Source organism: Micromonospora okii (genome assembly GCF_020884795.1).
Lineage (GTDB): Bacteria > Actinomycetota > Actinomycetes > Mycobacteriales > Micromonosporaceae > Micromonospora > Micromonospora okii.
On record NZ_BBZF01000025.1, the window covers coordinates 57,672 to 115,342 of the forward strand.

Here is a 57,671-nt window from a genome sequence, read left to right on the forward strand (position 1 = left end):
GTCGACGCTGCCGTCCTCGTGCTCGGTGGCCGGCTGGTCGGCTTCGTTGCGTACCGGCCCGACGCGTCCGGCCCGCCGTCAGGCGAGGCGCTGCGCGAGGCCCTGCGGTCCCGGCTGCCCGGATATCTGGTCCCCGCGGCGGTCCAGGTGTTGCCCCAGCTACCGGTAACCAGAAGTGGCAAGGTGGACCGGAACGCGCTGACCCGGCTGGCCGAGGGCACCCTGCTCAAAACCCGGACGGGTCGCCCGCCCCGCACCGACCTTGAGCGTACGCTCGCAGCGCTCTGGTGCGAGGTGCTGGACGTCAGCGACATCGGCGTGGACGACGGCTTCTTCGAAGCCGGCGGCAACTCCCTCGCCCTGCTGCGACTGCACCACCGTCTCGTCACCGAGGTCGCCGACGACCTCACCGTGAAGGACCTGTTCCACCATGCGAGCGTCGCCGCGCTCGCCCGTCACCTCGCCGACCGGCCGTTCAGCGCCGCCACCACCCGGGCGCGCACGCTGGACGCGGCTGCTCGTGCCCAGCGTCGACGGTCGGCCCAGCAGGTGGCGGCCCGGCCGCAGGCGCGCGACCGCGGGGTGGCGCGATGAGCAACCCGGCGGTCGAGCCGCCCGCCCCCGAGCGGATCGCCATCGTCTCGATGGCCGGCAGGTTCCCCGGTGCGGCCGGCGTCGAGCAGCTGTGGGCCAACCTCCGCGACGGCGTCGACGCGGTGAACCGGTTCCGTGGAGCCGACCTTCTCCCGGCCGGCCACCGCCCCGAGCGGGTGCTGGACTCCCGGTTCGTCGGCGCGGAGGGCGTCCTCGACGACATCGCACTGTTCGCGGCCGGGTTCTTCGGTTACGCGCCGCACGAGGCGCGCATCATGGATCCACAGCACCGGATCTGCCTCGAGCTGGCCTGGGAGGCCTTCGACACCGTAGGGTACGAGCCGGCACGGCTGGATGTCCCGGTCGGTGTCTTCCTGGCCAGCGGACTGAGCACCTACCTGATCCGCAATGTGCTCACCGGCGACGCCGACCAGCAGGCGGCCGTGCAGCAGCGCGATGGCTTGCACCTGCTGCTGCACAACGACAAGGACTTCCTGCCCACCACCGTCTCCTACACGCTCGGCCTGACCGGCCCGAGCCTCGCGGTCGGCTCGGCCTGTTCGTCGTCCCTGGTCGCGGTGCATCTCGCCGTGCAGAGCCTGACCAGTTACGAGTGCGACCTCGCCCTGGCCGGCGGCGTCTACGTGCAGATCCCGCACCGGCAGGGCCACTTGCGGACCCCGGACAGCATCTACTCGGCCGTCGGGCGGTGCGCTCCCTTCGACGCGGACGCCGACGGGACGGTCGGCGGCAGCGGCGCCGGTGTCATCCTGCTCAAGAGGCTCTCCGACGCCCTGCGCGACGGCGATCATGTGCACGCCGTGATCCTCGGGTCCGCCGTCAACAACGACGGCGGGGCGAAGGCGGGCTACACCGCGCCGAGTTTCGCCGGGCAGGCGGCGGTCATCGCCGAGGCGCAGGCGGTGGCCGGCGTGTCGCCCGACACGATCGGGTACGTCGAGGCGCACGGCACCGGCACCCCGATGGGCGATCCGATCGAGGTCGCGGCGTTGACCGAGGCGTTCCGCCTCGGCACCGACCGACGGCAGTTCTGCGGGCTCGGCTCCGTCAAGTCGAACATCGGCCACCTGGACGCCGCCGCCGGGATCGCCGGCCTGATCAAGGCCGCTCTGGTGGCGCATCACGGGACCATCCCGGCCACCCTGCACCACCGCCGCGCCCATCCGGACCTGCGCCTCGCTGAGAGTCCGTTCTTCGTGGCGGACCGGTTGCTGCCCTGGCCGGGCACGCCGGGCCCCCGAAGGGTCGGGGTGAGCTCGTTCGGTGTCGGCGGGACCAACGCGCACCTGGTGCTCGAGCAACCGCCCGCACCGGTGGCGCGCGGTCGCTCGCTCCGCCCCGAGCAGGTGCTGACGCTCTCCGCGGAGACCGCGTCGGCACTCACCCGCGGGGCTCGGGCACTCGCCCGACGGCTACGTGCCGACCCGACCGTTGATCTTGCGGACGTCGCGGCGACGCTGGCCGGCCGGCGGACCCTGGCGTGCCGGCAGGTGGTCGTCGCTGCCACAGTTCCGGAAGCGGTCGACCGACTCGCTCGGCTGCCCGAGCCACCGGGGCCGGTGCCGGTGCCGGAGCGTGCGGCAGCGCTCTTCTTCGCCGGCGACGGACCGGGCCACCGGCCGCTCGCGGCCCGGCTGGACCGCGACGAACCGGTGGTGCGGCGTCACCTGCGCGCCTGCGCGGAGGCCTTCGCGGCGGCCGGGTTCGACTTCGCGGTGCCGGGCCCCGGCCGCTCGCCGGTCGGGGCGAGCAGCCTGCCGGAGGGCTTTGCGGTGGGGTACGCCCTCGCCAGCGCGTTGCAGGAGTGGGGCGTCGAGCCGGTCGTCCTGGCCGGGTACGGCTCCGGCGAGTACGTCGCGGCCACCCTGTCGGGCGTCCTGTCACTGACCGACGCCGCCCGGCTGGTGACCGCCCACGAAGAACTCGCCACCCGGGTGCCGGCCGGTGACACCGTCACCGTGCCGCTGCCCTCGGAGGCACTGCGACCGCTGCTGCCGGCCGACGTGCACATCGCGGTCCTCGCCGCACCCGACCGGTGCGTCGTGTCGGGGCCGCAGGCAGCCGTCGCGGGCCTGCGCGAACGCCTGCGACAGCGGGGCGTGACGGTGGGGAGCGCCGTGAGCATGCCACAGTGGCACACCCCTGCGGTGCGGCCTTTCCTGGGCCCGCTCGCCGATGTGCTGCGCGGGCTGCGGCTGCGACTGCCGGAACGCTCCTTCGTCTCCACCGCCACAGGTGGGCTCGTCGGCGACGAGGTGTGCCAGCCGGAGTTCTGGTTGCGCCGGCTGTGGTTGCCGGCGCGCGTGGCCGACGCACTCGACCGCTGTGCCGCGTACGACAACGTCGCGCTGGCCCACCTGACGCCGGACGGCCCGCAGATGCACGTCGACGGCCTCGACCGGGAACTGATCGAGGTCGCGCCATTGACCGGAACGCCCGACCCGACCGGCGAACGGTCGGCCGTGGACGAGGTCGCTACGGTATCTGCACTGCTGGCCCGCCTGTGGAAGGCGGGACAGCCGGTCGACTGGACGGCGGTCCACCGCCCGCAGGAGCCGCGGCGGGTGCCACTGCCGGCGGACCGATTGCGCCGCGAGCGGCACTGGGTGGAACCCGCCCCCGCACCGGTGGCACTGCCCGGGGTCCCGCAGCTCGCCGGCGAGCTGCGGGAAGCCCTCGCTGCCGAGCCGGACCCGCCCGCCGTCGACGACCACCCCGGCCTCCGCAGCGACCTGAACCGCCTCTGCGCGGAACTTGCACTGTGGTACCTGGCCGGATCCGGCATCGACACCGGCTTCGGGGCTCGACACCGCGTGCCCGACCTGGTCCGCCGTCTCGCGATCATCGCCCCGTACGATCGTCTCCTCGGGTTCCTGCTGGACGTCCTGGTCGCCGACGGTTTGGCCGAGCGCGACGGGCCGCAGGTGCTCTTCCGGACTCCGCCGGAGTTGGCCGCCGTGGGCCGGACCCGGATCGAGACCACCGCCGCCGCCCTGCGACGGCGGCACCCGCGCTTCACCGGCCTCGTCGATCTGCTCGTGCGCTGTGCCGAGGGCTACCCGGCCGCCCTGTCCCAGCCGGGAGCGGGACTGGCCCTGCTCTACCCGGCGGGACGTTCCGACCTGCTGACCGACGCGCTGACCGGGCGCACTCTCGCACACCGGGCGACGGGACGGCTGAGCAGGGCGACCGGGCGACTCGTCGACCGGTTGGCGGCCCAACTCGACCGGCCGCTGCGGATCCTGGAGGTGGGCGCGGGCCAGGGGGCGCTCACCGAGGTGCTGGCAGACCGGTTGCCGCCAGGCCGGGTCGTCTACCACGCCACCGACATCTCGCCGGCCTTCGTGGCCCGGCTGGACGCCGAGGCGCGGCAGCGTGGCCTGCGCTGGGTTTGCGCGGCCGTCCTCGACATCGGACGCGACCCGGCCGAGCAGGGCCTCGCGGGCCACCACTACGATCTGGTCTGCGGACTGGACGTCGTGCACGCCACCCCGTACATCGCTCGGACGCTCGCCAACCTGCGCTCCGTACTCGCGCCGGGGGGAATCCTGGCACTGGTCGAGACCACCCCCGCCGACCGATGGCTGCCGTTCGTCTGGGGCTTGACCGAGGGCTGGTGGAGCTACGCCGACGAGCGCCGGGACGGGCCACTGCTGGACGCCGACGGGTGGCGCGCCGCCCTTCGGGAGCAACGTTTCGCCTCCGCCGACGTCATCGTGCCCGAGACGGGTCCGCGGGATGCCGCCCTGATGCTGGCGCAGGAGCCGGGTGGGAACCGCATCACGGCGTTGGGGGGCACCGGCGTCGCGTCCACCGGTCGCTCCCCGTGGCCGCCCAAGCGCAGCGACCCGAGTAGCTGGAGCTATCAGCCGGGCTGGCGTCAGGCCGTCGACCCGGCCGTCGGTGCTCCCCTGCGCGGCACGTGCCTGGTCTTCTCCGACGGCCCGCTCGGGGTGTCGGTCACCGAGCGGCTGGCCGAGCACGGCGTGCACCCGGTACTGGTCGCCTCGACGCCGGCCGGCGGAACGGCCCTCGATCCGGCCGACCCGGCCGGATACGGCGAGCTGGTGCGCCGGCTGGCAGACGAGGGCCGTCCCGTCCGGCTCGTCGTGCACGGGTGGGCCGCCGAGGACGCCTGGCGCCGGGGCGGGGCGGCGACCTTCGACACCGTGGCCGCCAGTCAGGAGCGGGGCCTGCAGAGCCTGCTGCATCTCGCCCGGGCGTTCGGAGAGCTCGACCATAGCGAGGGCGTGCGGATCGTCGCGGTCACCGCGGGGTGCCAGGACGTGCTCGGCGACGACGTGCGCCATCCCGAGCACGCCACCGTCGCCGCCGCAGCGAAGATCATCCCGCGGGAGTACCCCTGGATGGCCTGCACCGTGCTGGACCTCGCGGCCGATCGTCCGGCCACCGTGGACACTCGCCGAACAGCAGCGGACGTGGTCCGGGAACTGCTGGTCGCCCGGGAGTCAGGCGTCGTGGCGCGCCGGGGTCGGCGTCGGTTCGTTCCGGACTACCAGCCGTACCCGCTGCCGCCCGCGCCGGCTGAGAAGCCCGCTCGCGGCAGCGCGACGTACCTGGTCTGCGGCGGCCTGGGCGGCATCGGACTCAGCGTCGCCGAATGGTTGGCCCGCAGCGGCGCGGGACACCTGGTGCTGACCAGCCGCCGCCACCTGCCACCGCCGGAGCGATGGGCGGCGTACGTCACCAACGGCGAGGACGCGCGCACCCGCCGGGTGCTGCGCCGTCTGCTCGCCCTGACCGCGACGGGCACCAAGGTCGAGGTGCGCTCCGTCGACATCACGGACCGCGCCGGGATGAGTGACCTGGTGGTCGGCATCGAGCGGCGGCTGGGGCCGCTGGCCGGTGTCGTGCACGCGGCCGGGGTGCCCGACACCGGTGGAATGATCCAGCGGCGCGTGGACACCCGTGCGGCGACGGCGGCGAAGATCGAGGGTCTGCTCGCTCTCGACGAGGCGGTCGGCGACCGCCCCCTCGACTTCTTCGTGCTGTGCTCCTCTATCGGTACCGTGCTGCACAAGCTCAAGTTCGGCGAGGTGGGGTACGTGGCGGCGAACGAGTTCGTCGATGCCTTCGCCGGATACCGCGCACTCCGACGTCCCGGCGTCACGGTCGCCATCGCGTGGACCGACTGGCTGGACGACGGCATGTGGGCCGACGCGCAACGGCGGGCGCGCGGAGCGACGCGGCGTGTCGCCGAGTCGGTGAGCGGCGACCCGGGAGATGACCTGCTGGGCGGGGTTACCCACGCCGAAGGGATCGACGTGCTGGCCCGCATACTCGCCGCCGGCCCGGCACCCCGGGCGGTGGTGTCGCCCCGCGACCTGGACGTCCTACTCGCTCACCACGCATCCTTCAGCATCGACGACCACCTCGCCGCCGTCCGGCCGCCGACCCCGGCCGGCACCCCGACCGCGGGCGGAAAAGCCGGACCGCCGGGCGGCGTAGCGACCTGGCCCGACGACGATCCGGGCGTGTCGGTACGCCGTACCGTCGCGGCGTTCTGGGAAGAGCTGCTGGGTGTCACCGACCCGGACCCGGGCGACGACTTCTTCACCGTGGGCGGGGACTCCCTGCTCGCCCTGCGGCTGCTCGCGATGGTCCACGACGAGTTCGGGGTCGAGATCCCGATCGCGCGGCTGTTCGACGCCCCCACTCTGCACGGACTCGTCGAGCACATCGAGAAGGTCCGGCACACCGACCGGGACGAGGTGGTGCTGTGACCGCCGCGCCGATCACCGAGCTCCTCCACGAGCTGCGTCGACGCCGTGTCACCCTGACCGTCGAGGGCGCCGACCTGCGCTGTAGCGCGCCCCCCGGCACGTTGACCGAGGACCTCGTCGCCCGCCTGCGGGTGAACAAGACCCAGCTGCTGGAGGCGCTGCGGGCAGACGGCGAGGATACGGTGCTGTCGTACGCGCAGGAGCGGATCTGGTTGCAGGCCGCTCTCGAGCCGACGGACAACGCGTACAACCTGCCCCTGCGGATCGACCTGGACGGCGCGCTCCACCCGGCGGCCCTGCGCGACGCGCTCTGCGTGGTGGTACGCCGGCACGAGGTGCTGCGTACGGTCTATCCCACCCGGCGCGGCCGGCCGGTGCCCCTGGTCCTGCAGGCGCGACCGGTCCCGCTCCCGCTGGTCGACCTCGTCGCGCTCTCCGACGTCGACCGTGCCGCCGCCGTCGCGGCGGTCGAGACCGCGCAGGCCCGCCGTCCATTCGACCTCGGCACCGGCCCGCTGGTGCGGGCACTGCTGGTACGCGGGGAACCCGGACGGCACCATCTGCTGTTGACCCGACACCACATCGCCAGCGACGGGTGGTCACTCGGGGTGCTCCTCGACGAGCTGAGCGAGGTTTACCGGGCCCGGGTCGAGGGACGGCCGTACCGCCTGCCGCACGACCCGCCCCGGTACGCCGCATACGCGGCGGCACAGCGGTCGTACGCCGTCACCGAACAGGCCGGGCAGCGGTTGGCCCGGTGGGCCGGGCACTTCCGGGACGCCCGCTTCGACCTGGACCTGCTCGCCGAACCGGCGGCCGCCACGCCTCGGCTACCCGCCGGTTCCGAGCGGATCGTGCTGCCGGCCCCGCTGGTGGACCGGGCGCGGGCACTGGCCCGGCAGGCGGGCACCACGTTCTTCGCGGTGCTGCTCGCCGCGTACGGCACGGCCCTGCACCGGATCTGCGGGCAGGACGACATCGTGATCGGTAGTCCGTTCTCGGGGCGCACGTCGCCGCGGTTGTCCGCAGCCGTCGGCACCTTCGCCACCGTGCTGCCGCTGCGCCTGACGCTGTCCGGCTGCCCGTCGTTCCAGGACGTCATCCGGCGCGCACACGAGGAGCTGCGCCTTGCCCAGCAGCACCAGGACCTGCCGACGGAGAGACTCGTGGAGTTGCTGCGGCCGTACCGCACGCTCGCCGACAACCCGCTGTTCGCAGCGGTGTTCGCCCTGCAGAACACACCGTGGCCGGAGGTCCGGCTGCCGGGCCTGCGCGCCGCCGTCGTCGCCTCGCCGCCCGTCATGCCCAAGTTCGCTCTTGCGCTGACCGCCACCGAGCGGGACGGCGGCGTCGAACTGCACCTGGAGTACGACCGCCACCGTCTCCCGGCCCCGACGGCGCGGCAGGTGCTTGACCTGACCTGCGCGGTGTTGCGCGACGTCGACCGCCCGGCCGGGGAACCCCGGTCTCCCTCCGGCGCAGACCCGACCGACGCCGAGCAGTGCCTGCACCGGCTGACCGAGGAGGTGGCCGCCCAGCGCCCGGACGCCGTGGCCGCGACCTACCTCGGCGCACACCTGAGCTACCGGGCGCTCAACTTACGGGCGCGGCGGTTGGCGGCGCGCCTGCGTGCGGCCGGGGCGGGCCCGGAGACGTCGGTCGTGCTCTGCCTCGAGCCCTCCCTCGACCTGATCATCGCCGCGCTGGCGATCCTCAAGACCGGTGCGGCCTACGTACCGGTCGACCCCCTGGATCCGGCGGCACGGCGGACGCGCATCTGTGCGAGCAGCGGCGCACGGATCGGCGTGGCCCGGCCCGGGCTGCTCCCGCAGTGCCTGACATTGGTCCCGCCGGAAGATCACGGCGTCGGCCGGCCTGGGGCCGCGGCGGCGGGTCCTCCGGTGGTGGCGGAGAACCTCGCCTACGTCGTGCACACCTCGGGCAGCGGTGGCGTGCCCAAGGGTGTCATGGTGACCCACCGCAGTATCACCGGCCTGCTGGCCGGCGCCCGCGCCGCGCTGACGGAGCTGGCCGGTCCGGCGCAGGACGGCAGCGACGGGCCGGCACCGGTCTGGTCGATGACCCACTCGCCGGCCTTCGACGTGTCGGTCTTCGAGATGTGGGGCGCCCTGACCTCCGGAGCCCGGCTCGTGGTCGCGCCGGCCGGGCTCGCCCGTACGCCGGACGAACTGGCCGAGCACCTGATGGCGGAGCAGGTGAACGTGCTCAGTCAGACCCCTGGCGCGTTCGGGGAACTGGTGCCGGTGTTGTTGCGGGGCGGCGTGACCGGTTCCCTGCGTACCGTGCTGCTCGCTGGCGAGCGCTGCGACGTCGGCCGCTTCGACCGCTGGTTCGCCACCTTCGGTGACCGGCGGCCCAACCTGGTCAACCTGTACGGCATCACGGAGACGACGGTGCACGCCATGGTGCGGGTGCTGCGCGCCGCCGACGCCCGCGCGGGTATCAGCCCGCTCGGCGTCGCCCTCCCCGGGCAGCGGGTGGAGGTGCGCGGCCCGCACGGGCAGCCGGTGCCGGTGGGCGGACGGGGCGAGATGACCGTCGCCGGCGTGGGCCTGTCCCGCGGTTACCTCGGGCTTCCGGGCCGCACCGCGGAGCGTTTCGTCCCCGATGACCGGGGCCTGCCCGGCGGGCGTCGGTACCTTTCCGGTGACCTCGCGGCGGTCGCGTCCGTGACGGATCTGGCGTACCTCGGCCGGACGGACGCCCAGATCAAGCTGCGCGGCCACCGGGTCGAGCTCGCCGAGATCGAGGCGGAGTTGGCCCGCCACCCCGACGTGCGTGGCGCCGTCGTGGTGCCCCGCAGCACCGGCACCCGGACGTACCTGATCGGTTACGTGCTGCCCGAGGATGGGTCGGCCGGCTTCGACGAGAGCGCGTTGCGGCACTGGCTCGGACAGCGGCTGCCCCGGCACCTGGTGCCGGCCAGGCTGGCCCCGCTGCCGGCCCTGCCGCTGACCCGTAACGGCAAGGTGGACCGGGCGGCGCTCGTCGACCGGGCCCGGGAGCTGCCGGCGTCGGTGACGGCGCAGCCGCCGACATCGCCCACCGAGCGTGCGCTCGTCGCCCTCCTCACCGAGTTGCTCGGCGACGTCCCGGCGGAGTCCATCGGAATCCACGACGACCTGTTCGACCTGGGAGCCGACTCGCTGCTGATCACCCAGCTCCACGCCCGAATCGTGGAGATGTTCGACGTGGAGCCGCCGGTGCGACGCGTGTACCGGGCACTGGATTTGGCCTCCATTGCCTTGGTCGTGGACGAACTGCGCACCGAACGGGAGACGGAGGCGGTGCGCAGGGCTCTGGCCGAGGCGACCGGAACGGACAGCCCGGAGGACGCGTGGCGCGAGTAGAGGTGACGGTGCCGAGCATCATCGACGTCGCGCGGGAGCACGCCGCCCGTCGACCGCACGCGCCCGCCTACGTCTTCCTCGACGACGGGGAGACCGAAGGGGGGCGCTGGGACTACGCCACCGTTGACCGGCGGGCACGTGCGATTGCCGCCACGCTGCGCGGGCGGGGCCTCGCCGGGCAGCGCGTGCTGGTCGCGTACCCCTCCGGCCTCGACTACGTCCAGTCCTTCCTGGGCTGCCTCTACGCGGGCGTGGTCGCCGTGCCGTGCGACGCGCCGTCCGCCCGGAACGCGGTGCAGCGGACGGCCGGGATCCGCGCGGACTGCACACCGGCGGCCGCCCTGACCTCGGCGACCGGCCAGTCTCCACCGGTGCTTGCCGGGCTCGACCGAATCGACGTCGCCGACGTTCCCGACGCGGTCGCCGACGATTGGCGGGACCCGGGCCTTATCAGCGCCGACCTGGCTTTTCTCCAATACACCTCGGGCTCCACGCGGAATCCGCGCGGGGTGATGGTCAGCCACGGCAACATCCTGGCCAACGAACGGCTGATCGCCGCCGCCTGCCGGCACGACGACGAGTCGACCTTCGTTGGCTGGCAGCCGATGTTCCACGACATGGGGCTGATCGCCAACGTCCTGCAACCGCTGTACCTCGGGTCCCTGTCGGTGCTGATGGCGCCGATGGCGTTCCTGCAGCGGCCGATGCGGTGGCTGCGGGCCGTCGACCGCTACGGCGGCCACACCAGCGGAGGACCGAACTTCGCGTACGACCTCTGCGTGGACAACAGCAGTGAACCAGACCGCGAGGGCCTGGACCTGAGCCGTTGGCGGGTGGCCTTCAACGCCGCCGAACCGATCCGTGAGCAGACTCTGCGCCGCTTCACCGACACGTTCGCCCCGTACGGGTTCTCGGCGGAGACGCACTTCCCCTGCTACGGGCTCGCTGAGGCGACCCTCCTGGTCACCGGCGCGCGGCGGAACGGACCGCCCCGGGTACGCCCGGCGGCGTCGGACCGGTTGGACACCGACGCCGGCGTCATCCGGTCCGGGCCGGACCCGGTGGCGTCGCTGGTCTCCTGCGGCCCGCCCGGACTCGACACCCACGTGCGCGTCGTCGACCCGAACAGCGGGCGTGAGCGCGCGGCCGGCGAGGTGGGTGAGGTCTGGGTGGCCGGTCCGGGAGTGGCCAGCGGGTACTGGGGCGCGCCGGAGGAATCCGCGGTGACCTTTCGAGCCACCGTGTCCAGCCTTCCCGGGCGCCATTTCCTGCGCACCGGCGATCTCGGCCGCGTGCTCGACGGCGAGTTGTACCTGACCGGCCGCCGGAAGGACGTCATCGTCATCCAGGGGCAGAACTACCACCCGCACGACCTAGAGCGCGACGCTGAGAACGCCGACGCGGCACTGCGGCCGACCTGCGCCGCCGCGTTCGCCGTCGAGACCGACGGGGCTCCGCGCGTGCTGCTCTGCGCCGAGTTGGTCTCCTACGGCGCCTCCCGCGATCCTGACCGGATCGCCGCGACGGTCGCTGCGGACCTGCTGCGCCGCCACGGCGTACGGCTGCACGCCCTGGTCCTGCTGCGCCGTGGCGGGGTGCCCAAGACCACCAGCGGCAAGGTCCGCCGCGGAGCCTGCCGAGACAGCTACGTCGCCGGGACGCTGCCGGTCTACGCGGAGATCCCGCTGGAGCCGCACCCGGTGCCGCCACCACTGCCCGATCCGGTGGAACTCGCCGCGCTGAACGTCGAAGCGGCGACTGCCCGCCTGGCCGACGCGCTGCTCGACCGGGCGGCCCGTGGACTGACGGACCGGCTGCGGACCGACCAGCCGCTCGTAGCGACCGGTGTCGACTCGATGCGTGCCGTGGCGCTGCACCATGCCGTGCAGGAGCGCTACGGGGTCGTTCTCGGCCTAGCCGACCTGCTCGGCGACACCAGTGTGCGCGAGCTGGCCGGGCGGGTGGTGCGAGAGGCACGCGAAGGGCTGACGGCGGCCCCGACGGTCGACCCACCACGGATGGCGCCGGCCGCGCCGGACGGCTCGGCGCCCTGGCGGCCGCTGACCGAGCGCCAGCGCGGGCTGTGGTTCGAGACCATGCTGCTGTCCGATGCTTCCGTTCACCAGTTGGCCCGGGCGCTGCGCCTCGACGCGACGGTTGGCGACGAGCGCATCGAGCGCGCGTTGGGCCGGCTCGTCCGCCGTCACCCGGCGCTGCGGACCGGGTTCGCGGTACGCGACGGACAGCCCGGCTTCCGCATCGACCGGGACGGCCCAGTGCCGTTGTGGCGGGACGCGCCGTCCAGCGCCGCGGAACTCGCGGAGGCGCTGCGCAGCGAGGCCGACCGGCCGTTCGATCTGCCGCGCGAGCGACCGGTCCGGTTCACCGTCTTCCGGCTCGAGGCCGGACAGCGGGTGCTGCTGATGATCGCGCACCACCTGGTCGTCGACTTCTGGTCGTTGGTGGTGCTGGTGCGGGACCTCGCGTCGGAGCTGACGGCGACCGGGGCGGCGGCCGAGCCGGCCGGTGACCCGGCCGTCGCGGTGCCGCCGTCCTCGGACCCGGACCGCAGTCGGCGCTACTGGCGGGAAACCCTCGACGGGGCGCCGGACCAACTGGGATTGCCGCTGGTGGGGGAGCGGCCGCAGCGGCGGTCGGCGGCCGGCGAACGGCGCGAGTTCCGACTGCCCGGCGAGCTGACCGCGCCGCTGCGCGCACTGGCGAGGACGTACGGCTGCACCGTCTTCCAGGTGTTGCTGAGCGCGTTCCAGCTGCTGCTGCACCGCTACACCGGGCAGCGTGACCTCGTCGTCGGGACGCTGCTGGCGGCCCGGCAGACGCCGGAACTCGCCGAGCGGGTCGGCTACCTGGTGGACCTGTTGCCCATCCGGTCCCGGACCGTCGGCACCGAAGCGGCGTCGACGTTCCTGCGGCGCACCGCCGGCACGGTGCGCGACGCCATCGCACACGCCGACTATCCGTACCACCGGATGGTCAGCGACCTCGGACGTGCGCGCGATGCCCTGCGTGCGCCCCTCGTGCAGGCACTATTCGTGCTGCACCGCGAGTACGGCGGGGACGCCGAGGGCTTCCGCGCGTTGGCCCTCGACCTGCCCGCCCGGCTGGATCTGGGCGGGGTTCCGGTCGACACGCTGCCGGTGCAGCGTCGCTGGTCCGCCTTCGACCTGTCACTGAGCATGGCGGAGCTGGACGGCGGCTTCGCCGGGGTCTGGGAGTACCGGACGGATCTGCTCGACGCGGAGACGGCGGCCGGGCTCACCGACGCGTTCGGTACGTTGCTGCGGCGGCTGACCGACTCGCCGGACACCGCGGTGGACGGGCTGCCGCTGGTGAGCGAGGAGGCTCGACGGGATCTGTCGGCCAGCGCCACCGGATCGGTCTGCCGGCCGGGTCGCCCGTCGGCGCTGCACGAGCTCGTCGCCGCGGCCGCCGGCCGGAATCCGGACGCCGTGGCGGTCGTCGACCCGCTCCGCGGCGAGCATCTCACCTACCGGGCGCTGCACCGCGCGGCGGCCGCCCTCGCCCGGCAGTTGCACCGCCTCGGCGCGCGCGTCGACACACCGGTCGGCGTCCTCGTGGAGCGGAGCGTGGACCTGCTCGTCGCCGACCTGGCCGTGCTCTACGCGGGCTGCACCCTGTTGCCGCTCCACGTCGCCGAGCCCGACGCCCGACTGGCCACGATCCTGGCCGAGAGCCGCCCGTCGCTGCTGCTCGTTCAGCGGCATGTACGCGCACGCGCGGAGCGGTTGGGTGTGCCGACCGCCACCGTCGCCGCCTCAGATTCGACCACCGAAGTCGGCGGACTGTGCCGGCCGGTGTCCGCCGACCACACGGCTTACCTGATGTACACCTCGGGCTCGACGGGCGGGCCGAAGGGGGTACTCGTCCCACACGGCGCACTGGTCAACCGGCTCGTGTGGATGCAGGAGGCATACCGACTCGCTCCCGGTGAGCGGGTGGTGCACAAGACACCGGTGTCGTTCGACGTCTCGCTGTGGGAGCTGTTCTGGCCGTTGACTGTCGGCGCCTGCGTGGTGCTCGCCGCGCCCGACCGACACGCCGACGCCTCGTACCTGCTTGAGCTGGTGGCCGCCGAGCAGGTCCACACGGTGCACTTCGTACCCACGATGCTCGACTCGTTCCTGGCTGCGGTGACGGCACGGCCCGGCTGGCGGTCGGCGCTGCGTCGCGTGGTATGCAGCGGTGAGACCCTGTCCCCGGCCTTGGCGGCAAGAGCGTTGCGTCAGCTGCCGCAGGCGCGGCTGGAGAACCTGTACGGGCCGACGGAGGCAGCCATCGACGTCACCTCCTGGTCCTGCCGGCCGGACGCGACCGAGCGGGTGCCGATCGGGCGGCCCATCGCGAACGTCGAATGCCGGGTGCTCGACCGGCGTGGCGGGTGGCTGCCGGGTGGCGCGGTCGGCGAGCTGTACGTCGGCGGAGCGGGGCTGGCCCGGGGTTACCTGTGCCGTCCGGGGTTGACTGCCGAGCGGTTCGTGCCGGTGATCGGCACCGCCGCTGGCAGCCGCCACTACCGCACCGGCGACCGGGTCCGGCGGCGGCCGGACGGAACGCTGGAGTTCCACGGCCGCGACGATCATCAGGTGAAGATCGGCGGGAACCGGGTGGAGCTGGACGAGGTGGCGGCCACGGTGCGCCGGCTGCCGAACGTACGGGATGCCGTGGCGCTGGCTCACCCGGACGCCCGGGGGGATCTTTACATCGTCGCCTATGTGACGGGCGAGGTTGCCGGTCCGGACGCGGCCGAGGCCGTGCGCGAAGCCTGCCGAACCCACCTGCCGGCGTACATGGTGCCCGGTCGGGTGCTGCCGCTCGACCACCTGCCGCTGACCGCGAACGGCAAAGTCGACCGCGCCGCGTTGCCGGTGCCGGGACCGGCCGCGCCGGAGCGCCGAGCCACGCCGCCCGCCACGGAGCGGGAGCAGCGGCTGCTCGAGCTGTGGCGTCTCCATCTGGACACGGTCGAGGTCGGGGTGACGGACAACTTCTTCGCCCGGGGCGGGGACAGTATCCGGGCCCTTCGCCTGGTCGCCGCCGCCGAGGTGGTCGGGCTGCGGTTCGATCTCGGCGACCTGCTCCAGCATCCCACGGTCCGGGGACTTGCCCGCCAGCTGGCAGACGAGTGGCGGAAGGAGGGGACCGGCGCGTCGCCCGGTGCTGCACCGTTCGCGCTGTGCCCGGCGGCAGCGGTTCGGGCTGACGTGGCGGACGCGTACCCGATCTCGATGGGGCAGCGGGCGCTGCTGTTCCAGAGCCAGCACCACCGGTCGTACGAGATCTACCTGACCAGCGTGGCGGTGCGGGATCGGCTGGACCCGGAGGCGTTGGCCGCCGCGGTCGAAGGAGCCACACTGCGGCACGCCTACCTGCGCTCCACCTTCGACCTGTTGTCGTACCCGGAGCCGATGCAACTGGTCCACCCTGACATGCGAACGGCGCTCGAGGTGGTCGACGTACGGGGGCTGGCGGAGCCGACGCGGGCGGCGCGGATCGGGCAGTGGCTGCGTGAGGAGCGGCGCCGGGCGTTCGACACGGCGGCCGGCCCGCTGGTGCGGTTCACCGTGCACCGGGCGGACCAGGACTTCCGGCTGACGGTGAGCAGCTTCGCGCTGGACGGGTGGTGCGACGCCACGCTGCTGACCGAGATCCTCGCCGACTACGCTCTGCGCCGCGATGGCGGCGGAGCCGCCATCGCGGCCCCACGCGTCGAGTATCGCGACTTCGTGACGGCCGAACTAGCCGCGATCCGGTCGGCGGAACACCGACGGTTCTGGCAACGTGAGCTGGCTGGAGCGCGGGTGACCGAGGTGAGGGGCCTGCTCGCGGACGGCGTCGTCGCGTCCGACGGCGACCCGCCGGGGCTCGACGACCGCCGGCACGTGTGGACGGTGCCTCGCGCGGTGGCCGCCCGGCTCGACGCGCTCGCAGGCGAGTTGGGTGTGGGCCTCAAGCACCTGCTGCTGGCCGTGCACCTGCAGGTGACCGCCGAACTCGCCGGTCACCGGGACATCGTTACCGGCCTGCAGGTCAACGGGCGGCCGGAGCGGCCGGACGGTGACCGTTGCGTCGGCATGTTCAACAACATTGTTCCGTTGCGGGTCCGAGTGGCGGCAGCATCCTGGGCCGACCTGGCCCGTACCGCGTACGACGCGGAGGCGCGGGTGGCGCCCTACCGGCGCTATCCCCTGGTGGAGTTGGAACGCCGCTTCGGCGCCGCAGGTCTGTTCGACACGCTGTTCGTGTTCACCCACTTCCACGTCTACCGGCAGCTCGCGGTCTCCGGTCTGGAGATCTTCGGTATGCACGCGCCCGATCAGACCTACCTCCCGTTGACGGCACACTTCCACCGCGGCGCGGACACGGACCGCCTGCACCTGGTCCTGGAGTTCGATCCCACCCGCCTCGACCGGCTCCGGGTCGCACGTATCGGCGCGCGTTACCGCGCGGCGCTCGCGGCGCTCGTCGTCGACCCGGAGGCCCGACCGCCGGCGGTCAGCGACCCCGGTGACCTGCCTCCCGCGGAGGCCGGACCACCGGCACGGTCCTCATCGCCGCGCTCCCGGGCAGCGCGGATGGACCGATTGCTCAGCCGGCTGGCGACGCTCTCGGACGAGGAGGCCGCCGTCTTGGCCGATCCATCGGCGCCGAACCCTTTGGCGACGGAAAGGGGAGTCGCACATGGACGATCTTGACGACCGGATCGCGCGGCTGTCACCGGCGAAGCGGGAGCTGCTGGCGCAGTGGCTGCGGGAAGGCGAGCCGGAACACGCCCCGTACGTGGAGCCGTCGAACGCCGTCGAACGGTCCCTCGTCGACATCTGGGGAGAGGTGTTGGAGGTCGACCTGCTCGGCATCGACGACGACTACTTCGAGCTGGGCGGCGACTCGATCCACGCGATCGTGATCGTGGCCCGGGCGCAGCAGGTCGGTCTGGCGCTCGGCACCCAGGACATCTTCGACGGCCGCACGGTGCGGACCGTCGCCGCTCGGATCGCACCGCCATCGGTGGCGACGGCTCCGGAGTTGCCGGCCCCGGCCGAGGCCGACCCGGTCGGGTTTCCGCTGACCCCCTTGCAGGAAGGCATCCTCTACCACTGCCTGGCCGGCGATACCGACGGCGCGTACGTGGTGCAACTGCACTGCCGGCTGGTCGGTGACCTGGACCTGGCGGCGTTCGCGGCAGCGTGGCGCGCGGTCTTCGCCGCGCATCCCGCGCTGCGCGCGGTGGTGCGGTGGCAGGACGACGGACGGCCCAGGCAGGTCCTCTTGCCGGACGCGACGATGTCGGTGGAGACAGTCGACCACCGTAAACTCGACGAGACCGAGCGGCAGGCGGCCTTCGCCCGACTCCTCGACGAGGACCGGCGGCGCGGCTTCGAGCTGCGCAAAGGGCCGTTGATGCGGCTGCTGTTCGTGATCGAAGGCCCCGCCAACCATCGATGTGTGTGGACGTATCATCATCTGGTGCTCGACGGGTGGTCCCAGCAGCTCGTCCTGGGAGAGGTGTTCGACCGCTACACCGATCCGGCCGGGTTCGTCGCGACTGCGGACCGCCCGTCCTTCGCCGACTTCCTCACCCGCTCGGCGGCCTACCGGGCGGTCGACGAGGAGTTCTTGCGCGAGCGGTTGGCGGGTCTCGACGGCGGGACCCGGATCGCCGAGGCCGGTGCACAGTCGCCCGTCGCGGTGCCTCGCGGTCGGGTGGACCTGGTCGTTCCCACCGAGCTAACAGCCCAACTGGGTGCCTTCGCCAGGAGCCGCGGCCTGACCCTCGCCACCCTGGTGCACGCCGTCTGGGCGCTGCTGCTGGGCCTGCGGACGGGACGTGACGACGTGGTGTTCGGCTCGACCCTATCCGGCCGTCCCGTTTGGCTGGGGGAGGCGACGCGCTGCGTCGGCATGTTCGTCAACACGTTGCCGCTCCGCGTGCTGGTCACCCCGGCCGCGGTCGTGTCGTCCTGGCTGGTGGCGATCCAACGGGAACTCGCCGCGCTCGCCGACCACCAGCACGCGGCCCTGAGCCGGATCGAGCGGACCGCGGCGACCGGCTCCGGAGCGCCCCTGTTCGACAGCATCCTCGTGGTGGAGAACTATCCGACCTGGATCGGGGAGGGCGACAGGGTTGCCGGACTGCGGATCGACGAACTGGTTGTCTCCGTGGACGAGGGGTATCCGGTGGTCGTCGAGTTCACCCCGGGTACGCCTGCGGCCCTGCGGGCCCGTTTCGACCCGCGGCGGGTCGACCGGTCCGTGGTGATGGCGCTGATGTCGGCCATGGTGACCTGCCTGCGAATGCTGCCGGGCCACGTCGACGCCGAGGTGGCCACGCTACGGCAGCGCGTCGGCAGGAGCCTCGCGGAGCAGCTGACCGAACTGCGTGCCGAGGCCCGGGAGGCGGCCGGTCGACGGTTGCCGACCGCCCGGCGTCGCCCCACGCCGGTCCCCCGGACCGACCGGGCAGCCGGCGCATGAGTGACCTGCGTCCCGCACGCGCCCTCGGCAGACTGCTGCTGGGCCACTTCCGTCGGCACCGCGATCGCGGCCTGCAGGATGTCGCGACCGGCGCGCTGCGGCAGGCGAGCGACAGAACCTCGTGGGTGGTGGCGATCCTCAACCTGACGCTGCGGGTACGGCGGTGGCTGCACCACGTGTGCTACCTGGCCCCGCGCAGGGCCGCCACCCGGCTGCGTTACCACGGGCCCGGACCGGAGCCGGCGGTCCACCGAACGATGTCGCTGCTGTGCCCGACCCGCAGCCGTCCGGACCAGGCGGCCCTGCTGCTGCGCAGCCTGTCCGGAACGGCGGTGGCGCCACAGCGGGTGGAGGTGCTCTTCTACGTCGACGCGGACGACCCCGACCTGGCGGTCTACCGCGAGTTGGCGGGGGAGGCGCCGCGGAGGTTTCCCCGGCTGGGCGGGTGCGTCCTGGTGGTGGGTGAGCCCATCGGGGTACCCGCCGCCTGGAACGTTCTGGCCGCGACAGCCAGCGGCGACCTGCTGATGATGGCCAACGACGATCAGCGCTACGTCGACTACGGCTGGGACGTCGCCCTCGACGCTCGGGTCGGCGAACTCGTCCAGGGTTGCCCGGACGAGGTGCTGTGCCTCTACTTCGACGGTGGACAGTACGGCGAACGAGGCCGCGACTTCCCGATCGTCACCCGTGCGTGGTACGACGCCCTCGGCTACTTCGTGCCAGAGATCTTCTCCCAGTGGGAGGTCGAGACCTGGGTGTTCGACATCGCCGAGCGGATGGAGCGGCTCATCTGCGTGCCCGGCGTCTTCGTGGAGCACCTGCATTACCACGACTACAAGGCTCCGTTCGACGCGACGTACCAGCGGCACAGCATGACACGGGAGAAGTCCTTCGCCGACCACGCCCTGTTTTTGCGGACGCTGCCGCAGCGGCTCGCGGAGGTGACCAAGCTGCGGGCGATGGCGGGGACAAGGGCCGACGGCGCATCGGCGGACGGTGCCCGCGGCGGCGCTCCCCTCGATTCCGCCGGGCTCTGGTTCGTCGATCACCTTGCCGACTCCTACGGGCGGGTCGCCGAGGAACTGGACCGCTGGCTGACGGCGAGCGACGCCTCCTGGGATGCCGACGGCGGACCGTCGACCGCCACGGGCACCGATTGGCGCCGTACCGTGCTGTTCCGCGACGGGGCGTGGACGGCGGTGGCGGAATCCGACCTTCCGCTGCTCCGCGACGTGCTGGCCGCCATTCCGGAGGCGACCCTTCCCCCCGACACGCTGATCGACCTGGCCGTGTTGAACGCTGGCGGGGCCGCTCCGGTGGCGTTGCCCGGCCACCCCGGCACCACGGTCGTGTGGGCACTGCGAGTGCCGTCGGGGACGGAGGCGGGGGCGGGCGACACCCGGGTCGTCTGGAGCCCGGGACAGTGCCTGCTGTTTCCCGCGGCTCCGCCGGTCGTGGTGCGCTGTGGCGGCGACGGCGAGTTGGTGGTTCTGCGTTGGCCCAGCGTTGACGGGGTGCGGCCATGACCGGGCGCTTCCTGGAGGGCGTGGCGGATCCCGAGCTCCGCCGTAGGGTCGCCGCCCTCTCACCCGACCAGCGCGCCCGCTTCGAGCAGGCCCTGCGCCGCCGCTTGGAGCGGCCCGACGGGCTCGCTGCGGCCTCCGGGGCGGGACCGTGGCGTGCCTCCTTCGGGCAGGAGCGGATGTGGGTCGCGGGGGAGCGGTCGCCCGGCGACCACAACTACGCGGTCGCCGTCCGGCTGCGTGGCCAGCTCCGGCTGCCCGCGTTTCGGGCGAGCGTGTGGCGGGTGGTGCAGCGGCACGAGGTGCTGCGGACCGAGCTGCGGCTCTCCGACGAGGGCCTGATGCAGCTCGTCCACGCTGCGGTCGGAGCGCGGGTGCCGCTTGCGGACCTCACCGTGCTGGCAGTACGCCCGGACGAGCCGTTGCCGCCGGCCGTCCGGAACGTGCTGCGGACGGAGGCGCGCCGCCCGTTCGAGCTCCGCGGGAGGCCGCCCCTGCGGGTGATCGTCCTGCGGTTCTCGCCGACCGACCACTGCGTCTTGGTGGCGATGCACCATGCGGCCACCGACGGGTGGTCCCTGTCGGTGCTGCTCGACGAGATCGTCACGGGGTACCGGGATCTGGTCGCCGGACGGACGTGGTCGGCGCCGCCGCTACCGGCACAGTACCGCGACTACGCGGCCTGGCAGCGACGCCGGCTGGCCGGCCCCGAAGGTGCCGCGCTGGTCGAGTTCTGGCGCGAGAGCACCCGAGACCTCACGCAGCTCCGGCTGCCGGCGGACGCGCCCCGCCAGGTGCTGGCACCCGGCGAGCCGATCGGCGCCAATCACGAGGTCGTTCTGGACTCCGACCTGTCCCGTCGGCTCGCACGGCTGCACGACGCGCAGGGCGGCACCGAGTTCATGTTGGCGCTGACCGCGCTCGTGGTGGTCCTCGCAACCGTGACCGGACAGTTGGACGTGGTCCTGGGGACGCTCACCGCCGGCCGCACCCGGCCTGAGCTGGAGCGGCTCATCGGCTACTTCGTCAACGTCCTGCTGCTGCGGTTCCGGTTGCCGGCGACCGCGTCGTTCCGGCAACTGTGGACCCTGGTTCGGGAGCAGGTGACCGGCGCCTACGGGCATCAGGAGCTGCCGTACGAGGAGTTGCTGCGGCTGCTCCGCGCCGAGGCGGGCTCGGGGGACGCACCGATCCGTGTGCTCTGCGTCGCGCACCCGACCGAGGTTCGGGCACACCTGCCGGGGCTGCGCGTCGACACCTACGACGTCGACCTCGGCAACGCTCCCTTCGACCTCGTCGTCGAACTCCGCAACCGGTCGGGTGAGCTGCGCTTCGTGCTGCAGTACGACGTCCGGGTCCTCACGCCGGCGGCGGTCACCGTGCTCGGTGAGCACCTCCGCGCGGTCCTGCGTGCAGCGCTGGCCGACCTGGACGCGCCGTGGACCCGGCTGCTCGCACCGGCGCTGCCGCATCTGGATTCCGGGCCGCCGGCGTCGTCGCACGCGCCCGAGGCCGACGACACCGTGCACGGACCGATCGAGGAGCAGGCGCGACGACGGCCGGACGCGGTGGCGGTGATCGAGGGCGACCGGCACCTGTCGTTCCGTGCCCTGAACCGTCGGGCGAACCAGCTGGCCTGGCACCTGTGTGCCGCCGGCGTGGCACCGGAGGACCGGGTGGGGGTCTGCCTGCCCCGGTCGGCCGCCGCGGTGATCGCGACGCTGGCCGTGCTCAAGGCTGGTGCCGCCTACGTTGCGCTGGACCCGGCCCTGCCGCCCGCGCGCCTCGCCGAACTCGCCGCCGGCCTCCGGGTGATCGTCTCGACGTCGTCGTTCGAGGCGCTCCTGTCGGACCCGGGCGTCGACGTGGTGTGGCTGGACCGCGACGCTGCCGCGATCGCCGCGCGCGACGCGGGTGACCTGCGCCGGCCGGTCCATGCCGACCAGGCGGCCTACCTGGTGTACACCTCCGGCTCGACCGGGCGGCCCAAGGCGGTGGTGGGTACCCATCGCGGCCTGGTGAACCGGGCGCGCTGGATGCAGGCGACGCACCCGGTCGCTGCCGGTGAGGTCTGCGCACTACGTGTCGCGGTGGGTTTCGTCGACGCGGCGTGGGAGACGTTCGGACCACTGCGGGCGGGTGGCACGCTGGACGTCGTCGCTGAAGCCGACGCTGGTGACCCCGTCGCGCTCGCCGACCGGCTGGCCCGTACCGGTGCCGCCCGAGTGGTCGCGGCACCGGGGCTGCTGGTGCTGTTGTGCGACGCCCAGCGTGAGGTGGGCGACCGGCTCGCCGGAGTACGAACCTGGCAGGTCAGCGGCGAGGAACTGCCGGCGGCGGTGGCGCTCCGCTTCCGGCAGCGGCTACCCGACGCCAAACTGCTTAACCTGTACGGCTCCGCCGAGGTGGCCGCCGACGCCACCGCCGCCGAGGTGGCCGGGCCGCTTCCGGTGCGGGTGCCGATCGGCCGGCCCCTACACGGGGTGACGGTCTGGGTCGCTGACCACCTCGGCCGCGCCGTGCCGGCCCTCGCTCCCGGGGAACTCCACGTCGGCGGGGCGGGGGTCGCGCGCGGCTACGACGGCCGGCCCGGCGAGACCGCGGCCGTCTTCCTCCCTGACCCGTACGGCCTGCCGGGCGCGCGTGCCTACCGGACCGGCGACCGCGGTCGGGTGCGCGCCGACGGGCAACTGGAGTTCCTCGGCCGGCTCGACCGGCAGGTGCAGGTGCGCGGTCACCGGGTGGAGCCGGCCGAGGTCGAGGCGGCGCTGCTGACCCATCCGGGCGTACGGCAGGCCGTGGTGACGGCCCGCCTCGACGGCGCCGGATCGACCAGCCTGGTCGGGTACGTGGTTCCCGACGGTACCGGCCCGGTGACGGATCCGCGACAGCTTCGGGCCTTCCTGGCCGGGCTCCTGCCGCGGTACTCGATCCCGGCGCGGATGGTCGCCTTACCGGCGTTGCCCTGCAACCGCAACGGCAAGGTGGACCATGCCGCGCTGCCCCCTCCGGAAACCGTAGCGGCGATCACCGTCGACGCCGTCGCGGGGGCAGACGGCGGCCTGCGGAGTGCGCTGGAACAGACCGTCGTGGACGCCTTCGCCGAGGTCCTCGGCGTGCCGACGGTCGGCCGCGACGACGACTTCTTCCTAGCAGGCGGACACTCGATCCTCGCCGGGCAGCTCGTGCGGCTGCTCGGCGACCGGCTCGGGGTCACGCTGCGCCTCGTCGATCTCTTCGAGGCTCCCACGGCGGCGGCCCTGGCCGAGCGGTGTGCGTCCGCCGTGCCGGCCGATCCTGGTGACGATTCGCTGCGCCCGACGCCGGCCGCCTGGCACGATCCGTTCCCGCTCACCGACGTGCAGCAGGCATACCTGGTCGGACGCGGCGACGAACTGCTGCTCGGTGGTGTTTCCACCCACGCCTACCTGGAGTTCCATGTCGGTCGTTTTGAGGCCAGCCGGTTCGGTCGGGCGTTGAACGGCGTCGTCGCGCGCCATCCGATGCTGCGGGCGGTCCTTCGGACCGACGGGAACCAGCAGGTGCTTCCGGACGTGCCCCCGTACCGCGTCGCCGTCGAGGACCTACGAGGGCTCGCCCCCGAACGGCGCGCGGAGCGGCTGTCGGCGGTGCGTCGACGGATGTCCCACCAGGTGCACGCCGCAGACCGGTGGCCGCTGTTCGAGGTCCGCGCGACGCTGCTGACCGGGCCGGACCCGGCACCCGACGCGATGGTGCACGTGAGCATCGACGCCCTGATTTGTGACGCCTACAGCTTCGGCCTGCTGATGGACGAGCTGAACGCCCGCTACCGGGACCCGGTGCTGCGCCTGCCCGAGCTCACGGTCAGCTTCCGCGACTACGTGCTGCACCGGATGGCGGGCCGGGGCGGTAACGGGTACGCCACCGCGCTCGGATACTGGCGGGAGCGCCTGCCGGAGTTGCCCGCCGGACCAGAGCTACCGGTGCCGTCGCAGCCGGTGCCGATCAGCGCTCCCCGCTTCTCCCGGCGCTCCGGCCGGCTAGTCGCCAATCGATGGGCGGCGGTCCGAGACGCGGCGACCACCGCAGGTCTGACCCCGTCGGTCGTACTGCTGGCGGCGTTCACCGAGGTCCTCACCCGGTGGAGCCGGCGCCCGCACTACTCGGTCATCCTGACCGTCTTCGACCGTGATCCGGTGCATCCGCAGCTCGGCCAGGTGGTCGGTGACTTCACCACGTTGACGGTGCTCGAAGTGGACCACCGTCGTGCGGCCTCCTTCGTGGAGCGGGCCCGGGCGTTGCAGCGCCGGCTCTGGTCTGACTTGGACGCTGGTGCGGTGAGCGCGGTGACGGTCATGCGGGAATGGGCGGCCGCTCGAGGCCTCCCACCGGACCCGATGACGCCGGTGGTGTTCACGTCCAACCTGCCGCTGTCGGCCAGCGCGGAAGCCGGATTCCCAGCTCGGGGGGATGGCCTGGGCGAGCTGCGGTACGGCATCACCCAGACGCCACAGGTCCACCTCGACCACCAGGTTAGCGAGGAGAACGGCGAGCTGCTGTTCAACTGGGACACCGTGGACGACGTGTTCCCGCCCGGCGTGCTCGACGACATGTTCACCGCGTACCGGGCTCTGCTGGACGCGGTGGCGGACGGGCCGACAGCGTGGGGGCGACCGCTGTCACCGCCGTTGCCCGCGGCCCAGGCCACTCGTCGGGCGGAGGTCAACCGCACCGCCGCCCCGCTGCCGGAGCGCTGTCTGCACGACGCCGTGGTGGCGGCAGCAGCACGCCACCCCGATCGGATCGCGGTGCTCGCGTCCACCCGCCAGATGACCTATGCGGAGCTGGTCGGCCATGCGAACCGCGTGGCGCGCACGCTGCGAAGAAGTGGCGTGGGCCGCAACAGGCTGGTGGCGGTGGCGGCGCACCGTGGCTGGCAGCAGGTGACCGCCACGCTCGGCGTGCTGCTGAGTGGAGCCGCGTTCCTGCCGCTCGATCCGGACCTGCCCGGGCAGCGGTTCGTCGCGCTGGCCCGGCGTGGCGAGGTCGACGTGCTGCTGACCGAGCGGACGCTGGTCGACCGCCTGCCCAATATCCCGGGGGTGGCGGTTGTCGCCGTCGATGACGACACGTCGCTCAGCCGGGACGACCGGCCGATGGCGGCGACGTCGTCGCTCGACGACCTGGCTTACGTCATCTTCACCTCCGGCTCGACCGGAGAACCGAAGGGCGTCACGATAGACCACCGGGGCAGCGCCAACACCGTGCAGGCCGTCAACCGGCGCCTCGACGTCGGCCCCGAGGACCGCGTGCTGGCCGTCTCGTCGCTGAGTTTCGATCTGGCGGTCTACGACCTGTTCGGGATCCTGGCCGTGGGAGGCGCGGTCGTCGTGCCGGACCATCATCGCCGGGCCGACCCGGCGCACTGGGCACAGCTCGTCCGGGACGCCAGGGTCACGATCTGGAACTCCGTGCCGGCCCTCGCGGAGCTGCTGGCCGGTCACGCCGAGGCGCTCGACTCGGACGCCCTGACGTCACTGCGCGCGGTACTGCTCAGCGGGGACTGGATCCCCGTTGACCTGCCGGAGCGGGTCCGTGCGCTGACGGGTGCGCAGGTGCTCAGCCTCGGCGGGGCGACGGAGGGGTCGATCTGGTCGGTGTGGTACCCGGTGGGACGGGTCGAGTCGTACTGGCGCAGCATTCCGTACGGCAAACCGATGCCGAATCAGACATTGCGGGTGCTCGACGCGCAGTTGCGGGACCGGCCTGACCTGGTCCCCGGCGAGCTGTACATCGGCGGCACCGGGGTAGCGGTGGGCTACTGGCGCGACGACGAGCGCACCGCCGACAGTTTCATCCACCATCCGGACGACGGCGGGCGCCTGTACCGCACCGGCGACCTCGCCCGCTACCTGCCGGACGGCAACCTGGAGTTCCTCGGTCGGGAGGACACCCAGGTGAAGATCAACGGATATCGGATCGAGCTCGGTGAGATCGAGGCGGTGCTCAGCAGGACATCCGAGGTACGGGCTGCCACGGTGATCGCGGCGGGTCGGAGCCGCGGCGACCGCCGGCTCGTCGCCTTCCTCGTCCCCGCCGATCCGGACCGCTTCGACGTCGACGTGGTGCGGCGGCGGGCGGCCGAGGTGCTCCCCGACTATCTCCGCCCCACCGGCTGGATCCCACTGGAGAGACTGCCACTCACCGGCAACGGCAAGGTGGACCAGGCCGCGTTGCAGCGGCTCGCGGCGGAGCGCCTCGCGGCCTGCCTGGCCGCACCGGCCACCGCCGCAGCGCCTTCCGGTGAACTGGTCGAGACGGTCGGCGGGCTCTGGCGGGAAACGTTAGGATTCGACGCCGTCGCCCCCGACGACAACTTCTTCCTGCTGGGCGGCACCTCGTTGGTCGCGATCCGGCTGCTGGACCGGATACAGGCGGTGTTCGGCGTGCGGGTCCCGCTGGCGCAGCTGTTCGCCGCGCCCACGGTGCGCGGGCTCGCGGAGTCGGTGGCCGGCGCCGACCGGAGCCCGGTCGTGCCCACCGCCGCGTCCGCCTTCGTCGCCGACCCGGCGGCCCGGTTCGAGCCGTTCGCCCTCACCGACCTGCAGCAGGCGTACTGGGTTGGCCGCCGGCTGGGCGGCGTCGCCACCCACCTGTACCTGGAACTGGACGCCACCGACCTGGACGTGCCCCGGTTGGAACGTGCCCTGGACCGGCTGATCGATCGGCACGACGCCCTGCGCACCGTGCTGCGCGCCGACGGCCAGCAGCAGGTGCTGCGCGAGGTCCCGCCGTACCGCATCGGGGTAGTCGACCGGCGGGCGGCGGACGGGACCGACCCGCAGCCCCGGCACGAGCTCTCCCACGAGGTGCGTGACCTCGGCCGGTGGCCCCTGTTCGAACTCCGCGTCGAACGGTTCGAGCAGGGCCGGTCCCGCCTGCACGTCAGCCTGGATCTGTTGACGATGGACGCCCGGAGTCTGCAGATCCTCACTGGTGAGCTACTGACCTATTACGCCGATGCCCACGCGGAGCTGCCGCCGATCGGGCTGACCTTCCGCGACTACCTGACTGCGGTGTCGCGCCTGCGGCGATCGGCCCGGTACGCCGAGGACCTGCGGTACTGGCGCTCACGACTGGCCCAACTACCGCCCCCGCCGGCGCTGCCGCTGCTGCCCGCCGAGGAGAACGGCGCGGCGCCCACCTTCACCCGGCTGACCACGGAACTCGACGAGAACGCCTGGCGGGCCCTGCGGCAGTGGGCGGCCGGCGCCGACATCACCCCGTCCAGCGTGGTGTGCACGGTGTTCTGTCAGGTGCTCGCCGCCTGGAGCACGTCGCCGGCCTTCACCCTCAACCTCACCACCTTCAACCGCCTGCCGCTGCATCCCGACGTCGACAAGCTGGTCGGTGACTTCACCGCGACCAATCTGCTGGCGGTGGAGCTGACCGGGGGGGCGTTCCTGACCGCCGCCCGGCAGCTGCAGGCCCAGCTCTGGCAGGACCTCGAACACCACCTGGTCAGTGGCGTGGAGGTGCAGCGGATGCTGCGCCAGGAGCCGGGCGTCGCCTCGGACGGGATCATGCCGGTGGTCTTCACCAGCACGTTGCTGCCGGCCGACACGCCGGCCGAGGGCACCGGGCCGCCGCTGGCCACGCTGCGGTACGCGGTCAGCCAGACGCCACAGGTGCTCCTCGACCACCAGGTCACCGAGGACGAAGGTCGCCTGATCTGCAACTGGGACTTCGTCGCTGCGGCCTTCCCCCCGGAGCTGGTCGAGACCATGTTCGCGGCGTTCGAGGACGCCCTGGGCCGGCTGGCCAGGGAGGCCGGCACGGCGGTAGACGGAGGTGCTCCATGACCATTCAGCCAGCTTCGGTCGAACTGCCGGACGCGCAACACGACCTCGTGGCGGCCCTGAACGACACGGCTGCTCCGACCCCCTCCGGAAACCTCGCCGGCAACGTCGCGCGGGCCCTGGACGCCCATCCCGAGCGCACCGCGGTGATCGCTCCCGGCAGGACCCTCAGTTACGGCGACGTGGCCGTGCACGCGGCGCACCTGGAACGGCGGTTGGCGGCCGCCGGCATCGAGCCCGGCAGCCGCGTCGTGCTCGCCACCGAGCACGGTTGGGAGCAGCTCGTCGGCTCGCTGGCGATCCTGCGGGCCGGCGGCGTCTACCTACCGGTCGCCCCGGACCTGCCGCAGACCGTGCGCTGGCAGGTCGCCAGGCGAGCCGGGGCCAGCGCCGTACTCACCCAGTGGTGGCTCACCGACCGCCTTGCCTGGCCCCGCGACCTGGCCGTGCTCGCACCCGACGAGGAACCCGCCACCGTAGCCCCGGCTCCCGTCCAGCTTGCGGACGACGCGCCGGCGGCGCTACTGCCCTACGGACCGGATCGTGTCCCGGCCCCGGTCTCGCACCGGGCCCTGCTCGATGCGGCCACGGACGTCAACCGCCGGCTGGGGCTCGGTGCCGACGACCGGCTGCTCGCTCTCGCCCCCGCGGGCTCGGCCGTCGCGTCGTACGAGATGTTCGGCCCACTGCTGGCCGGCGCGGCGGTGGTGTATTGCGTCGACGTCGACGTGCACCACCCACGGGCGTGGCTGGAGCAACTGCGGCGGCAGGGGGTCACCATCTGGATCACCACTTCGGCGCGGCTGACCCTGCTGCTCGACGAGTTGGCCGCCACCGGCGAGCCGCTGCCCGACAGCCTACGGGCGGTGGTGATCACCGGGGACCGGCTCGATCCGCGACACGTGGCGGAGCTGCGCAGTCGGGTCGGGCGGGAGTTGCGGGTGGCGTACGCGACGTCCCTGCTGCCGGGACAACCGTGGGTGGCGTGGTCGGAGCTGACGGAGCTCGGCGAACACTGGCGCTCTGTTCCGATCGGGCGGCCGATGGCCAACCAGCGGCTGTTCGTGCTCTCCACCGCGTCGGCGCCCTGCCCGACCTGGGTGACCGGGCGGCTTCACCTCGGCGGTGCCGCCGCCGCGGGGCGGGAAACCGGGGAACCTTCGGTCGTCCATCCCGAAACGGGTGAGCCGCTGCTGGCCACCGACGTCTCGGCCCGGCTCCTGCCAGAGGGGGTGATCGAGGTAGTCGGTGAGGGTTCCTCACAGGTGACGGTGCACGGCCGACCCCTGAACGTCCGGGACGCCGAGGTCGCCCTGGGCGCCCACGAGGCGGTGCGTGACGCGGTCGTGGTGACCTGGCCGGACAGCGCCGAGACGGTCGCCTTCGTGCGGCCACGTCCCCGCGCCGAGGTCTCCGCGGAGGCGCTCGCGGACCACCTGCGCCGTAAGGTCTCGCCGTACCTCATCCCGGCGCGGATCGAGCTGCGCGACGCGTTGCCGTTGACGCCCGACGGTTGCGTCGACCGTGCCGCGCTGCGCGAGGCCGCGACGCCGTGGGTGGCGGCGCCGGCCGGCCCGCCGGCGAGGCCGGTGACGTCCGGAGCACTGCCGGGTGCTCCCGGCGAGGACGCGACCCGGGCCGGCGAGCAGGAGCTCATCCGGCGGGTTACCGCGTTGGCATGCCGTCTGTTCGACGTCACCGAGATCGACCCGCACACCAACCTGCTCGACATCGGTGCGACCTCTTATCAGCTGGTGCGCCTAGCCACCGTGGTCGAGGAGGAGCTGGGTGTAGAGGTGGACGTTGATGAGCTGCTCCGGTTCCCGTCCGTGGCCGTCATCGTCGGCGCGCACCTGGGCCGCAACCACGAGCCGGCACCGACAGCGGCCGCCGGCGGCGGCCCCGCCCGCGGCGCTGACCCGGCACAGCCGGGCGGCGACCGGGCACCCGTCGTCGACGCCGCGTCGACCACTCCGACGGTGCTCAGCCGGATCCAGGACCGTCAGGCGTTCCGCGAGGCCGGACACGGCATCCGACGGGACCTGGACGCCCGGCCGGCGGTGCCGTTGGCGCCGGCGGCCAGGCCCGCGCCGGCCTTCCGGACGGTACGCCGGTTCGATTCCCGTCCGGTCGACCTCGACCTGCTCGGCACGCTGCTTCAGGCCCTGCAGGTGACGTCCTCGGCCGGCCGGCCGACGCGACGCTACCCCTCCGCCGGAGGTAGCTACGCGGTCGGGGCCTATGTCCTCGTCGCACCCGGGCGGGTGCGTTCGCTCGCCACCGGCAGCTACTACTACCACCCGGTACACCACCGGCTGGTCCCGGTCGCCGTGGACGTGGTCCTGCCGGCGTCGGCCCACGCGGAACCGAACCGTGTTGCGTTCCGGCAGAGCGCCTTCTCGCTGTACCTGGTCGCCCGGATGCCCGCCATCACACCGCTCTACGGTGATCTCGCCTGGGACTTCACCGTGTTCGAGGCCGGTGCCATGACGCAGCTCCTCGGCGCCGCCGCCGAGGAGTGCGGGCTCGGCTTGTGCCCCGTGGGGGCGATGGACCCGACGCCGCTGTCCGAACTGCTCGCGCTCGAGCGGGACGACAGGTTCGTGCACGCCTTGCTCTGTGGGGTGCCCGAGGGAGCGCCGGCATGATGGCGCCGGGGCCTGGCCCGACGGCTGGCCGGCGGCGGACGGTGGCGGTCAGCCCGCCCGGCGGGGCCCTCGTGCCGGCGGACGCCTCGCAGCACGGCCGGCTGCCGTTCCGCGTCGTGCCCGGCCGGCCGGGAGTGGTCCTGGCCGACGTGGCCCGAGCCCGGCCCGATCTGATCCGGGACTGGCTGCATCGCAGTGGCGCGGTGCTCTTCCGTGGCTTCGCCGTCACCCTGGACAGCTTTGCCGACGTCGCCCGGGCACTCGCCGGCGAGCTTGCGCCGTACGTCGAGCGGTCGACTCCGCGTACCCGGGTGCGCGACCGGGTGTACACCGCAACGGATCACCCGAGCGACCAGGTCATCGGACTACATCACGAGAACGCCTACCAGCAGGTGTTTCCCCGGTTCCTGGTCTTCGGCTGTCTCGTCGCACCGACCGACGGCGGCGCCACGCCGCTGGCCGACGCCCGTCGGGTGCTGGCCCAGGTCCCGGAGCCGGTCCGCGAGCCGTTCCTCCGGCACGGCGTGTGCTACATCCGCAACTTCTCCGAAGGGCTTGGCCTGTCGTGGCAGGAGGCGTTCCAGACGACGAGCCGGGCGGTGGTCGAGCAGTACTGCGCCGAGCGGGACATCGAGGTCCGGTGGCGGCCCGACGGCGGGCTGCGCACCCGGCAGGTCCGACCGGCGGTGGCGAGGCACCCGGCCACCGGCGAGCTGTGCTGGTTCAACCATGCGCTGTTCTTCAACGCCGCCGGCCTGCCGGCGGCCGTGCGGGGTGCCCTGGTGAGCCAACTCGGTGCGGACGGGTTGCCGAACCAGACCTGCTACGGCGATGGTCGTCCCATCCCCGACGAGGTGTTGTCCACGCTGGCCGAGATCTACGCGGCCGAACGCGTCGCGGTGCCGTGGCGGGCCGGCGACGTGCTGTTGGTCGACAACCTCCTCGCCGCGCACGGCCGCGAGTCGTTCACCGGTGCCCGGCAGGTCGTGGTCGGCATGGCGGGTCCGACCTCCTGGGCGGACGTCGGCACGGGAGGGGGGCGATGACCGGACCACGGCCGGGTGGTGCCCTGCCGCTGGGGACGGTGGCGCGTGGGCTCTGGCCGCAGCTGCGACACCTGCCGCCGGGCCGGGCGCACCAGGTTCGGGCGCTGGTGGTCACCGGCGTGGCCGTGTCGAACGTCCGGGCGGCCGTGGGTGAGGTGCACGCGGCGATGCCCGTGCTGCGTGTGGAACTCGACACCAGCGCGGAGCCGCCCATGCTGCGCCGGCGCGACGACCTGCGGATGACGACGCACGATCTGCGCCATCTCCGCCCCGACGACGCGGTCCGGCAGGCCGTCACGCTGCTGGTCGCGGCGCGGGACTCGGCCACCGGTACCCACGTCCACGTACTGTCCCTCCCGGACGGGCGGACAGTGTTGGCGCTCGCCGCGCACCAGGCGGTGCTCGACGAGCGCTCTCTCTATCTCGTCCTCGGTGCGGTGGTAGAGGCGTGCCGCGGGCGGTTCCGTCCCGCCGTCCATCCGACACTGCCCGAGCTGCTGGCAGTGGATCCGCTGCCAGCCACCGGCTGGCACGCGCGTCGCGCCTGGTGGGCGCGGTGGCTCGACGGCATCCCGACCAGGTCCGCCCCGCTGCCGGAACGGACGGGGGAACGGCGCCGATTGCTGCTGCCCGCGGCGCAGCTCGACGCGTTGGGCGCCGCCGGTGGGATGCTCGGTGACCACGTGGCCCTCGGGGTGGCGGCGCTGGTCGTGCGGCTCCTGGACCGCCCGCCCCGCGCGGGCGTGTCCACCGTCCTGGACCTGCGGGACTACCTTGGGCTGGGGACCGTCGTCGGTGCGCTCACCGACCGGATCGTGTTTCGGGTCGATGCCGCCCCGCCCCACCCCTCCTTCCAGCAGTTGGCGCGTGCGGCCCAGGTGGGTCTGCTCCGGTCGGTCACGCACTACCTGCCGTACGGCGAACTGGTCGAACTCGCCACCAGGGACGGGCACGTCACGCTGGGCCGCACCGCCGAACCCTGGGATCTGCACGTGCACCTGTGCCGCAATCCCTCGGGCGTCCGACGAACCCGCGGGACCGAGCCGCTGGGTGTCGACGCGGCGCATTTCGCCGAGACCGAGTTGCTGGCGATCGGGGGTGCCGCCGCCGGGCTGGCGTGGGACGGGACGAACGTGGATCTGCATCTCGGCGACGAGAATGGAGCGATGTCGGTGACGGTGGACGTCAATAGTCGGTGCGGTCGATCGGTCGACGATCTGGTGGACCGGCTGACCCGTACGCTGGCCGTCGCGGCGGCCGACCCGACCGCCCCGCTCACCGTCGACGCCTATCGCAAAGGAGTGGCACCGTGACCGAGAACAGCGACGTGGACGATCAGCAGTACGCGGTCGTCGTCAACGACGAGGAGCAGTACTCGATCTGGCCGGTCAACCAGGAGCTGCCGTCGGGATGGCGGCGTACCGGCACGACCGGCGGCAAGGACGCCTGCCTGGCGCACATCGACGAGGTATGGACCGACATGCGGCCACTGACCCTCCGGCGGTGGATGGCCGAGCACGCCGACGACCCGGTCGAGGAGCTGGACCTCGACGACGATGGCCCGTCGCTGGTCGACCGGTTGTGCATCGGCTCGCATCCGGTGACGGTGAGCGTACGAACCGACGGGGAACCGTTGGCGGTCTTCGCCGAGGCCGTGGAGCGAGGGTACGTGCTGCTGCGCTTCTCCGACACCCAGGGCGGCACCGAGCTGGGTGTGAAGTTGGACCGGGACGCTACCCGGGCGGCCGCCGGCGACATCGCCGCCGGCGTCGGGGAGGTCCTTCTCGTCGGCAACCTCACCCTCGATTTCGAGGCGGTCCGTTGCCTGGCCCGGATCGACCTGGCGACGTTGTCCGGCCAGGGGAACCTGGAGCGCGTCGCCGGTGGCTGAGCCCGGGGTGGCCCGTCCCGTCGCACCCGACCGTGTCGGGCCGGTGCGACGGGCCTGCGTCTTCGCCCAGCTGCACCGGCCCGGGTTGGGTGACCTGGTGCAACGCAACATTCTGCTCGCGGTGCTGCGCCGGGCCCACCCCCACGCGATGATCACGCTTGTGGTCGGGCGCTCCCTGGCGGACCGCCACGGTGAACTGCTGCGCGGACACACCTACGCGGACGACCTGCTGTGCTGTCCCGATCCCCGGGACGGTGACGCGGGGCGGTGGCGACGGTTCGGCGGCGAGCTGGCTGGTCAGGGGTTCGACCTGTGTCTGGTGGATCCCGGCTCGTACCACCTGGATGCCACCCACGCCCGGGTGGCGGGAATCGCCACCCGGGTGGGTCTGCCCCGCGGTGACGGGGCCGACGGTGCGTTCACCGACCCCGTCACGCTGCCGCCGCCGTTGCTCGGCACCCCGGATCTGTACGACTACGCCCTCGGGTACGGCCGCGCCCTCGGCCTGCCCGCCCCGCTGCGGGCGGGTGAGGTCGTGCCGGCGTTTCCGCGGTACCCGGAGCCGGTGCCGGAACTGGCGGCGCCGGCACCGCGGATCGCGCTGCACCCCGGCGGCGAGCCGCACTGGAACCGCAGGTGGCCGCTGACCCGGTACGCCGCGCTCGCGGAGCGTCTGGTGGCACGTTTGGGCGCGAGCATCTACCTGCTCGGTGGAGCCGGAGAGGAGGCCGACCTCAGCGATCTGGCTGGCGCGCTGCGGGACAGGTGCCCCGGGGTGTTGGTCCACGTCGTCGCGGGAGCCGGGATCAACCGGATGGCCAACCTGCTCGCCGGGGTGTCGCTCCTGGTCGGTAACGACTCCGGCTACGCGCACGTGGCGGCGGCGGTCGGCACCCCGACCGTGGTGATCTACGGACCGACCGGCACGGAGCGCCTGTGGTCGCGGGTCTACCCGCGGCATCGGGGCGTCTCGCTGCATCGTCCCTGCCAGGCGATCACGCACGGCGTCGACGAGGTGGCGGACCGCCGGTGTGCCCACGAGTGCGTCGTGGAGTATCGCGGGTCGGGCGGTCCGTATCCGCGGTGTCTTCTCGACGTGAGCGTGTCTGCGGTCTGGACGGCGGTCGTCGGTCAACTGCACGGAGCCGGTACGACGATGTCGGGGGTGGCGGATGTCGGGTGAGCGGGGCAGGCCGACTCGCGTCCTCCTGTCGATCAACTTCAACCATGACGGATCCGGCGTGCTACTGGTGGACGGGCGGATCGCCGGCTACGTCACCACCGAACGTCGCTCGCGGCTCAAGAAGCATCCGGGTCTGCGCGATGACGACCTGGACGAACTGCTGGCGCAGGCAGGGCTACGGATCGACGACGTCGACCACGTGCTGCTGTGCAACCTGCACACGATGGACTCGCCCGACATCCCCACCCTGCACGGTGGGGACCTGAAGGAGACCTGGTTGCGGTTCTGGGTGAACCAGGACAACAGCCTGGTCGACCTGCGCGGGCGTCACATCCCGTGCACGGTCAATCCCGACCACCACCTCATCCACGCCGCCTGCGCGTACTTCACCTCACCGTACGAATCCGCGGTCGCGGTGGCGATCGACCCCACCGGATGCCGTTCCTTCGTCGGTCGGGACAACCGGCTGGTGCCGTTGCTGCACAACTTCGACGCCTGGTTCAACGCGAACGTGGCCTACACCGAGGCCGGTCGGCTCCTGTTCGGCTCCGGCATCCTCGGCGCCGGCAAGGTGATGGGGCTCGCCCCGTTCGGGCGGCCGGTCGCCCCGGTCGCCGCGGCGGTGCTGGACGGCCTGCGGAGCTTCCACGAGCTGGAGGAGTTGGCCGGGGCCGGGGCGTGCACGGTCACGGCCGGTGGTCGTCGGCTGAACGCCACGCTCGCCTACTACGTGCAGGTGGGCCTGGAACGGCAACTGACACGACTGTTCCGCGAGCTGCACGCCGCCAGCGTCCGGGCGAAGGTGGCGCCGGTCCTCTGCCTGGCCGGTGGCACCGCGCTCAACGCGGTCGGTACGGAGCTGGCCTTCGCCGCGTCCGCCTTCGAGGGACGACACCTGCATCCCGCATGTGGCGACGACGGCACGTCGATCGGGGCAGCACTCTGGTACTGGCACCACGTGCTCGGCAACCCCCGGCAGGGGTTCTCGGCCGCCGAGCTGATGTACGGGGTCCGGCAGTACACACCGCAACTCGTGCGCCGCGCCCTGGACCGTCACGCCGCTGACGTGGTGGTGGAGCGGGTCGACGACCACGCTGGGCGGGCCGCGGAGCTGATCGCCACCGGTGCCGTGGTGGGCTGGTTCGACGGCGCCGGCGAGATCGGGCCACGGGCGCTCGGGCACCGCAGCATCCTGGCCGATCCGCGTGACCCGGACATGCCCCGCAGGATCAACGCCGAGGTCAAGTTCCGGGAGGATTTCCGCCCCTTCGCCCCGGCGGTGCTTGTGGAGCGGGCGGGGGAGTGGTTCGGCGTCACTGACAGCCCGTTCATGCTCCGGGCCGTCCCGGTGCGGCGCCCCGACGTCCCGGCCGTGACGCATGTCGACGGTACCGCCCGGCTGCAGACCGTCGCGCCGGGCGACAATCCCTCGTTCCACACCCTCATCGCCGCGTTCGCCGACCGCACCGGCGTGCCGATGGTGTTGAACACGAGTCTCAACACGCGTGGGGAGCCGCTCGTGGAGACACCGGAGGACGCGCTACGTACTCTGCTCGGGTGTGGGCTGGATCACCTCGTCATGCCGCACCTGGTGATCAGCAAGAGGAGGCCCCGATGATCCCTTCCGGCGTGGTTGCGTCCCCCGCCGAGCTGATGGCCATCATCGCCGATGAGCTCGGCCCGCCGGTCGAACGACCGCTGGAAATCTACGTCCAGATTCCGTTCTGCGCGACCAAGTGCCACTTCTGCGACTGGGTGACGGACATCCCCGTACCGCGGTTGCGGGCTGGAGCGGACGGCCGGCGTCCATACCTGACCGCCCTCGTCGACCAGATCAGGTACTACGGGCCGCTGCTGACCCGCCTCGGCTACCGGCCCCACGTGATGTACTGGGGCGGGGGCACCCCCACCCGGCTCGATCCCGCGGAGATGCGGTTCGTCCGCGAGGCACTGGATGAGTCCCTGGATCTCTCGGGGCTGGTGCAGTGGTCCATGGAGACCACCCCGAACGACCTCAGCCCCGGCAAGCTCGACGCGATGCTGGAGTTGGGCGTCGACCGGATCAGTGTGGGGGTCCAGTCGCTGGCGGCGTCACAACTCCGCCGAGCGGGGCGGGGACACACCCGTGAGCAGGCCCTGGCCGCGCTGGAGTTGCTGCGCGACCGCGGGGTGCCGACCTTCAACGTCGACCTGATCAGTAGTTTCCCGACCGACAGCGGCCCGGTGGATCTGCTCGACACGCTGCGTGGCGTGCTGCCCCACGATCCACCGCACATCTCCGTCTACCCTTACCGGGCCACGCCCCAGACGGTGATGGCGATGCAGTTGGACCGCGAGGTGCTGCGGGCGTGGGACGTACCGGGAATGATTGACGCCTATGAGCGGGCGATGGCGCTGCTGAGCGACGTGGGCTACCACGAGTACTGCCACGGTTACTGGGTCCGCGACAGCGTCGACGAGGACGCCGACGGCAACTACAAGTACGACCTGGTCGGCGACAAGATCGGATTCGGCGTCGGCACCGAGTCGATCCTTGGCCACCACCTCCTGCTCAACGACAACGCCAGGTACGTCGAGTACCTGCGGGAGCCACGGGCCTTCTCGTTCGTGCAGCGCTTCTCGCTGGAGCGCCCGCAGCGGCTCACCGCCCTGGTCGGTGGTGCGCTGATGACGCGGGACGGGGTCCACTACGAGCGGTTCGAGCGGCTGACCGGCCTGCGTTTTGAGCAGCTGCGGCAGACCCCGCACTTCGCCTCCTGGCTGGCGCTGCTGCAGGAGTGCGGTGGGAGGTTCGTGGCGGATGCGGAGAGCTTCCGGATGGACCGGTCGGTGATCCACCGGGCCTACATCACGCACCTGGCGTACACGATGACGCACGGTCTGGCGCTCGGTCGTGGCTAGGCGCGACCGGACGGCCGCCGTGTCCCGCCGCCGGCTGCTTCCGGTGGGAGGCGGCGTCGCCGGTTGTGGCGACCGGGTGCCGGCGGGAACATCGGCCGTAGGACGTGGGGAGGTCCGGTTGTGACGACGACCCGGGGGCGGCCCGGCGAGGTCCGTGCCGCCTACGTGCAATTGGTGGACGCGTTGCTGGCGTCAGGTGACGCCGAAGCGGCGCACCGCTGCGCCGCGCTCGCCGTCGAGCAGGGCATCTGGCGGCACCCCATGCAACGCCCCCTGCACTACGTGCCGGACCTCACTCCCCGGGCGGTCCACGATCCGGCCGACTTCTGGTTCTGCGCCTACCTCGAGGAACACTTTCCGCTGATCCGGGCCGAGCTGGAAGCGGTCACCGAGCCGCGGGAATCCGGCTTCCTGCCGGTGGAGGAGCCGCTGCTCGCCGCGGGGCGGTGGGAGCAGGTGACGTTCTACGAGGCGGGCCAGCGGTTCGCTGACGCGTGCGCGCGGTTTCCGGTCACCGCCGCCGTTATCGAGGGCATTCCGGAGGCGACCGTGGCCGGGGCGGGGGTGGTGACACTGTCCTGGCTCTACCCCGGAACCCGGATCCTGCCGCACTGCGGCGGCTCGAACGGTCGATTGCGGGTGCATCTCGGGGTGCGGGTGCCCGAGGGTGCCCGGATGCGTGTCGGTGACGAGACGCTGACCTGGGCGGACGGGCGGTGCCTGGTCTTCGACGACTCGTTCGAGCACGAGGTGTGGCACGACGGCGACCACCCGCGCGTGGTGCTGCTGATGGATGTGAGCCACCCGGAGCTGGATGCGGGAGTGCGTTCGCGGATGCTGCGCGGTCGCGACTCGTTCGAGACCCGGGTCAGCAGATTCCTGCGGCAGCGCGGGATGCGCCGGGTGGAGGTCGACGGGAACGAGGTCCGTGCGGTGCTGGACGACGGGACTGCCAGCCAAGTGGTCAGGTACATGCGTGAGTCGGGGGGTCGCGCGGCGGAGCTGCGCGGCGACACTTTGGTGTTCGACGCCGGCGCATTCGCCGGCTCCGGGGAGGTGTGATGACCGAGTCGGCGTCGCTCGTCGACGGGACGGGCTGGACCGAGCTGCATCGGGCGGCGGGCCGCGGGGACGTCGCCCGGCTGCGTGACCTGCTGGCGGCGGGCGACGATCCCACCGAGCGTGGTTCGGACGGGCGTACCCCCTACCAGGTCGCCCTGGCCGCCGGGCACCGGGCAGCGGCTGCCCTGTTGCGTGACGAGGAGGACCGGCGGGCCACTGATGGCGCGGCGGACCGGCGCTGGCGTCCGTACTGCCGTGGCTACCGTCTGGCCGACCTGCGTGCCTTCTCCGGGTGGGCCGAGCCGGTCGGTCGGGACGGGGAACCGTTGCAGGACGGGGGCACAATCGTCTACCTGCACGACGACCTGAGGGTGACCCGGTCGGTCCATCCGGAGGAGGACGTGCTCCGCGACGGCCGGGACCCCGCCTGGCAGCGGTTCTGCCGGGAGGCGCTGGATTTCACGGTTCCGGACGAGCTCGACCTGCTGGATGCGGAGCGCGAAGGTTGCACCCCGCCACCGGCCCGCCCCGGGCTCGGGTGACCAGGACGTGCAGTCGGACGTCCTCGGCGTAGAACCGTCGGATGAGGGTGTGGTCGTGGTCGGACAGCAGCTCTCGGAGGCGCCGCGACAACGTCGGGTCCGACCGGTTGTCCCGGCGCAGGCCGTCGGGCAGCCCCACGTCGGCGGCGAGCGTGCGGTAGTCGTCCGCCAACCGCTCGAAACACAGCCAGCGGGTCACCGGCATGGTGGGCAGCAGGAAGGTGCTCTGCGGGGTCAGGTGCTGGTCCAGGGGTACGAATGTGCCGTCGCGCAGCCGTCGCAGGTGCTCGACGGTGAGATCCTCCGGCGGCCGGTGTGCCACGGTGATGGCGTACTCGGACATCGCCGAGATCCATCGGGAGACGGGGTCCCGGGTCACCGCGAAGACCGTGTACCCGGGCGGTACCGGCCGGGTACGGAAGGCGGTGGTGTAGCGGAAACCGGCCGACAGAAGCAGATGTGCCAGGCTCGAACTGGCGTTCTTCGGAATGTTCAAGAACAGCGCCCGGCGCGTCCCGTCGACGAATCCGCTGCCGAGCCGGTGGACGTGGTCGAACTGGTATCCGGGTGCCACGGGGGGCTCCGTCATCAGCGCTCCTGCCTCGCCGGGCCACCCCTGCGGACGGTACGGGCGGCTGCTCGTCGCGATTGTGCCTCAGCGTTGCTGGGCACGCGGCAAAAGTCCAGAGTGGAGTTGAGGTGAGGCGGCATGGGTGACGACGTAAGCGGGCTGTCGGGGAGTGGACTGGTGCCCCGGGCCATCGTGGAGCGTCTCCGGAAGCAGTTCGAGGGCCTGATCGCAAACCTGCACGGACAGGGGCTGGCGGAGGCCGCCTACCGGATCGCCGACGTCGCCGTTGCCGAAGGGCTCTTCCCGGAGCGCATGCACCGCCCCATCACGCAGCATCCGACCAGCGGCCGGGCGGCGTTCTTCGACTCGTCGAGGTTCTGGTTCACCGCCTACCTGGAGGAGCGCTGGGAACTGCTCCGCGCCGAACTCGACGCGGTGGTCGAGCCCGCCGCCGCCGGCTTCTCTAGCGCCGGCATGGTCGATGCCAGCGTCCGGGGCGGACGCTGGCACCAGCTCATGCTGTGGGACCGGGGACGGCGGTTCGACCGGGCGTGCGAGCTGCTGCCGGTGACCGCGGAGGTCCTGGCGGCGATCCCGGAGGTGACCGAGTACGGCAACGGCTTCGCCATGGTCTCCTGGCTGCAGCCCGGCGCCTGGATCACTCCGCACTGCGGCCCGACCAACTCGAAGGCTCGCACCCACCTCTGCCTGCGCTCAGATCCGAAGGCCTGGATCCGGGTGGGCGAGGAGAGGCGGTCGTGGCAGGAGGGGCGCTGCCTCGTCTTCGATGATTCGTTCGAGCATGAGGTCCGGCACGAGGGCTCCGCTGCGCGGGTGGTGCTCATCCTCGACACCCCCAATCCCTGTCTGCTTGACCGTGAACAGGTGCTGCGGCGCGATCAGGAGAGCTGGGCCGGCGAGATCGAGTCGTTCATGCGGGAGATGCGGTTGCACAGGATCGAACGCGACGGCGACGTCGTCCGGATGGCGTTCGACGAACCGATGGTGGAGTTCGTGCGGGCCTACCTGGACACGAGGGCGCTGGCCGCGGTGGAGTTGCAGCGCGACGGCTTGACCGTGACGCCGTCGCGGCACGCCACACCTCCTGGCTACGGGGCTTGACCATGACGAGACGGACCGTGACGGAGGGGACGGGTATGAATCCACCAGGGCTCGGTCAGGCGGTTCGTGCGTGGGCGCGAGCCCGACCCGACGCGCTCGCGGTGAACGAGCCCGGCATGGAACTGACGTACGGTGAGCTAACCCGGCGCGCTGCCGGCCTGCAACAGGCGTTGCTGGCCTGCGGTGTGACCCAGGGGGAGCGGGTCGCGCTCGCCGCCTACGGGCTGGCGGACGTGGCGGTCTGCCTGGTGGCGGTCGGCGACATCGGCGCCACGGCGTATCCGTTGGATCTGACCGCGGCCCTCGACGTACGGCTCGCCCACGCCGCGCCCGCGGCGGTGGTGCTGGCCGGTTATCCGTCCGGCGAGTGGTGCGCTGGGTACCCGGTGGTGCACTTGGACGAGGTGCCGTCGGATGGGGAGCCCTTGGAGGCGGCGTCCGGTGTGGCGGTGCTCGTGGACGAGGCGGCTTCGCCGGTGACGCGGCTGCTGGCAGCGGACCTGCTGCACCGCTCCTGCACCGCGTTCGCCGGGCGCCTCGCGCTGACTGCCGACGACCGCGTGATGGTGCTGAGCCTGCCGCACACGGACATTGCGGTGTTCGGCGTCGTCACGGCCCTGCTCGCCGGCAGCACCGCCGTCGCGCCCGGCCGACCGCTGACGGAGGGCGAGCGGCTGCACCGCCTTCTGGAGCGGTCCGCGACGAGCGTGCTGGTGGCCGCTCCCCGCGCGGTCTGCGTGCTGACCGACGTGGCCACCGCGCACGGCGGCCGGCTGCCCGGCCTGCGCGCCGTGGTGCTGCTTCGCGACCGGTGGCCGGCCCGGCTTCCGGCCGCGCTCCGGCGGATCACCTCGGGGGACACCACTCTGCTCGCCGACACGGGAGCCGCCGAGGGCGGGATCCTGGCCGAGCTGCGGGAGGTCGCCGGGGACGTCGACGGCGACCCGCCCGCATCGCCGGACGCCGCCACGACGGCCGAGGCGGTCGTCGAATCCTGGCCCGACGTGCGGATGGCGCGGCTGGTCGACAGCGACGACGGCGGTCCGGTCGTCTTCGTCGAGACCGTGACCGGCGCGACCGTCGACGCCGCCGGGCTCACCGCGCAGGTCGGACGCGCGACGGCGGGCCGGATCCGGCCGGTGCGGGTGGTGCACCTGTCGGCCCTGCCGCTGACGGACACCGGCGTGGTCGCCCTCGACCGGCTGCGGGCTCGGGCGGCGGCGGTCCTTCCCGGTGCGCCACCAGCCGGCGCCACGGCGGTACGGACCGCCGACGGTCTCAGTGCCGAGGGAGCCCGTGTTCTGGCCCGGGTCGCGGCCGGCCTCGGGGTCGCCGACCTGTCGCCGGACCACAGCTTCTTCGAGGTGGGAGCGACGTCCTTGGAGATCATCCGGGTGGTCGCGCAGTTGGAGGGCGAGTTGGGCGTGGAGTTCGACATCGACGAACTGCTCGACGCACCGTGCGTACGCACCCTCGTGCACCAGTACGAGGCGTTCCTCGGTCGGAGCGTCCCGGCGGACCGACGATGACCCGGCCGGACAGCACCGGCGGCGCCCGCACCGTCAGGAGGCCGACATGATCGTCGTGGGAGTCTCGGCGTTCTACCACGACTCCGCGTGTGCCGTGGTGGTCGACGGAGAGGTTGTCGCCGCCAGCCAGGAGGAGCGCTACACCCGCCGCAGGTTCGAACGCGGCGTGCCGATGTACGCGTACCGCTCCTGCCTTGAGCAGGCCGGCATCGGCCCGGGCGACATCGACATGGTCGCCTACTACGAGAACCCGACGAAGAAGCTCGGCCGGCAGCTGTGGATGCTGCTGGCGGATGGTGGAGACCGCGGTGTCGGCGAGCTGGACGCGATGCAGCCGGCCCGGGAGATCCGTGACCGCCTGGGCTACGACGGGCCGCTGGCTGTGGTGGACCACCACGAGGCGCACGCCGCCAGCGCCTTCTACTGTTCCGGATTCGACGAGGCGGCGCTGTTCACCGCCGACGCGGTGGGCGAATGGACCACCACCAGCTGCGGCGTGGGCTCCGCGAGCGGCGTCGAGTTGCGGCAGCAGGTGCCGTTCCCGCACTCGCTGGGGCTGCTCTACAGCACCGTCACCTCCTATCTCGGTTTCTCGGTCAACAGCGACGAGTACAAGGTGATGGGCCTGGCAGCGTACGGTCGGCCGCGCTATCTCGGCGCGCTGGCGCAGCTCGTGCTCAACAGCGCCGACGGCGACCTTCGACTCGACACCCGGTACTTCCGACTGCGGGCCGACGGGGCGATGTACACGGCGGCGCTGACCGACCTGCTCGGCCTGCCGCCGCGGCCGGTGCGCGCCCCGATCGAGGCCGTCCACCGCGACCTGGCGGCCAGCGTCCAGTTGCTGCTGGAGGAGTTGCTGCTCGAGAAGGTGCGGTACCTGCACGGCATCTACCCCTCCGACAACCTCTGCTATTCCGGCGGGGTGGCCCACAACTGCGTGGCGAATACCAAGCTGCGCCGCGGCGGCGGGTTCCGCAACTGGTACGTGCCGCCGGCGCCGGGAGATGCCGGCGGCGCGCTCGGCGCGGCGCTGCTCGTCCAGCACCGGGAGACCGGCGCCCGGCCGACGACGGCGCTGACCGATGCCCGCCTGGGCCCGTTCTGCGACGGGCGAGGAGCGGCGCGGGTACTGCACGCCGCGGCGGTTCCGTACGAGGACTTCGCCGGGCGCGAGGAGGCGCTGTTGGAGGCCACGGCCGACCTGCTGGCCGCAGGGACGGTGGTGGGATGGTGCCGGGGCCAAATGGAATTCGGTCCCCGGGCCCTGGGCAGCCGCTCCATCCTCGGCGACCCGCGCGACGCCGGCATGCGCGAGCGGATCAACCGGCTGGTCAAGAAGCGGGAGGAGTTCCGCCCCTTCGCTCCAGCGGTCGTCGCCGAGCGGGCCGGTGAGTTCTTCGACCTGGAGGTGCCCTCGCCGTTCATGCTCGAGGCGGTGGCGGTCCGGCCCGGCGCGGGGCTGCCCGCGGTGACGCACGTTGACGGGTCGGCCCGGGTGCAGACGGTGGAACGCGGGACGGACCCGCGCTTCCACTCGCTGCTCGAGCGCTTCGGCCGGCGTACCGGGGTTCCGGTGCTGCTGAACACCTCGTTCAACGTGCGTGGCGAGCCGATCGTGCGCGACGACGTCGACGCCCTCTCCTGCTTCGTACGGGCCGGCATCGACGTCCTCGTGGTCGGCGACCTGCTCGTCCGACAGGAGGACGTGCCCGGGGTGTGGCGCGAATATCTGGCCCGGGCCGGGAGTTACCACGACCGACTGGCGCACAACGACGCCTACTCGTTCTTCGTCTAGGAGCCGCGCGTGGAACCGCCGAGCGATCCGAGCTTCCTGTCCGACGCCCTGGCCCGGCTGCTGGCCGACGAGCGGGGCACGGCCACCGTCCGGGCTTTGCGCGAGGTCCAGCGTGCCGTCGCCGGAGCTGAGCAACGGCGTCGGGGCGGCGCTGCCGGCACCGCTCCGGACGCGGCGCGCCACCCGGCCGCGCCTCCCCTGCACGTGGGTGCCTGGCGGCTGGTCGACACCGAGCACGGGCGGGGACTCCGGCGCCGCGCAGAGTTGACCCCGGCCGAGCTTTCGGTCTGGGCCGACGTGGACGAGGTTCCGGGCAAGGGGGACGCGGCACGAGTGGTGCTGGTCGGCGAGTCCACCGCCCGGGGTTATCTGCTCGATCCGGTCACCAATCCGACCCGCGCACTGCAACGGCACCTCGACACCGTTGCGGATCGCCGCTTCCAGTGCCTGGACCTTGCCCGCACCAGCATCGACCTGCCCGACCTGCACCGACTGGTCCGCGCCAGCGGGCATCTCGACGCCGATCACCTGGTGGTCCTGGCCGGTAACAACTGGACGACCTGGGCGTACGAGCTGTCCGGACTCGGTGACGCGACGCGGCTCGCCGACGGGCTGCGCCGCGACGGCTATCCGGGCCTGCGGCGGGCGCTGTTTGACGAGGTGCTGAACCCCCGAATCGGCGCGTTCCTCGATGAGCTGCTGCGGCTGCGCGACCGTACCGGGGTCCAACCGTTGCTGGTCATTCCGGAGTTCAACCTGACCGGCTGGTCGCCGGTTGGCGGGTCCCGCTACGTCGACGTGCCGACGCTGCGCCCGGACGAGTTGCGCCGCTGGTACGACCTGCGCGCCCGCGCCGTCGCGGCGCTCGCCGCACAGCGCTGGACGGCTGTGCAGGGCGCCGCACGGGAGATGGTCGCACTCGACGGTGGCCTCAGCCCCGTGCCCGGCTACCTCCTCGGCCGAGCCCTCCTGGCAGCCGGTGACGCAGCGGCGGCGCGCCAGGCGTTCGAGCAGTCCCGCGACAGCCTCTGCGGCCTCATGGTCAAGTACCTGCCGCGGACGCCCCGGATGATCCAGGAACAGCTCGTGACCTTCTGCCGCGAGCACGATGTGCCCTCGGTCGACCTGCGCGTGACGCTGGCCCGTGCGGACCAGCCCGAGCTGCCGGACGAGCAGTGCTTCCTGGATTACTGCCACCTGAGCGACGTGGGTGTTGAACGGGCGATGGCAGAGGTCGCCGGGCGACTCACCGGGCGGACGGTGGTGCCCGGTGCGACCGACCCGACGGTCGGGGCGTGGCAGCGAGCGGTGAGTCTGGTGCTCGCCGCCACCTACAATGCCTTCTGCGGCCAGCCGGCCGAGACGGTGCGTCCGTACCTGCACCGGGCGGTCGAGGCGGATCCGGACATCGTCGACCTGCTGGCGTCGCTCGCGCGGCTGCTGTCCCGGCCCGGGCCGATGTGGTCCAGTCTGGACCTGCCCCGACTGGCCCGGGAACCGTCGGCCGCCGTGATGTTCGAGCGGCTGGGCGAGTACCGGCCGGACCAGTCCCGACTTTGGTTTCTCCGGCAGTGCCTCGCAGAGTTGCTCGCCGAACCCGCCGAGTCGGCCGTCGAAGTGGCGGAAGCGGCACCACCTTCCGAGGTCGAACTGCTCGACATCGCCACCACCCCCCTCGGCGGTGGTGCCGTGCTCAACTACACCGACCCGCGTTGCTACCTCCAGGCGAACGTGCCGACAACCGAGTTGCCGTTGGGATTGCCCCGGCCGGCCGCGGGCTGCCTACGGCTGGTGCACCGCTGCCGCGAGGCCGGGCCCGAGCCGGCGGTGGTCACCGTGAACGGCACGCCGGTCGGGCGGCTCGTCGCCGGCCGACAGTGGCGCACCACCGAGCTGGCGGTCGGCGCCGACGTGACCCGGGTCGGGCTGAACACCGTGCGGGTGGGCTGGCCGGTGCCAACGACGAGCCTCTCCGACCGCATCGATTCCGACGTCGCGGCCCTGGCCCGAGGTGCCGCGCCCTACGTGCTGCCGGTCTTCGGTGAGCTCTACAGCGTGCGGTTTGTGCCATACGCCGTCGAAGGGGAAGCATGAGCGACCACGTGCCCGGGTGGGTTCCGGCGTGACGGCGACGCTCGCCCGACGCGACGAATCCCGGTGGCTGCACAGCCTCGGGCGGCAGGACGCTCCGGTCGACCTGGTGTGCCTGCCGCACGCCGGTGCCGGCGCGTCCAGTTACCTGGGGTGGCGGCCGCTGCTGCCGCCGAACGTTTTGCTGCACGCTGTCCAGCTGCCCGGACGTGAGGACCGACGGTCGGAGCCGACCTGCCCTGATCTCGTTTCGGCGGCGGAGGCGATGGCGCCCTGGGTGGCCCGGGTGGCCGCCCGGAGGGTCTTCCTGTTCGGACATAGCATGGGCGGCCTGCTGGCCTACGAGCTTGCGGCGCAGCTGGAGGCATTGGGCCGCCCGGTGGTGCACGTGATCGTGTCGGGGTGCCTCCCGGCGGACGAGCCGGTGCGGCGCCGACGCATCGCGCACCTTGACGACGCCGGGTTCATGACGGCGATCGACCGGCTCGGCGGCATGCCTGGAGAGTTGTCCGCCGCCCCCCGGCTGCTGGCGCTGTTCCTGCCGACCCTGCGTGCCGACGTGGCGATGGCCGAGGGGTACCTGGCGGCGGCGCGGGGCCCGATCAGCTCGCCCATCACCGCCTTCGGCGGCGAGCGGGACGTCCTGGCGCCGTGGGCGGGGCTGCGGGAGTGGCGGCACCGCACCTCGTCGGGCTTCGCGGGGCGAATCTTCGCCGGCGCGCACTTCTTCGTCACCGAACGACGACCCGAGGTCGTGTCGGTGGTCCGGTCGATCATCGAGGGGACAGACGGATGAGTTCAGGCGGGTTCTTCGAGGGCCGGCGGGTGACGGTCACCGGCGGAGCGTCCTTCATCGGCTCGCACCTGAGTGCGGCGCTGCTGGCCGCGGGAGCCAGGGTGCGGGTGGCGGACGACTACTCCAGTGGGTCGCCGGCGAACCTGAGCCCCATCCTCGCGGACGTCGAGGCGCTCGAGCTCGACCTGCGCGACCCGGACGCGGCCCGCGCGGCCTGCGCCGGTGCCGAGTTGGTGTTCCACCTGGCCGCCGCGCACGGCGGTCGCGGCTACATCGACAGCCACCCGGTGCAGTGCGCCGAGAACCTGCTGCTCGACCAGGTGGTGCTGCGGGCCGCCCTACGCGCCGGGACCGGGAAGGTGGTGTTCGCCTCGTCGGCGTGTGTCTACCCGACGGGACTGCAGCGTGTGCCGGCACCGGACCGGAAGCTGCGTGAGGAGATGGTGGGGCCACCGTACGAGCCGGACGGCATGTACGGCATGGCCAAGCTCTGCGGGGAGCTGAGCCTGCGTAGCCTGGTGGCCGAACACGGCCTCGACGGTGTCATCTGCCGATACTTCACCGCGTATGGTCCGCGGTGCTCCGAGTCGCACGCGATCGTCGCGATGATCGCCCGGGCCTTCACCGGCGCCGACCCTTTCGAGGTGTGGGGCACCGGGGAGCAGGTGCGCACCTGGATCTACGTGGACGACGTGGTGCGCATGACCATGCTGGCCGCGCAGCGTCTGGGCGGGGGACAGGCGGTGAACGTGGCCACGGAGGAGCGGCACACCGTGCGGGAGGCAGCAGAGCTGGTGCTGCGAACGACCGGCCACCGGGCTCGAATCCGCACCAACCCGGACATGCCGACCGGACCGATGTACCGCAGCGCCGATGCCGCACTGGCGCGGAGGCTCCTCGGGTACACACCGCAGGTCGATCTCGCCGAAGGGGTACGGCGCACCGCCGAGTGGTACTACACGACCAGAGACCGTGACCTCACCGCTCGGCTGCTCGACCGGCTGGTGGTCGAGCGCGGCGGGGGCCGGGACGAACCATGGCGCGTTCAGGGCGACGACGGCGCCGTGGCGCCGTAACGCTTGAGCACGCCGGCCAGCGGCAGCCGTCGGCGACCCGCCAGCAGGTCTGCGTGGTCTGCGTGTAGTGCGACCCGGAGGTCGGCCATCTGCTGGAGTGCGTCGTCGGCGCGCTCGTCATCGGTAGCTGCCAGCACCGCCGCCCGGCGCGCCGCCACGGTGAGCCGATCCAGGCTGGCCCCCAGGGAGGAGGCCAGGGGCGGCACGTCGGGCGGGCCGTGCGGCAGCAACTGGCCGAGCGTACGGTCGATCGCCGACACCAGGGCGGCACGGCGGGCGTTGTATCCGTCGATCCGGCGTTTGAGCAGGCCGAGCCGGTGGACGTCGCCGATCGTCCGGGCCTCGTCCTCGAGCGCCCAGAGGACGCCGTTCACGTCATGCAGCTGACGGGTCAGTTCGATGGTGTCGGTGAGCCGGTCGGGTCCGTCGGCGCACAGCGCACGCAGCAGTTCGGTGGTGGGTGCGTCCGGCACGCTCACGGTGCCCCCATCGGGACCACCCGGCTCGGTAGCGTGACGGGGGCGCTGCGCCCCTCGTGCGATGCCAGGACCACGGCGGCGTCGGCGACCCGGGCGAGGATCGCGCCGATCGAGCGGTACGGGTGCCATTCCGGGCTCGGCAGGCCACCCCAGGTGACCATCGCCCGGAGGAGCACCGGGTCGACCGGCACCCAGACGCCGTCGACCGCTATCTCGGCCCAGAAGTGCTCCACCGCGAACGGCGGGGCGACGATCAGCCCGTAGGAGGAGCGAGCGGTCAGGCCCCGGCGCACCGCCTCCTGCACGAGCAGCCGGGAGGCCCCGGCGCAGTCGCTCAACCCGGTCGCCCGGATGAAGTCGACGTCGTAGCGGACCGCGGTGGGCAACATCATGAACTCCAGGTCCCGGGTTTCGTCCAGGACCGGGTGCGACTCCGGTGGGAGTTCCGGCCAGGCGTCCACGCAGGCGGCGGTCATCCGGAACGGTGGCTCGTCAGGACGGACGGTACGCTCGACGACCAGCCCATCCGGACCCACCAGCACCCAGTCGCAGGTCGGCGCGTGCCCCGGCTGCGGGCACCGCGCCTGGTACTGGACCTCGTAGCGCGCGGCGCCGTGGGTCCGGCGCAACGCGGCCGGCCAGAAGCGGCGGGCGGCCCTGGCGATCGCCCCGCTGCCGAGATGCAGCGCGCAGTTCGTCACGTCGTGGCGGTCGAAGTAGCGGATGCCGTTCAGGTGTCGGGTCGGCAGGCCGTGACCGACGAGCATGTCGAGGAGCGCGGGTCGGACCCGCAGGATGGCCGCCGCGTCCGCGGTGCTCAACCGGAACTCCCGCGCGTCGTCCGGGATCCGGCGCAACTTCTGGACGAGCGCGCCGGCCCGCTCGTCCAGGTCGCCACCGACCGACGATCCCGTCAGGTACATGTTGGCCCCTCACAGATCGCGCAGGTATTCCTCGACCGCCTCGGCAGTCGGCGGCGGCGCGCCGGACTCGGAGACCTTGCCGCAGACGTACGCCACCAGCTCGCCCACGTGGCCGATCGGCGGTGCGTCCTCTACGCTCATCGGTTCCAACTGGAAGAGATCCTCCAGCGCGAAGGAGAGCTCCACCAACCGAACCGAGTTGTAGCCGAGGTCGTCGACGAAGCGCTGGTCAAGCAGGACCTGCGCCACCGGCTCGGGGGCGAGGGCACCCACCAACCGGGTGATCAGGGCAGCCACCTCATCGACGGGTCCGCCGCCGGCTGTCGTCGGCCCGGTCATCGCCGCCCCGATACGCCGGTCGGCCGCATGAGGGCCAACTCGCGCAGATGCTCCCGAAGCCCGTCGGTGAGTAGCCCGAGCTTGTTGATGCTAGCCAGGACCTTCGAGAACATCAGCCGGCGGAAGTCGCGGAAGTCCGGGTCGGTGAGGGCGTACTCCACGCCGACGTCGACCGGGATTCCGACCCGATCCCACACCTCCTCCAGCCGAAAACGCCGTGACATCAACAGGGCCGCCTCCTTGAGGAATTCCTCTCGTTCGGCGCGCTCAGCGCCGCTGAGCTCGTCGTGGTAGCCACGCAGCGCCAGCATCCCGAACGCGACGTGGCGTGCCTCGTCGCGGGCCACCAGGCGGGTGATCTGACGGATGATCGGGTCGAAGGAGGCGGCGTGGCCGAGCCGGAAGATCGCCAGGGCCAGCCCTTCCACGATCACCTGCATGCCGAGATAGATGATGTCCCAACGGTGGTCGGTGGCGACGTCGGCGAGCAGGGACTCCAGCGCCGGATTCACCGGGTACGAGACGCCGAGGAGGTCGACGTATCGGGAGAAGGCCTCGACGTGGCGTGCCTCGTCGGCCATCTGGCTGGCCGCGTAGAGTTTTTCGTCGATGCTGGGCACCGTCTCGACCAGCCGGGCCGTGGCGAGCAGCGCGCCCTGCTCACCATGCAGGAACTGACTGCTCAACCAGGAGTGGTACTGCCACCGGTAGTCGTTCCACAGTCCGGGTGGCACCGGGCTGTCAAGAGGCCGGCGATTGCGCGCTCCGATGGTGTTCGGCAGGTCGTCGAGCGGCACCCCGAAATGCAGCTCGGGCGACCAGTCGATGTCGGTCGCGGCGTTCCACTGTGCCGCCTTGCCCTTCTCGTACAGCTCGCGTAGTTGCGGATCCCTGGTGCTGTAGTCCCAACTGAAGCGGGTGACCGCTCCGGTGCCGAGTTTCAGCGGACCGGCCATGTCAGGTTTCCCACCTCCGAAGGTCCCTCTCCGGTGCGCACCCTCGGCCGCCCGTGACGAACTGCTTCCCAGGAGACCTCACGCGACCCTCCCCGGGCATCGGCATGTGTCCCGCGTCGCGGGAACGGTGTGAGCCGCCGATCAGACCCACCGGTCCCGCCATGCTCCCAACGAGCCCTCCGATGTGTCAACATCACTGTGCGCCGATGTCGAGACGTGGTTGCCCTCGGTTTGGGCCTGACCTAGGGTCACTGGACCGGCGGTCGGTGCGGGCGCGCCGCGACCGGCGCCGCGTCCACCGTGTAGGAGGGGTGATGTCGGAGCTCGTGTCGGCGATACCCACCCTGGCCGCCACCGACGTGCCGTCCACGATGGCGTTCTGGGTGAACAGGCTCGGCTTCCGGGTTTCGTTCAGCGTCGACGGGTTCGCGGCCGTGGTACGGGACCGGGTCAAGCTCTACATCCGGGCGGGTTCGGCCGACGCGGTCGCGGAGACCTGGATCGCCGTGCGTGGGCTCGATGAACTGCATGCGGAGTGGTCGGGCCGCCTGCCGTGCCTCATCGAAGCCGGCGTGGAGCCGGGACTGAGCCCGATCGGTCGGCAGCTGTGGGGCAGGGAGTGCCTCCTGCGGGACCGGGCCGGAAACCTGATCCATGTCATCGAAGAGCCCGCGAGCTGAGGGTTCGGCTGCTCCGGCGGAAAGTGCCGACGGCGTGGGACGAAGGAGTGGCGACCATGATCATCGAGTCCCCGGTGGACACGCCGTCGGTCCCCTGGCATCCGCGGTACGAGCAGGTGCTGCGCGAGCACCTGCCCGACGCCGCCGCGACGCTGCGTGGGTCGGACAGCCTGTTCGACCTCGGCCTCGATTCGTTCGACATGGTCGAGCTCCTTGTCGCACTGGAAGCGGCGTTCGGGGTGATCTTCCCCGATGAGACCCTGACCGCGGACACCTTCGCCACGGTCGGCTCACTCTGGGCTGCCCTCGCCGAGCTGCTTCCCACTCCGCCCGACGGGCTCGCCGACAACTCGCCGCCCCGCGCGGACGATCGCTCCGGGGGACGCTGACGTGCCGCGACTGCAGTCCTACGACAACGGACTCGACTGCTTCGCCGACACCTACACGATGCTCCTGGCCGACCTCGGGTTGGACGCACGGGTCCTCGGCGAGGACTGGGGCTACCACTACGCCCGCGCAGCCGGAGAGCAACTGCCGTTCATGCAGATCCGGATAATGCGGCGGGCCTACGACGAGGCCATCCGACACTGGTACGGCATCGGCGAGCGGCGGATCAGCCACGGCAGCCTGGACGACATGTGGCGGCACCTCCAGCGCGTCGTCGCCAACGGCCGGTGCGTGGCCGTGCAGGTCGACACCTTCGCGTACCCCCATTCACTGTTCTACCAGCGCATCCACCACTTGCACCGGATCGTGGTCACCCACCTGCGGCCGGGGGAGGCGCACGTCGTCGATCAATTGCCGGGCCGGCCGTTCAACGGTTGGCTGCCGGCGGCCACCCTGGACGCCGCGGTGTCCACCGAGGCGCTGTCGGCGCGGTTCTCACCGGTCGGCGGCGCGCGATGCACGGTCGACCTGCCGCGTCCGGTGGCCGTGACGCCGTCCGAACCGGCACGGCTGCGCGCTGCTCTGAACGAGACGGTTGTCCGCTACCTCAACGGGAACGGGACCGACCCGCCCGGCTGGTGGGCCGCCCAGCAGTTCCTGGCGGACGTCGAGCGGTACGCGGGCGTCGTGACGGTGGTCGAGGACCGGGTAGTCGCGCACGGGGTGAACTTCCTCGGATCGCTGGCCAAGCAGCGCCGCCAGAACCGGCTGTTCCTCGATTTCGTCGGGGACCAGATCGGCGTCGACCTCGGGCCGTCTGCCACGCGGTTCCAGCAATTCTCCGAGCAGTTGGACAAGCTGCGCGCGGTGTTCTTCTTCGGTGCCTCCGCCGGCCGGCCCCCGGCGGATTTCGTCGGCCGGGTCGTCGCCCGGTTGCGTGAACTGCTCGCCGCCGAGCGCCAGGCTGTGCGGGAGCTCGCCGCGGCGGTGCGTTGAGTAGCTACCGGGCTTGCTCCTGGGGCGACCTGCCCGCGGCCCGGTCGGCCAACCGTCGCCGGTCCACCTTTCCGTTACCCGTCAGCGGCAGCTCGGCGATGGCCTCGATGCGAGCCGGCACCATGTAGCGGGGCAGCCGCAGCCGCAGGGCCTGGCGTACCTCGCGGGGGTCGACGTCGGAGCCCGTGCAGAAGGCGTGCAGCCGCCGGCGGTCGGCCGTCGGAACCACCACCGCCTCCTCGATCCCGTGGTGGGAGCGCAGCGCGGCCTCCACCTCGCCCAGCTCGACCCGGGCGCCGCCGAGCTGCACCTGCTGGTCGAGTCGCTCCAGGTGCACCCAGGTGCCGGCCTCTCGGCGGACCCGGTCGCCGGTGCGGTACCACGCCCGCGAGGGCATCCGGCCCCGGGCCGCGTCCGTTCCACTCCCGTCGTCGAAGACGAAACTGTCGGCGTTGTCGGTCCGGTCCATGTAGCCGTCGAAGCGCTGGACACCGCGTACCCACAGCTCCCCGTCGGTGGCGACATCTCCACTAGCGTCCACCACCCGGCTCTCCAGGTGCGGATAGACCTCGCCGATCGGTACCGTCCCGTTGCTGGTCTCCGGCCATCGGGAGGCGTCGGCCGGCACCCTATAGCCGGCGCAGGCCACTGTGAGCTCGGTGGGGCCGTAGACGTTCTCCACGCGCGACCCGGGCGCGGCCCGGGACCAGGCCCGCGCCTGACCCCAGGTCAGCTGGTCCCCGATGAACATCGACCATCGCAGCCCGGGCATGGACGCCGGGGGCAGTCCGTCCACGAACGTCGCGAGGGTGACCGCCGAGGGCACAGAGAACCAGTGGGTGACGCCCCGCTGGCGCACGTACCGCGCCGGGCGGACGAGCTCATTTCCGTTGACCGCCACCACCGTGGCTCCCGACACCCAGGCCGCGAAGAGGTCGAACACCGACGGGTCGAACACCAGGTCGAACGTCTGGGACAGGCGGCTCTCCGGCCCGATCTCGAAACGTTCGACGCTGTGGGTCAGATACGCCAGCGCACTGCGGTGTGTGATCGGCACTCCCTTCGGGGTGCCTGAGCTGCCGGAGGTGAAGAGCACGTACGCGGGATCGTCCGGGCCGGCCGGGTCGGCGTCGCCGTTGCTCAGCCGCCGGTGGGTGACCGCCACGGACAGGTCGAGCACGGGTATCCCGCCCTGCCGCAGCGCCCGGACCAACTGCGGGGCGGCGGCCTCGGCCGCCAGTACGGTCGCCACGCCGGCGGTGGAGGCCATTGCCATCGATCGTTGGACGGGGTGCTCGGGGTCCAGCGGCACGACGGTCGAGCCGCAGCGCAGCGCGGCGAGATACCCCGCGAAGGTCAGGGCCCCGCGTCCGGCGCACAGGCCGACCGGTTGCCCACGGCCACCGGCCCGGACCAGGGCTTTGCCGATGGCGCCCGCCGCCGCCCACAGTTGTGCGTAGGTCAGCACGGATGATCCGCAGTCGACGGCGATCCGGTCCCCGAAGCGCCGCACCGCAGCCTCGACCAGCTCAGTCAAAGTCGTGCCGGAGAGCGTCCACTGGGTCAACGTCGGCCGCCCCTGATCGGGATCATCGGCCCGGTGGTTCGAGACGGCCGGCGGGCGGTCGTCGAAGGCTCGCTGGCTCCGCCGGTCGACGGCGCGGTCGCCGGTTGGCGACCCACCGAGCGCACGGTCACCGGGGTCATGCTCCACATTGTGCACGACCTAACTCGACATCGCCGGTGCTATCGTGATCAAAGCTTGCATTCGCTGCCGGACCGCCGACCGCGGAGGACGAGATGGGTGAAGCCAGGGTGACCCGCGCACCGCTGACCCACAGCCAGGCGGAGATGTGGCGTGACACCCTCGAGACCCCGGTCGAGTACGCCCACCTGTGGAACCTGGTACGTCCGGTGTCGTTGCCAGACGGCGTCGGTCTGGACGAGATCGCCTCGGCCCTGCACCTCATGGTGTCCCGCCACCAGAGCCTACGGACGACAGTGGATGTCGGCGACGACGGGGAGTCCGTGCAGGTCATCCATCCGCCGGCCGGCGTCGATTTCGTGGTGCGCGAGGTGCCGGCCGTCGCCGACGACGTGTTGGACGAGCAGATCGCCGCCGCCACAGCCCAGCACATTGACATCCGCCGCGCACTGCCGTGCCGAGCCACCGTCCTCACCGTCCAGGACAGTCCGCGGCACCTCCTGCTCGTCGTGCACCATATGGCGGCCACGCTGCGGACCCTCGCGGTGGCCGTCGATGACTTCCTGCGGCACCTCAGTTCCATCCGGGGCGACGTCGAATGGGACGGGCTCCCGGTGCCGATGCAGCCCGTCGACCGGGCCACCCGCGAACGGTCCGTGGCCGGGCTGCGCATCGCCGAACGGTGTGCCCGGCAGCGGTTGGACACCTTGCTGCGGCTGCCGAACACCTCGTTCCCGTACTTCCGTGAGCCGGTGCGCGGGGCGCGGACGGTTGCGGTCCACATGTGGTCGCGGGCGCTCGCGGTGGCGCTCCAGGAGGTCCGTCGCCGGCTGGGCGTCTCCGGCGCTGCGGTGCTGTTCGGCGCGTGCAACGTGCTCATCGGCGCGTTTACCGGGCACCGTCTCGGGTGGGAGATGATCCTGGACAAGGGCCCGCTGAGTCGGGCCCGACCGCTGGTGGAGTTCAACGTGGCGAACGCACACGTAATCTTCGACCCGGCGGGGCGGGCGAGCGTCGTGGACGTGGTGCGGGCCGTCTGGACCGAGTGCATGGTGGCGCTGCGGCACGCGCACTACGACCCGCACCTCGTGCTTGAAGGCCGAGCCGACGTCTACCGGCGGCGGAACACACGAGTGCAGCCAGAATTGTGCTTCAACTACGCGGTCGAGAGCATGGATCCGGACGGAGCCGGCGGCCCGCCGTCCGGGTCTGCTCGTGCGCTGCTCAGCGACACCCGGCTGTACCCGCGTGACGAGGGTCCGCCGATCGGATACGTCGCGGTGATGGTCCGACCGGCGTTCGAGCAGCGCGGGCGCTCGGTGGCCGACAGCGGCATCGACCTGAACCTCGTCGGGGTCTCCGTCACCGCCGACACCACGCTGATCCCGACGGCCGACATCAACCGCATCCTGCTCGGCGTGGAACAGCTGGTCTGCCGACTGGCCGAGCAGGACGACATCCCACTCTCCGCCGTCGCCGCCGCCGTTCAGGAGCACGACTGGCCCCGGCAGCCCGACTGGGCGCGGCTGTCCGGCGACCGATGGGTAGACCTCGAGGCCACCGGCCGGCTGCTGCGCGGCCACCCGCAGATCGTCGACGGTCGACTGACCGTCGACGACCCCGGCGGCGTGCTGGTGGCGCACGTACGGACCCGCGGGCCGCATCCGGACGCGTCGCAGCTGCGCGAGTACTGCCTGAGTCGGCTGGACGAGCCCGGTGTCGTCGTGCCCGACCAGTTCGTCTGTTCTGCGGATAGCGGAACGGGTCCGCCGGAACCGTCTCCCGGAGCGGAGCCAATGGCGGCCGTCGACGTTCTGGTCGAGGCGATCGCCCGAGCCAACCGGCTCTCCGCCGTCGACCCGGCGCTGGACTATGTCGCCGCGGGTGGCCGGGCCCGGTTTGTTCCCGCCATCCAGCGAAGGCTCCTCGTCCTCGGCTGGCAAGGGCTTCGCTCCGACGATCTGTTCAGTCCCAAGCCGATCCGGCAGGTGGCGGCCGGCCTGGACCGGATCGCGGTCGAGGCCGCTACCTGAGCGGAGCTGGACCAGAGGAAGAACATGAGGGACCGGACGACCGCGCACATCGTGTGGGACTGGAACGGAACGCTGCGGGACGACAACTGGGTGCTCGTGCGGTCCGCGCAGGACGCCTTCGCCGCGATCGGACTGCCGCCGTTCCCTATGGCGAGCTACCAGAAGCACCACCAGCGCGCGGACTTCTTCGCCCGCTTGGCCGGTCGTCCGCTGACGCGAGCCGAGGAGCGGGAGCTCACCCGACAGTTCTCCGCCGCCTACCAGCTGCACAACCGGCGGGCGGGCCTGCGCCGGTCAGCAACGCGGGTGCTCGACCAGTGGCGGGCGGCGGGACGAACCCAGTCCGTGTTGTCGCTCTCCCCGCATGCAACCCTGGTCGCGGAGGTCGCCGCAGCCCAGCTCCGGGAGATGTTCGCGATCGTGCACGGCCGCCCTGCGGACGGCGTCTCGACCAAGGCTGTCCATCTGCGCCGGCATCTCGCTCTGCTGGCAGCCTCCGCCGGGCGCGTTGTCCTTGTCGGTGATACTCCGGACGACGTACGCGCGGCACGCGCGTGTCAGGTGCCGGTCCTGCTCTTTCACGACGTCGAGCACCAGGTGTACAGCCAGTCCCGGCTGCTGGCGCTCCGCGTACCGATCGTGCAGCGTCTGGACGACGTTGCCGCCCGGGTGCTGGACCTGCTGTCGGACGGTTGACCCCCGCAGGCGGCGGTGGCGACCAGCCGGGGGGTCAGCCGTGGTCCGCGATGGACGTGATCCGCGTGACCGGGTACACCGTCGTGTCGCCGTGCCTGATCAGTTCCAGGTACTCGTCGCTGATCCGCCAGAGCAGGCCCTGGGGCGAGCGGTTCGGCGGCCACTTGGCGGGGTCGATGATGCTCCAGCGAGCCAACGACTGCAGCAGGAAGGGATCGGCGGGCAGCCACCGGTCTTCGTCGCGCACCTCCGGCCAGACGTGTACCGACGCATAGGGAGGAACCACGAAGTACCCGGCGGCGACGCGCATCGGCACACCGAGCCCGGTACCGGCACGGTGTAGGTGAAGGGCGGCCATGCGACAGTCGGCCAGGCCGGTTTCGGCGAGAAACCCGAGGTCGGTGTTGACCGGGTACGGCAGTAGATGGAACCGCAGCGGCCGGACGTGGTCGATCAGTGGGTCGAACCACGCACCGAAATGATGCACATCGCTGTGCAACCGGATATCGAAGCTGTATGACCCTGGGGCATCCTCGCGAATGGTGCCGGGCCGGACGAGGTCCCGGAGTCTGGGGTGGAGCGAAAACCGACAGTCTTCGGGATGCCCCGG

33 protein-coding genes and 1 pseudogene (2 of these 34 cut by a window edge) are annotated in these 57,671 nt (G+C 72.2%); 27 read left to right on the top strand and 7 right to left on the bottom strand.

The features are described 5' to 3' along the window. The 16 genes and pseudogenes from LPU43_RS24365 to LPU43_RS24440 form a co-directional block, all read left to right on the top strand. Window positions 1-594, top strand: partial view of a non-ribosomal peptide synthetase gene (locus LPU43_RS24365; RefSeq protein ID WP_229402941.1) — the 3' portion only. It extends 2,649 nt beyond the left edge of the window; 594 of the gene's 3,243 nt are visible here — the last part of the coding sequence; the start codon falls outside the window, past its left edge; the stop codon is at window positions 592-594. Continuing rightward, window positions 591-6,359, top strand: coding sequence for a type I polyketide synthase (locus LPU43_RS24370; protein ID WP_229402849.1), 5,769 nt, complete (start codon window positions 591-593; stop codon window positions 6,357-6,359). Before LPU43_RS24365 ends, LPU43_RS24370 begins: the two co-directional genes overlap by 4 nt. After that, window positions 6,356-9,730: a non-ribosomal peptide synthetase gene (locus LPU43_RS24375; protein WP_229402850.1), complete on the top strand. Its 3,375-nt coding sequence runs from the start codon at window positions 6,356-6,358 to the stop codon at window positions 9,728-9,730. The genes LPU43_RS24370 and LPU43_RS24375 overlap by 4 nt, the downstream gene beginning before the upstream one ends. Next, window positions 9,718-16,464, top strand: a complete 6,747-nt coding sequence (locus LPU43_RS24380) for a non-ribosomal peptide synthetase (RefSeq protein WP_229402851.1) — start codon at window positions 9,718-9,720, stop codon at window positions 16,462-16,464. The genes LPU43_RS24375 and LPU43_RS24380 overlap by 13 nt, the downstream gene beginning before the upstream one ends. Continuing rightward, window positions 16,451-18,244 carry a condensation domain-containing protein gene (locus LPU43_RS24385; protein ID WP_229402852.1) on the top strand — a complete coding sequence of 598 codons (1,794 nt, stop codon included), beginning with the start codon at window positions 16,451-16,453 and terminating at the stop codon, window positions 18,242-18,244. The genes LPU43_RS24380 and LPU43_RS24385 overlap by 14 nt, the downstream gene beginning before the upstream one ends. Further along, a complete protein-coding gene (locus tag LPU43_RS24390) occupies window positions 18,241-19,773 on the top strand; it encodes a glycosyltransferase family 2 protein (RefSeq protein ID WP_229402853.1) in 1,533 nt (510 codons plus the stop codon). The genes LPU43_RS24385 and LPU43_RS24390 overlap by 4 nt, the downstream gene beginning before the upstream one ends. Further along, a complete protein-coding gene (locus LPU43_RS24395) occupies window positions 19,770-27,614 on the top strand; it encodes a non-ribosomal peptide synthetase (RefSeq protein WP_229402854.1) in 7,845 nt (2,614 codons plus the stop codon). Before LPU43_RS24390 ends, LPU43_RS24395 begins: the two co-directional genes overlap by 4 nt. Continuing rightward, on the top strand, window positions 27,611-30,259 hold the full coding sequence (locus tag LPU43_RS24400; RefSeq protein ID WP_229402855.1) for an AMP-binding protein: 2,649 nt from the start codon (window positions 27,611-27,613) through the stop codon (window positions 30,257-30,259). Before LPU43_RS24395 ends, LPU43_RS24400 begins: the two co-directional genes overlap by 4 nt. Then, window positions 30,256-31,305, top strand: coding sequence for a TauD/TfdA family dioxygenase (locus tag LPU43_RS24405; RefSeq protein WP_229402856.1), 1,050 nt, complete (start codon window positions 30,256-30,258; stop codon window positions 31,303-31,305). The genes LPU43_RS24400 and LPU43_RS24405 overlap by 4 nt, the downstream gene beginning before the upstream one ends. Window positions 31,306-31,412: 107 nt before the next feature. Then, window positions 31,413-32,618, top strand: coding sequence for a condensation domain-containing protein (locus tag LPU43_RS24410; RefSeq protein ID WP_229402857.1), 1,206 nt, complete (start codon window positions 31,413-31,415; stop codon window positions 32,616-32,618). Further along, window positions 32,615-32,818 (top strand): annotated as a pseudogene (locus tag LPU43_RS24415) (MbtH family protein); the annotation flags it as partial. The gene LPU43_RS24410 and the pseudogene LPU43_RS24415, both read left to right, overlap by 4 nt. 475 nt (window positions 32,819-33,293) lie before the next feature. Continuing rightward, complete coding sequence (locus LPU43_RS24420) at window positions 33,294-34,379, top strand: glycosyltransferase family 9 protein (RefSeq protein ID WP_229402858.1); 1,086 nt, start codon at window positions 33,294-33,296, stop codon at window positions 34,377-34,379. 58 nt (window positions 34,380-34,437) lie between these two features. Next, window positions 34,438-35,997 carry a carbamoyltransferase C-terminal domain-containing protein gene (locus tag LPU43_RS24425; RefSeq protein WP_229402859.1) on the top strand — a complete coding sequence of 520 codons (1,560 nt, stop codon included), beginning with the start codon at window positions 34,438-34,440 and terminating at the stop codon, window positions 35,995-35,997. Then, window positions 35,994-37,280: a radical SAM protein gene (locus tag LPU43_RS24430; RefSeq protein WP_229402860.1), complete on the top strand. Its 1,287-nt coding sequence runs from the start codon at window positions 35,994-35,996 to the stop codon at window positions 37,278-37,280. The genes LPU43_RS24425 and LPU43_RS24430 overlap by 4 nt, the downstream gene beginning before the upstream one ends. Window positions 37,281-37,400: 120 nt before the next feature. Then, window positions 37,401-38,342, top strand: a complete 942-nt coding sequence (locus tag LPU43_RS24435; protein ID WP_229402861.1) for an aspartyl/asparaginyl beta-hydroxylase domain-containing protein — start codon at window positions 37,401-37,403, stop codon at window positions 38,340-38,342. Next, complete coding sequence (locus tag LPU43_RS24440) at window positions 38,342-38,884, top strand: ankyrin repeat domain-containing protein (protein ID WP_229402862.1); 543 nt, start codon at window positions 38,342-38,344, stop codon at window positions 38,882-38,884. Before LPU43_RS24435 ends, LPU43_RS24440 begins: the two co-directional genes overlap by 1 nt. On the opposite strand, the gene LPU43_RS24445 is transcribed toward LPU43_RS24440, so the two are convergent. After that, entirely contained in the window at window positions 38,802-39,473 is a 672-nt protein-coding gene (locus LPU43_RS24445) for a hypothetical protein (protein WP_229402863.1), read from the bottom strand. The genes LPU43_RS24440 and LPU43_RS24445 overlap by 83 nt on opposite strands. A gap of 120 nt (window positions 39,474-39,593) precedes the next feature. On the opposite strand from LPU43_RS24445, the gene LPU43_RS24450 reads away from it, so the two are divergent. The 6 genes from LPU43_RS24450 to LPU43_RS24475 all read left to right on the top strand — a co-directional run bounded on the left by LPU43_RS24450 (window position 39,594) and on the right by LPU43_RS24475 (window position 47,867). Continuing rightward, window positions 39,594-40,577: an aspartyl/asparaginyl beta-hydroxylase domain-containing protein gene (locus LPU43_RS24450; RefSeq protein WP_229402864.1), complete on the top strand. Its 984-nt coding sequence runs from the start codon at window positions 39,594-39,596 to the stop codon at window positions 40,575-40,577. A gap of 35 nt (window positions 40,578-40,612) precedes the next feature. After that, window positions 40,613-42,106, top strand: a complete 1,494-nt coding sequence (locus LPU43_RS24455) for a non-ribosomal peptide synthetase (RefSeq protein WP_305075009.1) — start codon at window positions 40,613-40,615, stop codon at window positions 42,104-42,106. Between the two features lie 46 nt (window positions 42,107-42,152). Next, window positions 42,153-43,904: a carbamoyltransferase family protein gene (locus LPU43_RS24460; RefSeq protein WP_229402866.1), complete on the top strand. Its 1,752-nt coding sequence runs from the start codon at window positions 42,153-42,155 to the stop codon at window positions 43,902-43,904. Window positions 43,905-44,168: 264 nt separating this feature from the next. Continuing rightward, entirely contained in the window at window positions 44,169-45,998 is a 1,830-nt protein-coding gene (locus tag LPU43_RS24465; RefSeq protein ID WP_229402867.1) for a hypothetical protein, read from the top strand. A 28-nt stretch (window positions 45,999-46,026) separates the two neighbouring features. After that, entirely contained in the window at window positions 46,027-46,791 is a 765-nt protein-coding gene (locus LPU43_RS24470; RefSeq protein WP_229402868.1) for a thioesterase II family protein, read from the top strand. Continuing rightward, window positions 46,788-47,867, top strand: coding sequence for an NAD-dependent epimerase/dehydratase family protein (locus LPU43_RS24475; protein WP_229402869.1), 1,080 nt, complete (start codon window positions 46,788-46,790; stop codon window positions 47,865-47,867). Before LPU43_RS24470 ends, LPU43_RS24475 begins: the two co-directional genes overlap by 4 nt. Here the strand turns inward: LPU43_RS24475 and LPU43_RS24480 are convergent. The 4 genes from LPU43_RS24480 to LPU43_RS24495 are packed head-to-tail and all read right to left on the bottom strand — an operon-like array spanning window position 47,837 to window position 50,564. After that, window positions 47,837-48,346: a DUF4254 domain-containing protein gene (locus LPU43_RS24480; protein ID WP_229402870.1), complete on the bottom strand. Its 510-nt coding sequence runs from the start codon at window positions 48,344-48,346 to the stop codon at window positions 47,837-47,839. The genes LPU43_RS24475 and LPU43_RS24480 overlap by 31 nt on opposite strands. After that, window positions 48,343-49,269: a transglutaminase-like domain-containing protein gene (locus LPU43_RS24485; RefSeq protein WP_229402871.1), complete on the bottom strand. Its 927-nt coding sequence runs from the start codon at window positions 49,267-49,269 to the stop codon at window positions 48,343-48,345. Before LPU43_RS24485 ends, LPU43_RS24480 begins: the two co-directional genes overlap by 4 nt. Before the next feature lie 9 nt (window positions 49,270-49,278). Then, entirely contained in the window at window positions 49,279-49,566 is a 288-nt protein-coding gene (locus LPU43_RS24490) for an acyl carrier protein (protein WP_229402872.1), read from the bottom strand. 38 nt (window positions 49,567-49,604) lie between these two features. Further along, window positions 49,605-50,564, bottom strand: a complete 960-nt coding sequence (locus LPU43_RS24495) for a ferritin-like domain-containing protein (RefSeq protein ID WP_229402873.1) — start codon at window positions 50,562-50,564, stop codon at window positions 49,605-49,607. A gap of 314 nt (window positions 50,565-50,878) precedes the next feature. Between LPU43_RS24495 and LPU43_RS24500 the strand changes: the two genes are divergently transcribed. Genes LPU43_RS24500 through LPU43_RS24510 form a run of 3 tightly spaced genes read left to right on the top strand, consistent with a single transcriptional unit; the run spans window position 50,879 to window position 52,627 of the window. Then, window positions 50,879-51,244: a VOC family protein gene (locus LPU43_RS24500; protein WP_229402874.1), complete on the top strand. Its 366-nt coding sequence runs from the start codon at window positions 50,879-50,881 to the stop codon at window positions 51,242-51,244. A gap of 56 nt (window positions 51,245-51,300) precedes the next feature. Continuing rightward, a complete protein-coding gene (locus LPU43_RS24505; RefSeq protein WP_229402875.1) occupies window positions 51,301-51,633 on the top strand; it encodes a phosphopantetheine-binding protein in 333 nt (110 codons plus the stop codon). Window position 51,634: 1 nt separating this feature from the next. Continuing rightward, window positions 51,635-52,627: a BtrH N-terminal domain-containing protein gene (locus LPU43_RS24510; protein WP_229402876.1), complete on the top strand. Its 993-nt coding sequence runs from the start codon at window positions 51,635-51,637 to the stop codon at window positions 52,625-52,627. A gap of 4 nt (window positions 52,628-52,631) precedes the next feature. On the opposite strand, the gene LPU43_RS24515 is transcribed toward LPU43_RS24510, so the two are convergent. Further along, window positions 52,632-54,194, bottom strand: a complete 1,563-nt coding sequence (locus tag LPU43_RS24515; protein ID WP_229402877.1) for an AMP-binding protein — start codon at window positions 54,192-54,194, stop codon at window positions 52,632-52,634. 233 nt (window positions 54,195-54,427) lie between these two features. Here LPU43_RS24515 and LPU43_RS24520 point away from each other — a divergent pair, with 233 nt between their 5' ends. Beyond that, complete coding sequence (locus tag LPU43_RS24520; RefSeq protein ID WP_229402878.1) at window positions 54,428-56,365, top strand: condensation domain-containing protein; 1,938 nt, start codon at window positions 54,428-54,430, stop codon at window positions 56,363-56,365. A gap of 24 nt (window positions 56,366-56,389) precedes the next feature. Beyond that, window positions 56,390-57,061, top strand: coding sequence for an HAD family hydrolase (locus tag LPU43_RS24525; RefSeq protein ID WP_229402879.1), 672 nt, complete (start codon window positions 56,390-56,392; stop codon window positions 57,059-57,061). A 34-nt stretch (window positions 57,062-57,095) separates the two neighbouring features. Here the strand turns inward: LPU43_RS24525 and LPU43_RS24530 are convergent, their stop codons facing one another. Next, window positions 57,096-57,671 carry the 3' portion of a transglutaminase-like domain-containing protein gene (locus LPU43_RS24530; RefSeq protein WP_229402880.1) on the bottom strand. 366 nt of this gene lie beyond the right edge of the window, so 576 of the gene's 942 nt are visible here — the last part of the coding sequence; its start codon lies beyond the right edge, outside the window — the gene reads right to left on this strand; it ends in the stop codon at window positions 57,096-57,098.

Coding starts and splice junctions, on each gene's coding strand:
- LPU43_RS24450 (WP_229402864.1), top strand. CDS start 39,594: ATGGGTGACGACGTAAGCGGGCTGTCGGGGAGTGGACTGGTGCCCCGG.
- LPU43_RS24385 (WP_229402852.1), top strand. CDS start 16,451: ATGGACGATCTTGACGACCGGATCGCGCGGCTGTCACCGGCGAAGCGG.
- LPU43_RS24405 (WP_229402856.1), top strand. CDS start 30,256: ATGATGGCGCCGGGGCCTGGCCCGACGGCTGGCCGGCGGCGGACGGTG.
- LPU43_RS24475 (WP_229402869.1), top strand. CDS start 46,788: ATGAGTTCAGGCGGGTTCTTCGAGGGCCGGCGGGTGACGGTCACCGGC.
- LPU43_RS24400 (WP_229402855.1), top strand. CDS start 27,611: ATGACCATTCAGCCAGCTTCGGTCGAACTGCCGGACGCGCAACACGAC.
- LPU43_RS24455 (WP_305075009.1), top strand. CDS start 40,613: ATGAATCCACCAGGGCTCGGTCAGGCGGTTCGTGCGTGGGCGCGAGCC.
- LPU43_RS24395 (WP_229402854.1), top strand. CDS start 19,770: ATGACCGGGCGCTTCCTGGAGGGCGTGGCGGATCCCGAGCTCCGCCGT.
- LPU43_RS24485 (WP_229402871.1), bottom strand. CDS start 49,269: ATGTACCTGACGGGATCGTCGGTCGGTGGCGACCTGGACGAGCGGGCC.
- LPU43_RS24390 (WP_229402853.1), top strand. CDS start 18,241: ATGAGTGACCTGCGTCCCGCACGCGCCCTCGGCAGACTGCTGCTGGGC.
- LPU43_RS24440 (WP_229402862.1), top strand. CDS start 38,342: ATGACCGAGTCGGCGTCGCTCGTCGACGGGACGGGCTGGACCGAGCTG.
- LPU43_RS24460 (WP_229402866.1), top strand. CDS start 42,153: ATGATCGTCGTGGGAGTCTCGGCGTTCTACCACGACTCCGCGTGTGCC.
- LPU43_RS24430 (WP_229402860.1), top strand. CDS start 35,994: ATGATCCCTTCCGGCGTGGTTGCGTCCCCCGCCGAGCTGATGGCCATC.
- LPU43_RS24525 (WP_229402879.1), top strand. CDS start 56,390: ATGAGGGACCGGACGACCGCGCACATCGTGTGGGACTGGAACGGAACG.
- LPU43_RS24370 (WP_229402849.1), top strand. CDS start 591: ATGAGCAACCCGGCGGTCGAGCCGCCCGCCCCCGAGCGGATCGCCATC.
- LPU43_RS24495 (WP_229402873.1), bottom strand. CDS start 50,564: ATGGCCGGTCCGCTGAAACTCGGCACCGGAGCGGTCACCCGCTTCAGT.
- LPU43_RS24505 (WP_229402875.1), top strand. CDS start 51,301: ATGATCATCGAGTCCCCGGTGGACACGCCGTCGGTCCCCTGGCATCCG.
- LPU43_RS24500 (WP_229402874.1), top strand. CDS start 50,879: ATGTCGGAGCTCGTGTCGGCGATACCCACCCTGGCCGCCACCGACGTG.
- LPU43_RS24520 (WP_229402878.1), top strand. CDS start 54,428: ATGGGTGAAGCCAGGGTGACCCGCGCACCGCTGACCCACAGCCAGGCG.
- LPU43_RS24445 (WP_229402863.1), bottom strand. CDS start 39,473: ATGACGGAGCCCCCCGTGGCACCCGGATACCAGTTCGACCACGTCCAC.